Source organism: Massilia sp. Masssp93, from assembly GCF_059491295.1.
In genome coordinates, this window is sequence record NZ_CP168502.1 from 6,867,547 (window position 1) to 6,925,217 (window position 57,671).

Here is a 57,671-nt window from a genome sequence, read left to right on the forward strand (position 1 = left end):
CTGCCGTACCGGCGTGCCGGGAACGGGATGAGGCGGCGCGGCCGTCGGCGGGGGCGTCATTGATTGACGATCTATCAGAGCCATGATCATTTCTCCATCTTGGCGAGCACTTGCTCGTAGGTTGCGACGGTGCCGCCGGCTTTCGCCGCGCTGGCTTCCGCGTCCTTCTTCAGCAGGAAGGGCACGACATCCATCCCGGCACCGCTCCCGTTGACCGCGTAGAAGGCCCTGTCGGCGAATACCTTGATGCCGAGCCCATGGTCGAACAAATATGCCACTGCAATTTTCTTGCCAGCTTCCTGGTATTTTTTGATCCCCATGAAGGTGCAGAGCGGGGAACTGAGCGGCACGATGTCGCCGCCGGCGATCCAGATTTCGCCGGCGTTCTTCGGACTGGTAACCGTCCTGGCGCAGACCGGGTCCTTGCCCTGGATGTCGTAGTTGGCCAGGGACCGCTTCTGCGCGTCGTAGTCGAGGCCGCGCTGCCTGAAGGCCGTGCGCAGATAGCTTTCGTCGACCCAGCTGTCCACGTCGAGCGTCTTCACCTTTCCCAGTTTCTGCAGCACGTCGTAGTCGGTCTTGATGGCGTTGACGAGGAGCGGCTTGATCGTCGGGTCCAGCGTGTGGATGCCGTCGGGTCCGAGGAAGATGTAGACGACTTCCTTTTCGATTTTGGTCCACTGCGCGATCTTCTCGGCCGCGAGTTTCGGGTTCTTGCGGACCCAGTCGTCGGCATCCATCAGCGCGCGGATATACGCGACGACGACTTCCGGAAACTTGTCCCCGAAGTCCTTGCGCACGACGATGCCGTGGAAGGTCGGGATCCTGGTTTCGGCGCCGTCGAAGATCTTGCGCGCGAAGCCGCGGTACGGCAGCAGCTCGCCGAAGGGAACGAAATCGGCGTGGCCGTCGATCTTCTTTTCCTGCAGGTTGCTGGTGCCGATTTCCGGCGACTGGCTGACCAGGTTCCAGTAGTCGTCCGACCAGCCGCGCGCCTGCATCGCCTGGAGCAGCATGCCGTGCGCCGCCGATCCGAACGGCACCGACACGTTCTTGCCCTTCAGGTCAGACAGCTGGTAGTAGGGACTGTCCTTGTTGACCACGACGCCGTTGCCGGCGCCGAAGGCGTTGTAGGCGATCACGGCGACCAGCTGCGTTTCGTTGCCCTTGCTTTGCTGCCCGTTGGCGCCGTTGATCAGCAGCGGGTAATCGCCCATCATGCCGATCTGGATCTTGTTGGCCATCATGCCGTTGGTCACCGGAGGCCCGGAGGTGAAGTTCTGCCAGTCGACCTTGAAGTCGATGTTCGCGTACTTGCCGGTCTTCGGCAGATACTTGTCGAGCAGGCCCAGCTCCTTGATGACGACGCCGCCGGTGACGGTGTTGGTCGTGGTGTTCTGCGTGCCGATGCCGATCGTGACGACGTCTTTTGCCCGTGCCTGCGCGGCGCACAGGACGGTGGCGAAGAGCACGGCGATACGGGCGATGCGGCCACTGGCGCGGCCTGGTGTGAAGAACCGAAGTGTCATGTTGAATCCCTTCCAGAATTGGTCAAAGCATGAAGAACCGGCGTACTGCGTGCGCTGCTACACCATCTCCACCAGGTGCGCGCGTTTGTCCGGCTTGTCCGCCCATTCGTCGGCGGTCGGCAGCGGTTCCGTCGAATGGGCGATGACGGGCCAGCGCGTCGCCAGCCTTGCGTTCAGCTCGACGTATTCCTTCTGCGCTTGCGGCAGCACCTTTTCGTCGTAGATCGCCTCGACGGGGCATTCCGCCACGCACACGCCGCAGTCGATGCAGACTTCCGGATCGATCACGAGGAAGTTGGGTCCCTCATGAAAGCAGTCGACCGGGCATACCGAGACGCAGTCCGTGTATTTGCAGCCGATGCATGATTCGCCGACAACATGTGTCATGATGCGCCCCCGTTCAGTTGGATGGTCGTCAGCGCCAGCTTCGACAGCTTGCGCACGTCCGAGTCCACGTCCTTCAGCGCCAGTTCCAGGTGCGCGATGGCGCGCGTGTCGCCGATTTCGCCCAGTGCGATGACGGCTTCCTTGCGCAGGTTGCTCATCGGATGCCGCAACGCCGCGCACAGCGCATTCACCGCGGCCTTTGCCTTGAGCTTGCCGAGACTGCGCGCCGCCTTCACGCGCACTTGCCAGAACTCGTCGTCCATCGCGCGCACCAGGTCCGGCACGCCGAGCGCCAGCCCGAGCTTGCCCATCGTGATCGCGGCTTCCTCGCGCACCTGCCATGCCCGATCGGCGAGGACGCGGCTCAGCGTCGGCTGGATGCTGACTTCCGAGACGTAGCCGAGCGCGCCGACCGCGATGCGGCGCACTTCCTGGTCCGGATCGTTCGCCGCGGCATTCGTCAACGCGCCGATCGCTTCCGGTTTCTTCAGGTAGCCGAGCACGCCCACGGCTTCGCGGCGCACGCGGGCGTCCGCGTCGCGCAGGGCGCCCATGGCCGGCTCGAACGCCGCGTCCACGCGCAAGGCCCGGATCGCGTGCAGGGCGGCGGCCCTGACCGTCGCTTCTTCATCCCCCAGGTAAGGCAGCAGATGCGGTGCCGACGACGGTTCCTTCAGTTCGGCCAGCGTGGTCGCCGTCGCGCGCCGCACCTCGGGGTCGGCGTCCTTCAGGAGCGGCACCAGCGCGGCCAGCGCTTCCGGTTCTTCGTAGCCTTCGATCGCCCTGGCCGCCTCCAGCCGCACGCACGCGTCGGGATCGGCCAGTGCCGCGACCAGCAGCGGCACGATGTCGTCCGCCTCTTCGGAATAAGGGAGGTCCAGCACCGCAATGCGGCGCACGCCCGGGTCGCTGCTGTGCAGCCGTTCGTGAATACTGGTTGCCATCATGGCCGTTTCTCCTCAGCGAACCAGGTAGGGGATGTTGACGTGCACGGCGCCGGTGGGACAGTCCTGTTCGCACGGCATGCAATACCAGCATTCGTCGAACTTCATGAACGCCTTGTTGCTCACGATGTCGATCGCCAGCACGTCCAGCGGGCATACGTCGACGCACACCGTGCAGCCTTTCTCGGCGATGCACTTCGATTGGTCGACGACGACCGGGGCCTGCGTTCGGGTGGTTGCGATGGTCATGATCTTTCCTTTCGGGTCTGGTTAAACGGCGACGGTGGTTTTGCTGCCGGCCACGCGCAGGCGCTGGTACGCGGCTTTTTCTTCGGCATTCAGTTCGACGATGTAGGGCTCGATCTCGCGCTTGCGGAAGGCCATCCTGCCGTCCGCGCCCAACTTGACGTTGGTGTGGCAGAACCAGTTTTCGTCGTCCTTCTCGGGATGGTCGACGCACAGGTGATACAGGCCCCAGCGGCTTTCCTTGCGAAACAGCGAGGCGCGCGCCGCGAGTTCCGCGCAGTCGCGGATCGTGTGCGCTTCCATCGCACGCATCAATTCGTGCGGATCGACGGCACTGAGTTCATTCAGGTCGTCCTTGATCTCGCCGAAGCGCTCCAGCGCGATCTCCATCTTGCGGGTGACCTTCGGCGGCTGCAGGTAGTCGTTCACGATGCGGCGCGTCTTGTATTCGACCTGGAACGGCGTCAGGCCTTCGCTGCGCGCCAGCGGTGCCATGATGCGTTTGCGTTCCGCTTCCACCATGTCGGTGTCGATGACCGGAGCGGCCATGCCGGAGACGTAGTCCGCTGCGTTCTCGCCGCAGAATTTGCCATATACGAAAGCGCCCAGCATGTAGTTGTGCGGAATGCTGGCGCAATCGCCGGCCGCGTACAGGCCGGGGATGGAACACTCGCCTTTTTCGTTGGTCCAGATGCCGGAGGCGCTGTGGCCGCTGCAAAAACCGATTTCCGAGATGTGCATTTCGATCGCCTTCTGGCGATAGTCGTTGCCGCGCCGTTCGTGGAAGCGGCCGCGGCTCGGACGTTCGTTGGTGTGCAGGATGTGCTCGATCTCGGCGATCGTTTCTTCCGCAAGGTGATCGAGCTTCAGGAACACCGGACCGCGGCCGCCTTCGAGTTCGTTGTAGAACTCCAGCATCATCTGGCCGCTCCAATAGTCGCACTCGATGAAACGCGCGCCGGTGGAGTTCGCGGTAAAGCCGCCGAACGGTCCGGTCACATAAGCACACGCGGGGCCGTTGTAATCCTTGATCAAGGGATTGACCTGGAAGCATTCGAGGTTCGTCAGTTCCGCGCCGGCGTGATAGGCCATCACGTGGCCCTCGCCGCTGTTGGTCGGGTTCTCGTACGTGCCGAACATGTAGCCGGAGGCGGGCAGGCCGAGACGCCCCGCCGCGCCCGTGCACAGCACGACCGCCTTTGCCTTGATCACATAAAAATCGGCGGTGCGGCAGTCGAATCCCATGACGCCCGCGATCTCGCCCCGCGTACCCGTGATCAGGCGCGTGGCGACCACCCGGTTGGTGATATCGACGCGCTGGCGCTTCAGTTGCCGATACAGCACCTTCTTCATGTGATGCCCTTCCGGCATCGGCAATACATAGCTGCCGAGGTGATGCACCTTGCGCACGGCGAAATCGCCGGTTTCGTCCTTCTCGAATTTGACGCCCCAGCGATCGAGTTCCTCGATCATCGCGAAACTGTTGCTTGCGTAGGCGTACACGCCTTTCTGATCGACGATGCCGTCGTTGGCCACCGTGATCTCCTTGGTGTACTGCTCCGGCGTCGCATGGCCGGGGATGACCGCATTGTTCAACCCGTCCATTCCCATGGAGATTGCGCCGCTGCGCTTGACGTTCGCCTTCTCCAGCACGAGCACACGCAACTTCGGATTCTTCTCCTTGGCCTTGACGGCGGCCATCGGGCCCCCCGTACCGCCGCCGACGATCACCAGGTCGTATTCCAGTTCGATGGTATTCATGTCACCCTTTCAGTAAAGTTGCCGTGCGGCCCCTTGCGCACCTCGTCATAACTCGTAATAACGAGTTGTGCAAAATGCGTGCCAATCGAATTCGCCGTTATTCGCCGTATCGGGTGGGAAGAATGATCTGGAACGGTGCGCGGACAGTGCGGCACGTATCCGTTGTGGGGAGAGACGCCACCAAAGTGGGGCGCACGCGCGGCGGGGCGCCGTCGCGGTCAGGCAAGGGGAGGCGGTACGACGCTGCGCCTGCTAGCGCAAGACCTTCATCTTGTACTTGAAGGTCTCGGCCCGATAATGCAGGTATTCGAATACCAGCGGCTTCTCTTCCTGCGCATAGGTCAGGCGCTCGATGCGCAGTATGGGCGAGCCCGGTTCGACTTTCAGGCGCGTGGCCACGTCCTGACTGGCCGAGGTGGCATCGATTTCCACGTCGGCGGAATGGAGCCGCTGGCGCAGCTCGTTCTCGAGCAGCGAAAACAGGTCTTTTTCGCGCAGGTTTTTCTCGGTGAGGCGCGAGCCCACGTCATGCCGTACCCAGGAGTAGTCGATGGACACCGGCTCCCTGTTCAAATAGCGCACGCGGCGGATCTCGGTCACGGGACTCCCGTCCTTGACCTGCAATTTCGCGCTGGCGATGCCCGCTGCCTTGACGGTCTTGAGGCCGAACACGTCCGAAAAGGTTTCATGACCAAGACGATGCATCGCTTCGCCGAAACCCTGCAGGTGCGTCAACTCCTGGGAGACATTGGGCAACGCGACAAACGTGCCTTTGCCGTGCACTTTGAACAGCAGCCCTTCCTGCTGCAAGTCGTTGATCGCCTGCCGCACCGTGATGCGGCTGACGCCGAACGCCGCGATCATTTCGTTTTCCGACGGCAGCTGCTGGTGCCCGATATAGGTGCCATCGATGATCTTGGCACGAATCGCTTCCTTGATCTGTATATACAGTGGAACGGTCGACGAACGTGGAAGTGGGATGTTCAAGGTGGCGGCACAGCACAATGAAGGACAGGTCATTATAACGAGTCCGGGCACGAGTCCCCTGATTCGGGGAGGCCCGGACATCCGCTGTCCACGGCACCGTTTCACTTGGCGCCGTCAATCGCCGCGCGGGTCGGTCGGGTAGGGCGGCCGCTTGCGCATCTTCTTCACGATGCCGTCGCGGCCGAGCAGCAGCACGAGTTCGGTATGCCGGCCGCCCGCCGCCGGCGTCGTGTAGAGCCACGCTTCCATGCCCGAATCGAACCGGACCGTCTTCGTGGGCCCGAACGCGGCCAGCAGCTCGGCGCGCGTCGTGCGGCCCGGCACGACGAGCGCATCGAAGCGGGCCTCGGCCACGCTCGTGCCGGGTTCGGGCGCGCGCGTGGCGCAGCCGGACAGCAGGGCCGCCAGCGCGGCGATCGTCAGCCAGCGGCGATTGATCATGGCGCCGCCTCCGGCGCCGGCGGCGCATCGTCCATGTAGTCGAAGCTGACGAGCGTGTCGTCCGGCCAGCCGCGGTCCCAGATCGGCGCATAATACGTGCGGTCGAGCAGCACCTGGCAGTCGCAGAACGGCAGCATGTCGCGCGTCTGGTCGCCGCCCGCGTACAGGAAGTGGAAGGGCAGCACTTCCGTGCGGTCGCCCGCGCGCAGCGTCACGGCAAACACGGGACGCTCCGTAAAGAACAGGAAATTGCCGTCGGGGCTGTCGCAGACCTGCTCGGGACGCGTGAGCGCATTCGAGATCCACCCGAACAGCGGCGAGCTGTTCGACACGAGCCCGGCCTCCATGCCGACGAGACATTCCAGCCGCAAGTCGCCCAGCCGGCGCGTACCGGGCGGCAGGCCAGGCGTCACGACCTGCGCGCGCCACGTCATGCTCGTCGTCTTCCGGTTGGCGACGACGGCCGCGTCTTCCTGCAAGGCCTGCTCGTTGCGCGGCAAGGTAAAACTGTTGTCCGGCGCGACGGGAACGGGCACGGCGATGTGGTCGCCGATGACGCGCAGGGTGATGCCGTGCATGTCCACGGTCGGCGAGCGGGGCAGCAGGCGGAAGCGCAGCGTGGCCTGGGGTGCGAGCGCGTGCTCGCGCTGGAAGCGTTCCATGCCGCGGATCATTTTGCGGTAGGACTTGTCGACCGGGTCGCGCGTGTACGTGACGGTGACGGTCTGGACGCCCGAAGCCGGCGCCGGCTGCCCGGCCGGGTTGGCTGCCGCTGCCGGCGCCGTCTGGGCGTGCGCCGTCCACGCCAGCACGGCACCCAGCAGTGCCGGCGCTACGCCACGCGAGACCGGCCGCCGCATGATCACCAGTAACGCACGCGGCCGACGTCCATGTGCACGAACTGCGACTCGGGGTAATAGCCGACCCCGCCCGCGCGCTGGGCCATCGCGACCGTGTGCAGCTTCGCGAGGTCCTGGCCTGGAATGCGCACGTCGATGGCCTTGCCCTCCATGTGCAGGCTGTGCTTGGCGACGCCGTTCGTGTTTTCGTGCAGCATCGCGTTCGTTTCCGGCGAGCGATAACCCGAGATCACGTGCATGGTCGGATGGCTGCCGTATTGCGCGCTGATGCGGTCCAGCAAGACGAGCAGCTTCGGATCGATGGCCGCGATCTTGTTGTTGCGGTGGTCGCGCAGCAGTTTATTGATGTCCTGCAAGGCCTCGGGGATGAACTCGCCCTCGGCCCAGAAAATGGTCCGCAGGCTTTCGCCCGTGTGCGTGTTGTACAGGCGCACGATGCGCTCGTTGGGCGCCACCGGTGGAACGGGCGCATCCGGCAGGGTCTTGGCGCTGGTGCGGATCGCGGGCGCACCGAGTACCGATGCGAGGACGGCCGAGCTTTTGAGGAAGGAGCGTCGTTGATTCATGAGCTTATCCTTTGCTGATTGCCAGCCTCAATGATACGCCCCATGCATGATTCGTGCACCGGACTGTGCCCGGGTCGCGTGTCGGTGCGGGACGACAGGGCGTGACTGCCTTAGAATGGGCGGTCATGTGTGTCGTGCAATCTTGCCAGGAGAGCAGCATGCGTTTTGCTTACCGTTTCTTGTTCGCATCGATGCTGGCACTCGCCGGCACCACGGCTACGGCCGCTCCCGCATCCACGCCCGCGCGCGACGCCGGCGTCGATATTCCGATCCCCGACATCCCGTACACGAAATTCGTCCTCAAGAACGGCCTGACGGTGCTCGTGCACGAAGACCACAAGGCGCCCGTCGTGGCCGTCAACACGTGGTATCACGTCGGCTCGAAGAACGAAAAGCCCGGCAAGACCGGCTTCGCGCACCTGTTCGAGCACCTGATGTTTTCCGGCAGCGCCAACTTCGACAAGACGTTCTTGTCTGCCCTCGAAGGCGTCGGCGCGACGGACCTGAACGGCACGACGAACAAGGACCGCACGAATTATTTCGAGACGGTGCCGACGTCGATGCTCGATTACGCGCTGTTCGCCGAGAGCGACCGCATGGGCCACCTGCTGGATGTGCTCGACCGGAAGAAGCTCGACCTGCAGCGGGGCGTCGTCCAGAACGAAAAGCGCCAGCGCGAGAACCAGCCGTACGGCGTCGTCGAGCAGATCGTCACGGAGAACACGTGGCCGGCGAACCACCCGTATTCCTGGACCGTGATCGGTTCCATGACCGACCTCGATGCCGCGTCGATGGCCGACGTCACCGACTGGTTCAAGGGCCACTACGGCCCGAACAACGTCGTGCTCGTGCTGGCCGGCGACATCACGCCGCAGCAGGCGCGTGAAAAAGTCGAGAAATACTACGGCGACATCCCGCCGGGCCCGCCACAGGCGCACCAGCAGGCGTGGGTCGCGAAGCGCAGCGGCACCCATCGCGGGCAGGTGCAGGACCGCGTGCCGCAGGCGCGCATCATCCGCCTGTGGAACGTGCCCGGCGCCGACACGCCGGAAGAACCGCTGCTCGACCTGGCCGCGCAGGTGCTGGGCGGCGGCAAGACGTCGCGCCTGTACCAGCGCCTCGTCGTCAAGGAGCAGCTGGCCACGAGCATCGGCTCCGGCAACGATTCGAACGAGATCGCCGGCCAGTTCGGCATCAACCTGACGGCCAGGCCCGGGCTGGCGCAGGCCGACGTCGCGCGCATGGAAACCGGCGCCGACGAGGAATTGCGCGCGCTGATGAAGTCCGGCCCCACGGCCGCCGAACTGCGGCTCGCACAGACGACGATCCTCGCGCAGCACGCGCGCGCCGTCGAGCGCGTGGGCGGCTTCGGCGGCAAGAGCGACGTGCTGGCGCGCTGCGCCACGTACACGGGCAATCCGGACTGCTACAAGGTCTACCTGCAGCGCATCAAGGACGCGACGCCGGCTGCCGTGCGAAAGGCCATGCAGGACTGGTTATCCGACGGCGACTACGTGCTGGAAGTCGATCCGTTCCCGACCGCGCTGGCTGCCGACGCGTCCACGGTCGACCGCAGCAAGGGCCCACCGACGGGCCATCCGGAGCCGTTGACCCTGCCGCCGATGCAGAAGGCGATCCTGTCCAACGGCCTGAACGTGGTGCTGGCCGAGCGCCATGGCGCGCCCGTGATCAATCTGTCGCTGATGTTGAACGGCGGCTTCGCGTCCGACACGCAGGCGCTGCCAGGGCTCGCGAGCCTCACCCTGCGCATGCTGGAAGAGGGCACGGCGACGCGCAGCGCCCTGCAGATCAGTCGCGAACTCGAAGCGCTGGGCGCCTCGTTCGGCACGACGATCAACCTGGACGGCGCCTTCGTCAACATGAACGTGTTGAAACCGACGCTGACGCAGGCGCTGGGCCTGTACGCGGAGCTGACGCTGCACCCATCGTTCCCGCAAGCGGACTTCGAACGCGTGCGCAAGACGCGGCTGGCCGCGATCCAGCGCGAGCAGACCGTGCCGCACCTGATGGCCTTGCGCGTGCTGCCGCCGCTGTTGTACGGCCCCGGCCATCCCTACTCGCTGCCGCTGACGGGCACCGGCACCCAAGCCGCCGTGGCGCGCATGACGCGCGCGGATCTCGTCGCGTATCACGGCACGTGGTTCAAGCCGAATAACGCAACCTTGCTTGTCGTCGGCGACACCACGCTGGCCGAACTGAAGCCGTTGCTGGAACGCGCGTTCGGCGCCTGGAAGGGCGGCACGCTGCCCGCGCACGACATCGCCAACGTCGACCAGCCGGCCGGCACGACGATCTACCTGATCGACCGCCCGGGCGCGCTGCAGAGCGACATCGTCGGCGCCCAGCTGGCCCCGCCGCGCAACACGCCGGACGCCGTCGCGCTGAATCTGTTGAACGACGTGTTCGGCGGGACGTTCAGCTCGCGGCTGAACATGGACCTGCGCGAAGATAAACACTGGTCGTACGGTGTCGGCACGTCGCTCGTGGCGGCGCGCGGCCAGCGCATCCTGTACAGCGATTCGCCCGTCCAGACCGATAAAACGGCCGACGCGCTGCGCGAGCTGGCGCGCGAGTACGCCGACCTGGGCGGCGCCCGCCCGGTCACGCCGCGCGAGCTGCAGGAAGCGCAGGCCAACGAGACGCTGGGCCTGCCCGGCTCGTTCGAGACGGTCAGCCAGCTCAGCAATGCCTACGCGACGATCCTGCAATACGGCCTGCCCGAGGATTACTACAACACGTACACGGCGACGGCGCTCGCGCTGACGCCCGCGCAGCTGAATGGGCTGGCCGGGCGCGTCGTGCTGCCCCGGCAGCCGGTGTGGATCGTCGTCGGCGACATGAGCAAGATCGAGGCGCCGATCCGCGCGCTGAACCTCGGCACCGTGCGCCGCATCGACGTGGAGGGGAAACCGTTGCAGTGACCGCGGTAGGATGGTGAGGCCGGGGGCCTCAAATGAAACGTGCCCACGCGTGCCGCCAACACGTCGCGAACAGCGCGCGTGGGCAGAGGGCCGCCCACCCTACTGTTTCGCCTGCTTCCGCAAGCCTGGTAGGGTGTGCCCACGCGCGCCGCCACCGCCCACGTTACGGCTTCGCCTGCTTGCGCAACTGTTCCTGGTAACGCTGGAAAATCTCGAACCGTTCCTCGCGCCATAAAATCTTCGAATGCGGGTCGAGCGTGTACGTGGCATCGGGCGGCAGGGCGATGCTGCCGTGCCCGTCCGCCATCGGCAGCGTGACGATGCGCGTGCCGACGCGCACGTCGAGCGGCATCGGGAACGGCGTGCCGGCGGCCGTCTTCCACGTCAGGTCGAGGGTGTCGGCATGGCGCCGGGCCACGAGTTCGGGCAGGGCGGCCTGGTACATATAGGCCTGGAAGAACCAGTCCAGGTCGCGTCCGCTCGCGCGCCTGACGATGGCGATGAAGTCGGGCGTCGTCGCATAGCGCGGCGCGAAATTGCCGGGACGCGGGTCCGGACGACCATACACGAGTTCGCGCACGGCGCGGAAAAAGGCGTTGTCGCCGATCAGGCCGTGCAAGGTGTGCAGCACGAGCGAGCCCTTCGTGTAGATGTCGCCGCCGGGACCGCCGCGTTTGAGGTCGTAGACGTCTTCCTCGCGCTTGTGCTTGCCGGAGACGAGCGGCGCCTTGTTGCGGATCGATGTCCGCTGCTGCATCAGCGCCGCGTAGTATTCCTGGTCGCCGTGCAGGTATTGCATGTACAGGGGCTGCATGTAGGAGCCGAGGCCTTCGTGCAGCCACATGTCGTCCCAGTCGGCATTGGTGAGCTGGTTGCCGAACCATTCGTGGGCGAATTCGTGCTGCAGCAGGTCGTCGTAGCCGTACGGCGTCTTGGCGTATTTGTTGCCGTAGGCATTGATGGTCTGGTGTTCCATGCCCTTGTGCGGCGTTTCCACGACGCCCATTTTTTCGTCGCCGAACGGGTAAGGGCCGATCGTCGATTCGAAGAAATCGAGCATCTGCGGGAATTCCGCGAACAACGCCTGCGCATGCGCCTTGTTGTGCGGCAGGTACCACAGCCGCAGCGGGATCACGTTGCCGTAGCGGCTGTGGTATTCGCCATCCAGCTCGGCGTACGGCCCGACGTTGATGGCGACGCCGTAGGTGCTCGGGTGTTTTGCGCGCCAGTGCCATGTGCGCCAGCCGTTCGCTTCCGTCATGCCGAGCGCGACGCCGTTGCCCGCCGCGACCAGCGGCGCCGGCACAGTGATGTGTTCGTCGACGACGTCCGGCTTGCCCATCGGGTGGTCGATGCAGGGCCAGAACAGGTCGCAGCCTTCGCCCTCGACGGCGCTGGCGACCCACGGCTGGCCGTCCGGCGTGCGCGCCCACACGAAGCCGCCGTCCCATGGCGCCCGCTTCGCCACGTGCGGCTCGCCGTGGTAGGTCACGCGCACCTTGACGTGCCGGCCCGGCTCCAGCCGTTGCGGCAGCGTGATCGTCAGCTTGCCGTCCGGATTGCGCCACTGGCCCGCGGCGAGCGCCCGGCCGTCGACGCTGATGGCGTCGATGGGCAGGTTGCGGTCCAGGTCGAGCTCGATGCGGTCCAGCGGCGCGCGCGTACCGAACGTGAGCGTCGCGTCGCCGCGCAGGCTGCGGCTGTCCGGGTCGATGCGCAGGCTCAGGTCGGCGTAATCGAAGGTGAGCGCCTGCTGGCCGGGGCTGCGCTGCGCGCCCGAGTTGACGGTGTAATCGGTGAGGGCGGGCTGGCTGGCGCAGCCCGCCAGCAGCAGGCCCAGGGCGGCGATGGCGATTCTTTGCATGATGCAGGGAATTTATCACAGCGGAAAGCGGCGCCACGCAAATCGCGGCTGGTGAATACTGTGGCGAGGAGGACTTGCAATGAGCGACCTGGACATCGACATCGGCCGCACCGCCCTGGTGCTGATCGATTTGCAGAACAGTAATGTGAGACGCGACCTGGCGCCGTACACGGCCGAGCAGGTGGTGGGCAATTGCGTGCTGCTGGCAGGCGAAATGCGCGACCGTGGCGGGATGGTGATCTTCGTGCGCGTGCTCGTCGACCAGCTGCAGCTGCCGCCGGCCGACGCGCCGATGCGCAAGCCGGGCACGCCCGCGCCGCCGCCGGATGCGTCGCAGCTCGCGCCGGACGCCCAGGTGCAGGCGACCGACATCGTCGTCACGAAGCGCCAGTGGGGCGCGTTCTACGGCACGGAACTGGACCAGCTGCTGCGCCGCCGCAACATCAAGACCATCATCCTCGGCGGCATCGCCACCAACCTCGGGGTCGAGTCGACGGCGCGCGCCGCGTTCGACCGCGGCTACGGCGTCGTCTTCGTCGAGGATGCGATGAGCAGCATACAGGCCGACATGCACAGGTTCGCCTGCGAACATACCTTCCGCATCATGGGCAGGGTGCGCTCGACGCGCCACGTGATCGACGCGCTGCAGGCCGGGACGGGCGACGCGTAAACCGGCTTGTCAGCGTAGCCGTCGTCCCCGCGCAGGCGGGGACCCAGGTCGCCCGATCTGCCGGCAAACTGGGATTCCCGCCTGCGCGGGAATGACGGTAGGTCAGCGTTGCATCGTCGTCCCCGCGCAGGCGGGAACCCAAGTCGCGCGATCCGCCGGCAAACTTGGATTCCCGCCTGCGCGGGAATGACGGGATAGAAGCAGCGGCTTACTTGCGCGGTGCCGGCTGCTGCGCATTGGCCTGTGCCTGCGCCTGCGCATTGGCCTGGGCCTGTGCCTGCCGCTGTTGCTCGCGTTCCTGTTTCTTCGCCATGTGGTGGCCGATGGCGCAGCCGGCCGCGGCGCCGAGCAGGCCGTGCTTGCCGGCCACGTGGCCGCCCACACCGCCGACGATGGCGCCTTTCGCGCAGCTGGGTTTGGCGTAGGCGGCGCCCGTCGAGGCGAGCGAGAGCATGAGGGTTGCGGCGAGCAGTTGGGTTTTCATATGTCCTCCAATGGATGATGCTATCAACGGCCGAATGCCGTCCATGGATGACAGTAACCGCGGCCGCGCCGGTTGAATGTTCGCCAGATCACCGTTGCGGCCGACGGTAATGTCCGTCAGTTCTTGTTCCGGATCGCGGCCGCGATCTCGTACGAGCGCAGGCGCGCCGCGTGGTCGTGGATCTGCGACGTGATCATCAGCTCGTCCGCGCCGGTACGTGCGATGAAGGCTTTCAGTTGCTGCTCGACGGTGTCCGGCGCGCCGATCGCCGAGCACGACAGCACGCCATCGAGCATGCCCCGTTCCGCCGGGCCCAGCAGGTCGAGATAGCCTTCGACGGGCGGCTTCAGGCGCGTCGGGTGGCCGCTGCGCAGGTTGACGAATGCCTGCTGCATCGACGTCGCGCGCCAGTGCGCCTCCGCATCCGTGTCGGCGGCGAACACGTTAAAGCCGAGCATCACGTACGGCTTGTCGAGCTGGGCCGACGGGCGGAAGTTGGCGCGGTAGATCTCGATCGCCTGCATCATCATCTGCGGCGCGAAGTGCGACGCGAACGCGTACGGCAGGCCCAGCATCGCGGCCAGTTGTGCGCCGAACAGGCTGGAGCCGAGGATCCACACGGGCACTTTCAGGCCGGCGCCGGGCACGGCGCGCACCTGGCGGCGCGGAGCGTCGGCAAAATAATCCATCAGTTCCACGACGTCCTGCGGGAACTCGTCGGCGTCGGACGCGAGGTTGCGGCGCAGTGCCCGTGCCGTCGCGTGGTCGGAACCGGGCGCGCGGCCGAGGCCCAGGTCGATGCGGCCCGGGAACAGCGATTCGAGCGTGCCGAATTGTTCCGCGATGACGAGCGGGGAATGGTTCGGCAGCATGATGCCGCCGGCGCCGAGGCGGATGGTCGAGGTGCCACTGCCCACGTGGGCGATCAGCACCGCCGTCGCCGCGCTGGCGATGCCCGGCATGCCGTGGTGTTCGGCCAGCCAGAAGCGGTGGTAGCCCCAGCGTTCGCCGTGCTGCGCGAGGTCGAGCGAGCGGCGGAACGATTCGGCAGCGTCGCTGCCTTCCGTGATCGGGGCGAGGTCGAGGATCGAGAAAGGAATCATGGATGCAGTCATCGGTAAATGATACGCCGATCCCCTTTTTCGCGTGCGCCACGGTCCGGAACGGCGGGCCACGGTGCTTTCCTGTGCTTGACCCCGCCTGGCGGGCTGCCTATGATGGCCGGTCGATCCATGTCCTGTGGTCATCTTTTTTCGTCCCGTCATGCGTATTTACCCGCTCCCCTCCCGAACCCTGCTGGCCGCCGTCTGCATCGCCGTGCTCGCCGCCGGCTGCGCCTTGCCGTCCCGTACGCCGCGCGTTCCGGCGGGCGGGGTGCCGCAGCTGGACGTGCGGCGCTTTCCGCAGATCGACGATGCCATCGACGCCGCCATCGACGCGCACAAGCTGCCGGGCGCCGTCTTCCACCTGGAGCACGGCGACGCCGTCTACGAACACGCCTACGGCCGCTTGACGTATGACGACGATGCGGCGTCCGTCACGACGGCCACCGTGTACGACGCCGCGTCGCTGACGAAGGTATTGGCCACGGCGCCGTCCGTGCTGATCCTGGCCGAGCAGGGCCGCATCGGCCTGGACGACAAGCTCGTCAAATATTTCCCCGAGTGTGCGAACGGCGGCAAGGAAACGATCACGATCCGGCAATTGCTCACGCACAGCTCGGGCCTGCCCGCCGGGCTGCCGAAGGACCCGGACTGGCGCGGCCGCGCGGCCGCGCACAAGCTCGCGTGCGAGCAGACCGTCACGCACGCGCCCGGTACGTTCTTCCGTTACTCCGACATCAATTACATCCTGCTGGGCCAGGTCGTCGAGAAGGTCACGGGCACGCCGCTGGACGATTATGCGCAGTCCCACATCTTTGCGCCGCTGCGGATGCAGAACACCGGCTATTTGCCGCTGCGCCGCGTGGATGCCGAGGCGATCGCGCCGACCCAGCTGGGGCGCGACGAGAGCCAGGCCAAGGACAGGGGCGCGCACGGCGACCTCGCGCCGGGCGAGCTCCTGCGCGGCGTCGTGCACGATCCGACGGTGCGCCGCATGGGCGGTGTGGCCGGCTCGGCCGGCGTGTTCACGACGGTCGGCGACGTGGCGCGCTACGCCCGCATGCTGCTGGCCGGTGGTGTGCTGGACGGCGTGCGCATCCTCAGCCCGCAGAGCGTGCGCCTGCTGACGACGGTGCAGTCGCCGCCGGGCCTCGCCAGGCGCGGCCTCGGCATGGACATCGATTCGCCGTATGCGAAGCGGCCGCGCGGCTCGGTGTTCCCGGTCGGCAGCTATGGCCACACGGGCTTCACGGGCTGCGTCCTGTGGGTCGATCCGGGCTCGCGCGCGTTCTACGTGTTCCTGTCGAATCGCGTCTATCCGGACGACAAGAGCAACGTGCTCGACCTCTACACCCGCATGGGCACCCTGGCCGCGCAGGCGGCGGGGGTCGACTGACCGTCGAGCGCGATCCGTCGTTTTCCCTCTGTACAGGCCTCGTTTGGGGCCTTTTTTTGTTGCCGTCAGGCTAACGCGCGCACCCTTCGCGTCGATCTCTTTAAACTCCGCCTCCACAATATCTACTTGATATTGCAGAGTTTTTTGCCCCAAATCCATTCTCTCAGGAGTGCGACATGAAAATGAATAAGTTACTGAAAGGCCTGCTGGGTGCTGCCGTCACGGTGGCGATGTTCGGCACGGTGAACGCCCAGGCACAGACCAGCGGCAGCGCGTCGACGGGCAGCAGCGCGACTGCGCAGGACCAGGCGACGTCGGGCAGCGCGACCACGAAGAAACACAGCAAGAAAAAACATCACAAGAAGAGCCACTCGAGCGGCTCGAGCGGCAGCAGCGGCACCACCAGCAGCGGCTCCAGCACCAGCGGTTCGAGCATGGGCACCGGCTCGTCGTCGAGCGGCAGCCAGGATACCCAGGGCACCTCCGGTTCGTCGGGCACTTCCGGCACCTCCGGCACTTCCGGCAGCATGGGCACCGGCACCACGACCACGCCGCCGACCGGCACCGGTTCCTCCGGTTCGAGCGGCATGAGCGGCAGCACGGGCTCGGGCGCGTCGGGCACCAGCGGCATGAGCGGCAGCACCGGCGCCAGCGGCACGGGCCTGTCCGGGTCCGGCATGAGCGGCACCGGCTCGGGTTCGGGCACGGGCACCAGCGCGACCGGCACCGGCACGAGCGGTACTGGCACAACGAGCGGCACCACCAGCGGCACGACGAGCGGCACCAGCCAGGACGGCAAGCGCGGCTATTGATCGTTCGGGCCGGCCGGCCCGGCCGGCAGGGACGACGCCAGCCTGCAAGCTGGCGTTTTTTTTGCACGCGGCGAGGTGCGGCATCTTGCAACACAGCTTTTGGGCCGTGTTCGCATCGGGCAGGCGAACCGAACCTGGTTGCCGAGGTCATCCATATCCTGAACGCCAACAGCGGGCTGCTGTGCTTGTTTACTTAAATAACGCGAACACAGCTTTTTTTTTACCAACCATTACCAGCCCGGCCGCCCATTGGTATAACATGATTTCTTTCGAATAATGATTGCGCAAACATCCGCCTCCGGCCGGATGGTGCACCAACGACAACGACGAGGAATCATGATGGAGACAACACGGATGGCCGTGCCCCTGCTGGCACTCGCCGCCGGCTGCGCCTGCCTGCCCGGGCAGGCGGCCGAACTCGGACTGGCACGCATTTTTTCCGACCACGCGGTGCTGCAACGGGACCAGCCCATCGCCGTGTGGGGCACGGCCGACGCGGGCCGCAAGCTGGCCGTGACCCTGGGTGGACGCACGGTGACCGGCAGCGCGGACGCGCACGGCAAATGGAAGATCCAGTTGCCGCCGCAACCGGCGGGCGGGCCGTACACGCTGACCGTGGCGTCGGGCGGGCAGACGGTCAGCCGCGCCGACATCCTGGTCGGCGACGTGTACCTGTGCTCCGGCCAGTCGAACATGGAATTCACGCAGCGCCAGTCGACCAATGCCGTCGGTGCGACTTACGCGGGGCGCAACGAGACGCTGCGCTTCCTGAACGTGCCGAAAAACAGCACGGCGACGCCGCAGGATGAGCTCAAGGGCCCCGTCGAGTGGAAGGTCGTGACGCCGGAAACGGCCGGCGACGCCTCCGCCGTGTGCTACTACATGGCGCGCTCGCTGCAGGGCAGCTACAAGGTGCCGGTGGGCTTCGTCAACGCCAGTTGGGGCGGCACGACGATCCAGGGCTGGATCGGCGGCGAGTCGCTGCGCACGCTCGGCGACTACAAGGACGGCGTGGCCGCCGTCGCGCAACTCGGCGCCGATAGGGCCGCGGGGATGCGCGCCGAGGAGGCGCGCAACGAGGCATGGTGGCGCGCGCACGACCCGCATGCCAGTGCGCAGCGCGCGTGGATCGCGACCGATTTCGACGACAGCGCGTGGCCGACCGTGACGCCGACCGGTTCGTGGAAGGACAGCGGCCTGGCCGGCTTCAAGGATTTCGACGGCGTGGCTTGGTACCGCACGACCGTCACGCTGACCCAGGCGCAGGCGAAGGCGGCGAACGCGCTGCACCTGGGGCCCGTCGACACCTACGACACCACGTGGGTCAACGGCGTGCGCGTGGGCGGCGCCAGCACGTCCTGGATGTGGCGCGATTACGCCGTACCCGCGGGCGTGTTCCGGCCGGGCCGCAACGTGATCGCCATGCGCGTGCTGAGCGGCGGGCAGGGCGGCGGCATGTCGGGCGCGCCGTCCAGCCGCACCATCGGCCTCGCGGACGGCCAGGCGATCCCGCTGCCGGCCGCATGGAAAGTTGCGCGCGGCAGCGCATTGAAAGGCCTGTCCGTGCCGCCGGCGCCGTGGGACGTGCCGACGAGCCTCACCACGCTGTACAACGGCATGATCGCGCCGCTGGTCGGCTATAAATTCAAGCTGGCGGCATGGTACCAGGGCGAATCGAACGCGGGCGCGGCGCAGGAATACCGCACGCTGCTGCCGATGCTGATGCGCGACTGGCGCCAGCGCTTCGGCCAGCCCGCGCTGCCGTTCTTCGTCGTGCAGCTGACGTCGTTCGGCGCGCCGGCGAAAGCGCCCGGCCAGTCCGGCTGGGCCGAGCTGCGCGACGCGCAGGCGTACGCCGTCGCCAACGATGCGCATGCGGGACTCGCCGTCACGCTCGACGTGGGCGACCGCTTCGACATCCACCCGACCCAGAAGACGATCGTCGGCGAACGCCTCGCGCGCGCGGCGCGGGCCGTCGCGTACGGCGAGAAGACGGTGCCCGGCAGCCCGACGGCCGTGTCGGCGCGCAGGACCGGCAACGACATCGTCATCGCGTACAAGGACACGGGCGGCGGCCTCGCGACGTATTCGTCCGACCGCGCCATCGGCTTCGAAGTGTGCGCGGGCACGGCCTGCCGCTATGCCGAGGCGCGCGTGGCCGGCGATACGGTCGTCCTGCCCGGCGCCGCCACGCCGGATGTCACGCGCGTGCGCTATGCCTGGGCCGATGCGCCGTTCGTGAACCTGTTCGGTGCCGACGACTTGCCGGCCGCGCCGTTCCAGCTCGACGTCAAATAGTTCAGCTGAGCCGGTAGTTTTCCGGCAGCAGCGCGGGCGGCAGGTCGCGGTCGCCCAGCGCCGTGCGCAGGTCGATCTCGATCGTGCGGCACAGGGCCTCGAGCGGCAGGCCGTTGTCGGACGCGCGGAACGGTTCCTCGAGCTCGTCGCCGAGCGCGTCCAGGCCGAAGAAGGTATAGGCCACGATCGCCGACACGACCGGCGTCAGGTAGCCGATCGTGTCGACGAGGCCGAACGGCAGCAGGAAGCAGTACAGATAGGCCGTGCGGTGCAGCAGCAGCGTGTACGAAAACGGGATCGGCGTGCCGCGGATACGTTCGCAGGACGCCGCGACGGCCGTCAGCGCCGACAGGCTCGCGTCGATCGACGGCGCCAGGCAGGCGTCCAGGCGGCCCGTGCGCAGGCAGTGTCCGAGGTCCGTTCCCATTTCCAGCATCAGCGCGTACGGCACGTTGGGCAGCGCACGCACGCGTTCCCATTCGGCCGGTTCCAGCCAGGGCGCGACGTCGGCGTCGGGCGCGCCATCGGGCACGTCGCGCAGGCGGTGGCGCAGCGCGTGCGCATACGCGATGGCGCGGCGCACGATGCGCGCTTGCGGTTCGGCGCCGTCGCGGGCCGCGCCGGGCGCGACGAGCGACAGGCACTGGCGCGCGAGGCAGCGGCTGCGCAGCACGAGTTCCCCCCATTGCTTGCGGCCTTCCCAGTAGCGGTCGTAGGCGGCATTGTTGCGAAAGCCGAGGAAGATGGCGAGCGGGAGGCCCATCAGCGTGAACGGCGTCGTCGTGAAATGCAGCTTGTGGTGGCCGAGCTGGCCGTCGGTCCAGGTCACGAGCAGCGCCAGCAGCGTGCTGACCGCGAGGTGCATCCAGATGCGCGGCAGGACCGATCCGCGCAGGATGAAGAACAGGCGCAGGGCGGAGGGGCGGTCGCGGACGATCATGTCCGGCTCCGCGGCCGGTCGTGGGTGGTGTGCATGGATCGGTTCTTCGATGTGAGAGACGGTTCGTCCGCGCCATCATAAACCGGCCGCGTCCCGTGCGCCGGCTGCGGAACCGGCATCGGCCGCCGGATCTTGCGGCAGCAGCGGCAGTGTGACGGTGAACGTGCTGCCGCGCCCCGGGCCGGCGCTGGCGGCGTCGACCTGGCCGCCGTGCAGTTCGACGAGCTTGCGCACGAGCGCGAGCCCCAGGCCCAGGCCGCCCTGGGCGCGGTCGAGCGTGCGCGAGCCCTGCGTGAACAGGTCGAACACGACGGGCAGCAAGTCGGCGGCGATGCCGTTGCCGTCGTCGTGCACCGCCAGGAACGCCTGGCCGTCGGCGGCCTCCAGTTCCACCTCGATGCGGCCGCCCTCGGGCGTGTACTTGGCCGCGTTGGTGAGCAGGTTCGCGACCACCTGCACGAGGCGCGTGTGGTCGCCGTCCACCATCACGGGCGTGTCGCCCAGCCGGACGTCGAGGACGTGGCGGCGCGCGTCGACGAGCGGGCGCGCCTGCTCGGCCGCCTCGACGACGACGCGGCGCAGGTCGAGCGCCTGCCGGGCCACGGTGACGAGGCCGCGCGTGACGCGCGAGACGTCCAGCAGGTCGTTCACCAGGTGGCGCATGTGGGCGACCTGGCGCGCGATGATGTCGCTGATCTGCTTCACGCGCGGCTCGCCCGCATAGGCCAGGCGCAGCATGTCGGCCGCGCTGGAGATCGGCGCCAGCGGATTCCTCAGCTCGTGCGCAAGCATGGCGAGGAATTCGTCCTTGCGCTGGTCGGCCAGCTGCAGGGCTTCTTCCGCGCGCTTGCGTTCCGTGATGTCGATCGCCACGACGTGCACGACGGTGCTGCGGCCGTCGGCGCCGAGGCCGAGGCGGCCGCGCATGTCGATCCAGGCCAGGCGGCCGTCGTCGGCGCGGCGGATGCGCGGCGTGGCGCGGTATTCGCCGCCGGCGCGGATCGCCTGCTTGACGGTGTCGCGCAGGGGCTGGCGGTCGTCCGGATGGACGAGCTTCTGCAGCTCGGCGACGTTGTGCCAGTTCCTGCCGAATACGCTCTGCAGATTGGCCGAGAAACTCACCTTGCCGCTGTGCGGATCGCGCTCCCACACGGCCATGCGCGCGGCGACGAGGCCTTGCTGCAGGCGCTCCTCGCTGTAGCGCACGGCCCGTTCCGCCCGTTCCAGCGGGGTGACGTCGGTGCAGGTGCCGAACCACTGGACGATGCGCCCGCCGTCGTCGCGCAGCGGCGCCACCGACGTGAAGAAGCTGCGGTAGCGGCCGTCGGCGCCGCGCAGCGGGAAGGTCATCTGCGCCATGTTGCCGCTGGCGAGGGCTTCCTTCCAGCGCCGCATCACCTGGGGCAGCACTTCGGGATCGTGGTAGCGGTGCCACTCGTCCGCGCCGACGCTGCCCGGCGGGCTGCCCGTGAATTCGTGCCAGCGGTCGTTGAACCAGACGATGTTGCCGTCCGGGCCGGCGATCCACACGAGCTGCGGGACGTTGTTCGCCAGCTGCAGGAATTTGCGGCGCTCCGCTTCCAGGCGCGCATGCTGTTCGTACAGGCGGTCGAGCATGCGGTTCAGCGCGCGCGCCAGGCTGACGACCTCGCGCGACCCGTCGAGCGGCGCGCGCTGGCTGCCGATGTCGTCGCCCAGGCTCGCGGAAAAGGTCTCGAGGCGGCGCAGGTCGTGCGTGAGGTCGAACGCCAGCCGCGACGCCAGGATGAACACGACCAGCGCCAGGAAGAAGGCGACGAGGATGATCAGGAGGTAGTGCGGACCGGCCGTCTCGAGCGGCAGCGGCAGGCGGCGCTCGTCCTCGCGCAGCACGAGGCGCAGTTGGGCCAGGTGCGGCGGCAGCGGCACGGCCGCCGCGATCTCGTGCGTGCCGGCGGACGCCTGCGCGGGCGCGGCGGCAAGGATGGCCCAGGGCACCGGCTTGAGGTCGGCCACCCGCATCTTGTACATCAGGGCGCCCTGCGGCGTGCGCGTTCCCGCGTGGCGCAGCACGACGACGCCGATCAGTTCAGCGCCCGCGGGACCGGCCTGCAGCGCGGCGCGCTCGGTGCTGTGCGCAAGGCTGGCGCGCAGCCAGGCCAGGTCGGCCGGCGTGAATCCGGGCACGCCGTTGTCCGCGATTTCCTTGCCCTCGACATCGGTGAACAGCAGGTGCAGCGGGATGCCGTTCATCTCGCGCAGGCCGTCAAGGAACGGCGCCAGATAGGTTGCCTCGCCGGCGCCGGCGGCGAGCGCTGCGGCCAGGATCGGGCTGGCGCCCACCTCCTGCAGCCGCGTGACGACCGATTCCAGGTTGTGGCCGACCGTCGAGGCATGGAAGGCGACTTCGCGCTGTTGCAGCAGGGCGTTGGCCTGCGCGCGCTGGTAGTCGATCAGCCAGAACGAGACGCCGGCGATCAGCAGCACGGACGTCGCCGCGAGGATCGCGGCCGCGATCGCGAAGCGGCGCGACAGGCTGGCCGGTGCGGCGGACGGTGCGTAGTCCGTCATGACAGGAAGTAAACCGACATGGCAAGCCCGTAGCAAAGCGGAATCTGGGATCTTAACTATATACCGACTGGGGGTGCTTCATTCCTCGACGAAATAGCGTTGCGATGCAGCAACTAACTATTCCATGAGTAAATAACGCGTGTATCATCAAATTGTGACACGGCCGCGCCCACGCAGGCGTCTTCCGTCGGCCCCGATCCGCTCCCCGGTCACCGCTTCGGCCGCCGCCACGACCCGCCGCGCGCACCCGCAGCTTTCGCGCGCAGCGTCACTGCGCAGTTTTATCGTTTCCGTCGAGGTGCACATGAATATCCAGAACCTGAAAATCGGAGCCCGGCTCGGCCTCGCGTTCGCCGTCGTGCTGGCGCTCGCGGCGATGCTGACCGTCGTCGGCACGCTGCGCCTGCAGGAGGTGGTCGGCGCGACCGTCGACATGGATGCCTCGATCCGCAAGACCCGCCTGGCCGACCGCTGGCTGGCCGACACCCGCATCAACCGTGCCCTGACCGAAGCCCGGTTGCGCGCCGTGGATGCGGACGATCGTGCGCGGATCGACGCCAGGATGAAAGCGAACAGCGCCGACATCACCGACATCGACAAGGCATTGCAGCGCGACGTCGCCAGCGCGGAAGGCACGGCGTTGCTGGCGAAGCTCAACGCGCAGCGCAAGGCGTACACGGTGGCGCGCAAGAAGCTGTTCGCGCTCAAGGAAGGCGGCACGGCCGACGCGGCCGCCATCGAGCGCGCGGCCGATGCCGAGATGAATCCGGCGCTCAGCGCGTACGAGGCGGCGGCGGACGCGCTCGCCGAGCACCAGAAAAAAGGTTTCGACGACGCCAAGGCGCACGTCGAGGACGTCGCGGCGCGCGGACGCCTGCTGCTGGGCAGCGTGGGCGTCGTGGCGGTGCTGCTGGGCGCGGTGCTGGCGTGGTGTCTGTCGCGCAGCATCACCGGTCCGTTGCGCCGCGCCGTCACACTGGCCAACGCGGTCGCGCGGGGCGATCTGTCGAGCCGGATCGAGGCGGTGAACCGCGACGAGACGGGCGAACTGATGGCCGCGCTGCAGACCATGAACGAGAACCTGAACGCGCTGGTGGCGCGCGTGCGCAGCGGCGCCGATACCATCGCCACCGCCGCCGTCGAGGTGGCGACCGGCAACCACGACCTGTCGACCCGCACCGAGCAGCAGGCCGGCGCGCTGGAGGAGAGCGCGTCGTCGATGGAGGAATTGACGAGCACCGTGCGCCAGAACGCGGAAAATGCGCAGCAGGGCAACCAGATGGCGGCGTCGGCGTCCAGCGTGGCCGTGCGCGGCGGCGACGTCGTGGCGCAGGTGGTCGCGACGATGGGCGCCATCGACGCGTCGTCGAAGAAGATCGTCGACATCATCGGCGTCATCGACGGCATCGCGTTCCAGACCAATATCCTGGCGCTGAACGCGGCCGTGGAAGCGGCGCGCGCGGGCGAGCAGGGCCGCGGCTTCGCCGTCGTGGCGACCGAGGTGCGCACCTTGGCCCAGCGCTCGGCGGCGGCGGCCCGCGAAATCAAGGAGCTGATCGGCGACTCGGTCGACAAGGTCGCCACCGGTTCGCGCCTCGTCGGCGAGGCCGGCACGACGATGCAGGAAGTCGTGGCCAGCGTGCGCCGCGTGTCGGACATCATGGCCGAGATCTCGGCCGCGTCGGGCGAGCAGAGCGCCGGCATCGAACAGGTCGGCGCGGCGATCCTGCAGATGGACCAGGTGACGCAGCAGAATGCGGCGCTCGTCGAACAGGCCGCGGCGGCCACGGAATCGATGCAGGATCAGGCGCGCAGCCTGGCCGAGGCGGTCAGCGTGTTCAAGCTGGACCAGGCGAGCGCGCCCGCATTCGCGCCGGCATCGGCGCGGATGCAGCGCAACAAGGCCAGGCCGCAGCCGGCCATCGCGCGCACGCCGGCACCGGCCGGTGCCGACGGCTGGGAAACCTTCTGAATCCCGTCAGCGCGGGCGCCTGAACCCGCGGGCGCCGGGCGCGGCGTCAGAACTTGGTCTTTTGCGCCTGCAACTGTTCACGCAGCTGGTGCGCATTGCAGTGGCTGTAGTCCTTGTTCAGTTCCAGGTCGACGAGCGGCTTGAGCTGGTTGTCCAGCTGGCCGCGCAGCACGCCCAGGAACTTGGGCTCGGCCACCAGTTCCAGCTTCTGGAAGCGCTGTTCCTGCCAGGCCTTGAGCAGGAAGTTGCAGATGTCCCTGGCGAAGAATTCGGCGTCGTGCTGCTCCGGCGTCTGCGCCGGCTGGTATTGCTTGTTCGGCGTGGCGCCGCCCGTGCTGTGGATGCTCTGGCCGGCCGCAGTGGCGCCGATCCGGTCCGTGTTGATGTCCGCGTCGCGCAGGCGGGCATTGGCGCTGACCATGTCCTCGACTTCGATGTAGGGCTGCTTCGGGTCCGATTCGGCGAAGATGCGGGCGCGGCCCGCGTCGGCGGATACGATCCAGGTGGTAGTCATGCTTTCCCCTTTTTATCCAAAGTTGCAATCGAGATGTAGGCCCCGCCGGGGCCATACAGGCTGAGGGGAAGTCTATCCCAACCAGATTTTTCAGGCGGTACGAAAGGGAACGTCGCCAAACCTGCTCGCGACGGTTTTGCGAGGTTCCCTTTGAGGGTGCCTGTTAGACTGGCGACATGCAAAAACTCCTGATCGTCCTCGGCCTCGTGCTGCTCGCCGCGGGGCTCGCCTGGCCCTGGCTGCGCCGGTTGCCGCTGGGCCGCCTGCCCGGCGACATCCACATCGTGCGCGCGGGCTTCAGCTTCAACTTCCCCATCGTCACCTGCCTCATCGTCTCCATCGTCATCTCGTTGCTGCTGTGGATCTTCCGGCGCTGAACGTCGCGCGCGCATAGCCGTTTTTCGTCCATTTGTCTGCAAGTTTTGGCTATCCCGCCCATGTGTCGAAAATATGACGCACGGGTTCGCGATAGCAAGATTTGACAAACATGGTCGGAATTTCAACGAGACAATGCGCCCCATACGAAGACGAGAGACGCTGCAGCGTCCACGAATTCGAAACTGGAATAGTTCTTTGATCGATACAGTTTTGGGAGAGCACATGAGACAGCAGATGGAACGGAAAATGGTTGCGCGCACTGCGATCGCGAGCGCGGTGACGGTACTGGTGATGGGCATTGCCGCCCAGGCGCAGGCACAGGACGATGTGAAGGGCACGCAGACCGTGATCGTGACGGGCGTGCGCGCCGCACTGGAACAGTCGCTGCGCCAGAAGCGCAATGCGGATGCCGTCGTCGAGGTGGTGACGGCCGAGGATATCGGCAAAATGCCGGACAAGAACGTGGCCGACGCGATCCAGCGTCTGCCCGGCGTGAACACGCAGTCGTCCGCCGGCGGCGAAGGCGGCTTCGGCGAGAACGACCGCGTCAGCCTGCGCGGCACGAGCCCCAGCCTGCAGCAGACCCTGTTCAACGGCCACGCCATCAGCACGGGCGACTGGTTCGTGCTGAACCAGTACGGCGGCAACGTGGGACGTTCGTCGAGCTTCTCGCTGCTGCCGTCGGAACTCGTGGGCTCCGTCGTCGTGCAGAAGAGCGCCACCGCGGATCTCGTCGAAGGCGGCGTCTCCGGCGCCATCAACGTGATCACGCGCCGTCCGCTCGACTTCCGCCAGCCGCTGACGGTGGAAGCGTCCGTGCAGGCCAACTACAACGACCTCGCGAAAAAGACCGAGCCGCAGGTATCGGCCCTCGTGAGCTGGAAGAACCCGGCGAATAATTTCGGCGTGCTGCTGCAGGGCTTTTCGGAAAAGCAGAGCGTGCGTCGCGACGGCCAGGAGATCCTCGGCTACACCCCCATCGGCGCGACGAGCGCCGCCGCCATCGCGAATCCGGCGCTTGCCGGCGTGAAGGTCCCGACCTTCATCGGCGCCGCGCTGTTCGAGCAAAAGAAGAAGCGTGAAGGCGGCGCGTTCGACATCGAAGCCAAGCCGTCGCGCGACGTCGGCGTCGATCTGAACGGCTTCTATTCGAAGCTGAAGGCACCGCACCAGAACACCAACTGGCTGGCCGCGCCCGCGAATTCCATCAACAGCGCGGGCCTGATTCCGGCGAACCCGGTCATCCGCAACGGCACGCTCGTCGGCGCGGCGTTCTCGAGCAACTCGGGCGAAGTCGACAACATCTACCGTCCGGATGCCGGCGGCGAATCGTGGTACATCGACCTGAACGGCCGCTGGCGCGCCACGGAAGACCTGAGCTTCACGGGCAAGCTGGGTCGCACGCACGGCGTGGGCTACGACCACGCCGACGTCTACTACCAGAACAACGTCGACGGCGGCATGACGTACGCGCTGAACGGCATGACGCCGGCCACGGTGAGCTACCCGGGCGGGAACACGACCAAGCCGGGATCGACGGCGTGGGCCGGCGGCGGCGAAGCGCAGTCGGTCGACAAGGAAAAATATGCGCAGATCGACGGCGAATGGCGCCTGCACGACAACCCGTGGATCCAGGCCGTGCGCTTCGGCACGCGCTGGACGGATCATAAACGCACCGCCGAGCACCCGCTGGAAACCCGTCCGGGCCCGAACGGCTTCACGAATCCGGGACCGGCGTGGAGCGGCCAGATGTACCCGTCCGACTTCGGCTCGGACCTCGGCGGCAGCGTCTACAACAACTACTTCAAGTACGACGGCGCGGCCCTCGGCGCCTGGGGCGCGGTGCCGGGCAACCGCCTGCTCGACTTCACGCTGCGCCACAACTGGCTCGACGAATTCAAGGTCGGAGAGAAGACGGCCGCGCTGTACGGCATGGCCGATATCGGCGGCGACGGCTGGAGCGGCAACTTCGGCCTGCGCGCCGTCGAGACGCGCCAGACGACCGTGGTCAACCTGCCGGGCGGCACGGCCCCGATCACCGGTTCCGCCTTCGGCCCGTACACGCCGACGACGTACGAGCGCACCTACCGCGACTACCTGCCGAGCGCGAACGTGAAGTTCGACGTGCGGCCGGACCTGGTCGTCCGCGCCGGCGTCGCCAAGACAATGGCGCGCCCCGACTACAGCGCGCTGGGCGGCTCCGTGTCGCTGAACGACGACGCGCTGTCGGGCAGCGGCGGCAACGTCAAGCTCGATCCGATCCGCTCCGTCAACTACGACCTGTCGGCCGAGTGGTACTACATGCCGAAGGCGATGCTGTCGGCCGGCCTGTTCTACATGGATTTCAGCTCCATCGTCGCGCAGGGCACGAGCACGGGCAGCTATTACAACAACAAGCGCGGCGCGTTCACCGATTACCAGATCACGTCGCCGTACAACACGAGCGCCACCAACAAGGGCATCGAGCTGTCCTGGCAGCAGCCGGTGTGGAACAACTTCGGCGTGCTCACCAACTACACGTGGGCGGACGGCGAACTGGATGGCGGCGGCGAGATGCTCAACGCCTCGAAGAACACGTACAACGTGACGGGTTATTACGAGGACGACCGCTTCAGCGCGCGTCTGGCATACAGCTACCGTTCCTCGTACAAGGCCGGCGTCGACCGGGGCGCGAGCCAGCACGTCGATTCGATGCCGTCGCTGGCGGCGTCCGTGAACTTCAAGCTGAACGAACACCTGACCGTGACGTTCGATGCGCTGAACCTCACCAACGAGACGATCAAGATGTACGCCGAGAACAAGGACCAGCCGCGCGCCTTCTATTCGAACGGCCGCACCTTCTACCTCGGCCTGCGCGGCAAGCTCTGATCGTGCCGCAACGGGAGAAGCTGGACGGCGCCGCGATCGCGGCGTCGTGGGAATGCGTGTCCAATCTCGTCGCGGACGAGGTGTTCGCGGCGCGGCTGACGTTGACCAACGTGTCGGGCGTGCCGATCGCACCGGGATGGACCGTGTACTTCAACGCTTGCCGACGGGTGCTGCCCGGCAGCGTGAGCGCGGGCTTCGACGTCGAACATCTCAACGGCGACCTGTTCGCGCTGCGCCGTCCCGGCGGCGCGGCCTGGCTGCCGGGCGAGACGATCGACGTGCGTTACGAAGCCCGCTTCTGGGCCATCAGCGTGACGGACGCGCCGCTCGGCTTCTATCTCGTCGAGGCCGACGGCCGCACGGTCGACCTGGGCGACCCGGAGATTGTCCCGTTCGCGCGGCCGGAGCAGCTGCAGCGCCATGCGCGCGACGTGCTGCCGCCGGCCGACGCGGCCTGGCGCTGGCGCGAGAACGGCGGCCTGCGCCTGCTGCCGCCGGAGGACGTCGGCCGCATCACGCCGACGCCCGTCTCGGCGCGCTTCGGCGCGGAGCGCTGCCGCCTGTCGACCGCGAGCGGCATCATGGCGGATGGCGCGCTGGCCGGCGAAGCGGCGCTGCTGCGTGCACTCCTGAACGGCCTGCCGCCAGGCGAGGGCGCGCGCATCCTGCTGGAGACCGGTGCGGCGGCCGTCACCGCGGTCGCGGCGGAGGGGCCGGAGGCCTACCTCCTCGACATCCGCCCCGACACGATCCTCGTGCGCGGCGCCGGCGCGCACGGCGTGTTCAACGGCATCCAGACCCTGGCCCAGCTGCTGGACATCGATGGCACCCTGCCGTGCGGCCGCGTGCTCGACGCGCCGCGCTTCGGCTACCGCGGCATGATGCTCGACGTGGCGCGCCACTTCGCATCGGTGGCGACGGTGCAGCGCCTGCTCGACTGCATGGCGCGCTATAAACTCAACCGGCTGCACCTGCACCTGACGGACGACGAGGGGTGGCGCCTGCACATCGACGCGCTGCCGGAACTCACCGACATCGGCAGCAAGCGCGGCATCGCGCCGGACGAGCGCAGCCTGCCGCCGTCGTTCGGCTCCGGCGCGGACGTGGCCACTTCCTCCGGCACGGGCTGTTACGACGCGGACGATTTCATCGCGATCCTGCGGTACGCGCACGCGCGCCACATCGAGGTCATCCCGGAATTCAACATGCCGGGCCACGCGCGCGCGGCCGTGCTGGCGATGCGCGCGCGCCACGACCGCCTGCGCGCGCAGGGCGACGTCGAAGGCGCCGAGCGCTACCTGCTGAGCGATCCGTACGATGCGTCCGTCTACGAATCCGTGCAGCTATGGCGCGACAACGTGATCTGCATCGCGCTGCCGTCCGTCGACCGCTTCATCGACACCGTCGTCGCCCGCGTGGCCGCGCTGTACCGCGAGGCCGGCGTGCCGCTGCGCACGATCCACACCGGTGGAGACGAAGTGCCGCCGGGCGCGTGGGAAGGATCGCCGCGCTGCCAGGCCCTGATGCGCGAACGGGGCTGGACGCATGTGGGGCAGCTGCACGCGGACTTCGTCGGCCGCTGCCGCGCGATCCTGGCGCGCCACGGCCTCGTGTTCGCGGGCTGGGAAGAGACGGCGCTGGCGTATGACAGCCCTGCGGCGGACGGCAACGCCACGCCGCAGCCGCAGCCCGGATTCGCGGGGCCCGGCTTCCAGGTCTATGCGTGGAACAATGCGTGGGGCTCGGGCAAGGAAGACGTTGCGTACCGCCTCGCCAACGCCGGCTACGACGTCGTGCTGGCGAACGCCGCCAACCTGTACTTCGATCTTGCGTATGCCAAGGATCCGCGGGAGCCGGGCTATTACTGGGCCGGCTTCGTCGAGACGCGTCATGCGTTCGGCTTCTGCCCGCTGGACATGATCGTCAGCGCGGCCGACGACCCGATGGGGCAGGCCGTGCCGCCCGAACGCCTGGCCGCGATGGCGCGTCTGACGCCGGAAGGACGGCGCCGCATCGTCGGCCTGCAGGGCCAACTGTGGGGCGAGAACGCCCGCACGCGCGACCGCATCGAATACCTGGCCGCGCCGCGCCTCGTGGCGCTGGCGGAACGGGCGTGGGCGCCCGATCCGCTCTGGTGCGCGATCGAGGATGCGTCCGCGCGCGCCGCCGCGATGGACGCCGCCTGGAACGAATTCGCCAACCGCCTCGGCCAGCGCGAACTCGCGCGCCTTGACCGCGCGCCGCTGGCCTACGGCTACCGCCTGCCGCCGCCGGGCGCCGTCGCCCTCGGCCGGACGTTCCACGCGAACGTGGCCCTGCCGGGCCTCGCGCTGCATTACACTCTGGACGGCAGCGAGCCCGATGCCGCCAGCCCGCGCTACACGGGGCCTGTGCAAGCCGGGCCTGGCGCCGCCGTGTTCAAGGTCGCCACCTTCGACACGCGCGGCCGCAAGAGCGCAACCGTCGTCATTGCACTGGACCCCCATGGATAGCATCCGCCCCGATCACCTGACACCCGCCGGACCCAGGCACGGCCGCCATCCGCTCGCGTGGGTGCCTTCCCTGTACCTCGCGCAGGGCCTGCCGTTCTACAGCGTCGCGCTGGTGGCGGGGCTGATGTTCAAGAGCATGGGCGTGCCCAACGAGCAGATCGCGCGCTGGACCGGCATGCTGGGACTGGCCTGGGTGTTCAAGGCGTTGTGGAGTCCCTTCCTGGAACTGGCGCCGAGCAAGAAGCGCGTCGTCGTCGTGCTCCAGGTCACGGGCGGCATCGCGCTCGCGGCCCTCGCGTTCGCGCTGCAGCTGCCCGCGTGGTTCGGGCTGGCGATCGCGCTGCTGGGCCTCGTGTCGCTCGCGTCCAGCACGCACGACATCGCGGCCGACGGTTTGTATATCGCGAGCCTGTCCGCGCGCCAGCAGGCCGCGTATGCCGGCTGGCAGGGCGCGTTCTTCAACGGCGCCAAATTCCTGTCGCTGGGCGGCCTCGTGATCCTGGCCGGCTTCCTCGAACAGCGCATCGGCGCGCCGGCCGCGTGGGCCACGGTGTTCGGGCTGCTGGGCGCATTGCTGGCGGGGCTCGGGTTGTATCACGCGTGGGCGCTGCCCGGGACGCTCACGCCGGCCGCCGCGGGCGCCTCGGTGCGCGGCACGGTGGACGTGCTGGTGGACGTCGTGCGCGCGTTCTTCGCCAAGTCGGGTATCTGGATGGGCATCGTGTTCATCCTGCTGTTCCGCCTCGCGGAAGGGCAGGTGCAGACGATCGGCCCGCTGTTCCTGCGCGACGCGCGCGCGATCGGCGGCCTCGGTCTCTCGACGCAGGAAGTGGGCGCCATCTACGGCACGGCCGGCACCGCGGCCTTCCTCGTCGGCAGCATCCTCGGCGGCTGGTTCACGTCGCGCGTGGGACTCAGGCGCGCGATGCTCGTCCTGATCCTCGCGATGAACGTGCCGAATCTCGTGTTCTGGTACCTGAGCACGATGCAGCCATCCAATCTGGGACTGGTCACGGCGGCGCTGTCGATGGAGATGTTCGGCTACGGGTTCGGCTTCGTCGGCATGATCCTGTTCATCATGCAGGTGATCGCCCCCGGCCGTTACCAGACCGCGCACTACGCGCTGGGGTCCGGGTTCATGCAGCTGGGTTTCGTGCTGTCGAAGGTGGTCAGCGGCGACATCCAGCAGATGCTCGGCTATCGTCACTTCTTCTTGTGGGTGGTGCTGTCGGCGCTGCCGGTGCTCGTGCTGACGCGCTTCGTCGACATGGCGCCCGCCGACGGCGCCGGTGGTTCGGCGCCGGCCGGGCAGGACTGAAGCCGGCCGGGTCAGCGGCGGTACGTCGGGCGGCGCGCAGGCGCCGCGTTGCGTTTCTCGATGTGGCGGAACGTGATCCGGCCCTTGCTCAGGTCGTACGCCGACATTTCCAGCGTTACGCGGTCGCCCGCCAGGATGCGGATGTGGTGCTGGCGCATCTTGCCTGACGTGTAGGCGATCAGTTTATGTCCATTGTCCAGGTCGACGCGAAAGCGCGAGTCGGGCAGGATTTCCTGGACGATGCCGTCCATTTCGATGAGTTCTTCTTTGGCCATGAGGGGTCCTTTGGTGGGTATCCGCGTGTGCGGATGCGGCGTGGCGGGCCGGCATGCTGCTCGCGTCGGGGACGCGCGGCGATTGCCGGGGCGTAGGGGTGGGAGGGAACGGAGGTGAACCGGATTTCTATCCGGAAATCGCATTATACGCTATCCCGCGTAAAGCCATCGGCAGCTTAAATTTATACGGCGGATATACTCCAATTGGAGTATATTGGGCGTATAGATACCACGGAGACGCCATGAAGCTCGTCGAAACGAAACCCAAATTCCCCGACACGGACAAGGTCACGATCAATCTGGGCCTGGTCGACCTCGCGCAGATGGACCTGCTCGTGGCGGAAGGTTTTTATACGAACCGTACCGATTTCGTCCGCACGGCCATCCGCAACCAGTTGCAGCAGCACGGCGAGGCGATCCGCCAGACGGTCACGCGCAAGCGCTTCGTCATGGGCATGCAGCGTTATACGAAGGCGGAGCTGGAGGCGAGCGTGGCCGCCGGCGAGCAGCTCGACATCCACGTGCTGGGCCTCGCCACGATCGACGACGACGTCACGCCCGAGCTGGCGCGTGCGGCGATCGCCTCGCTCCAGGTGCTGGGCGCCTTTTTCGCCCCGGCCGCCGTCAAGTCCGCGCTCGCGGACCGCATCCATTCTTGAAGGAACACCATGAAACCCTATGAACGATTTGTCGACAACATCCTGGGCGCGGTCCGCTCGGGCCAGGGCAAGGACCCGCTTGCTGCCACCGCGCTGATCCAGGACGTGCTGCGCAACGCCGGCCTGATGCCGGGCGTGCAAACGCCGGCGGAACCGGCCGCGCGCGCGCCGTTCGTCGACCTGAACGGCGTACCGGACTGGCTGCGCCGCCCGGCCGCGCCGCACGGTGCGCCCTGGGCGCGTCCGCAACGGTCCGCGCCGGAGGCGCCCGGCCAGTTCCTGGCAGGCTCGTTCGGCAACGCGGCCGGCACGCGCCGCTACCGTCTATATGTGCCGGCGCGGGCGGCGTCCGGGCCGCGCCCGCTCGTCGTGATGCTGCACGGTTGCCAGCAGAGCGCCGGCGATTTCGCGGCCGGCACGGCGATGAACCGGCTGGCGGAGGAGCACGGCTGCCTCGTGCTGTATCCGGACCAGGAGCGCGGCGCCAACAGTTCGAACTGCTGGAACTGGTTCGACGCGGCGCACCAGCGGCGCGAAGAGGGCGAGCCGTCCCTGATCGCCGGCATGACGCGCGACGTCCTGCGCGAGCACGGCGCTGACCCGGGCCGGGTCTATGTGGCCGGCCTGTCGGCGGGCGGCGCGATGGCGGCCGTCATGGGCGCCGCGTATCCCGACCTGTATGCCGCCGTCGGCGTGCATTCCGGGCTGCCGGTCGGCGCCGCGCGCGACCTGATGTCGGGCCTGAACGCGATGAAGGGCAAGCACCTGGGCGGCAAGAGCCAGGCGCTGCGCCGGCGGGTGCCGCTGATCGTGTTCCACGGCGACCAGGACGCGGTCGTGCATCCGTCCAACGGCGCGGCGCTGTACCGCCAGTTCACGCAGGCGGGCGTGCGCGAGCTCGAGGAGCGGGGCGCCGCCGGCGCGGGCCGCGGCCACACGCGTACGACGGCGCTGGACGATGCCGGGCGCGTGGTCGCGGAACACTGGGTCGTGCACGGGGCGGGCCACGCCTGGGCGGGCGGCGATCCGGCCGGTTCCTATACCGATGCGGCCGGCCCGGACGCGTCGGCCGAAATGCTGCGCTTCTTCCTGGATCAGGCCGGCGGCTGATCGACCGCTGTTGCGAAGCCGTCAGGTTTGCTATGCTGGAGGATTCCCAGGATCGTTGATGGAGTTGAGATGGTTTCCCTGCAGGAGCAGCTGATGAAGGCCGGGCTGGTCGACAAGAAGAAGGTCAAGGTCGCCAACCAGGAAAAGGTCAAGCAGCAAAAAATCGAGCGCCGCACCGGCGTGCAGAGCGTCAATGAGGCGAAGGAGGCCGCGCTCGAGGCCCAGCGCCAGCAGGCCGAGCGCGCCCGCGCGCTGAATGCCCAGCGCGACGCGGCCGCGGCGGCAAAGGCCGTGCAGGCGCAGATCGCGCAGATGATCCAGGTGAACCGCCAGCCCAAGGGCAAGGGCAGCCTCGACGTCGCCTACAACTTCACGATCGGCACGAAGATCGAGCGCATCCACGTGTCCGCCGCCGTGCGCGACCACCTGGTGGCCGGGCGCCTGTCCATCGTCGCCCATGAAGGCGGCTTCGAGCTGGTGCCGCGCGTGATCGCCGACAAGATCGCGGAACGCGCGCCGGACCGCGTCGTGCGCGTCAACAAGGCCGCCGAGGCCGTCGCGGCCGGCGAGGACGATCCGTACAAGGACTTCAAGATCCCGGACGATTTCGACTGGTAATCCGCGCGTTCACCGCTTCTTGACGGGCAGCGCCAGCCAGCCGCGCCAGCGGCCGTCGAGCGCCCGTTCGACTTTCTGGATGTGCGGCCTCGTGCTGTCCAGCCGCCAGACGGCCTGCTTGTCGAGCCAGTCCTCGTACATCGAGCGGAAGCGTGGCCATTCGCCGTCGAAGTCGAGGCAGGCGTAGCTGCCGGCCGGCAGGATGCGCACGCCCAGGCCCGGATCGAGCACCGCGTCGTCGGCGCAGCCGAAGTCGTAGCAGTATTCGCGCTCGCCCGTAAAACCCGGATCTTCGTCGAACACGCCGTACCAGGCGGTCGTGGCGGGCACGCCGTCGGCCTTTTCGCGTTCGCGGATGAAGTCGTGGCAGGCGAACGACAGCGCCGCGCCGGACTGGCCGAAGAAGCGCTGGTAGCGCAGGGTCAGCGCCGGCAGGTTGCGCACGGCGATGCGCGCGGCGATCGTGCCCGGCTCGGGCGGGCAGTACGGGGCCAGGATCGCTTCCAGGTCGTCCGGCTCGGCCACAAAAAAGCTGACGTCGCTCTCGCGCCCGACCTGCTGGTCCATGTATTGACGCCAGCCGCCTTCGCGCCACGCCTTGGCCGACATCGCGAACTGCTGCTTGAACGCCTTGGCGAATGCCGCGTTCGACGGGAAGCCGCAATCCTGGGCGATGCGTACGATGGGCACGTCCGGTTCGTGGCGCAGCAGGTGGGCGGCCCGGCGCAGGCGCCGTTTGCGCTGGTATTCGACGGCCGAGAATCCCGTCAGTTCGCGGAAGATGCGGTCGAAATGGAATGACGAATAGCTGGCCGACGCCGCCAGCGATTTCAATGCGAGCGGGTCGCCGACCGAGTCCAGCATCAGGTCCATGACTTCATACAGGCGCGACACGCGCGCGGTGGTCTTCATGCGCGGGTCCTCGCGGCGGGGATCTTCTCGGCGCGGGCCGCGAAGGTCGAGGCGGGACGGGAAAGGCTCGGCATCGACGGCAATCATTGCAAAATTGAAAGAAGTAAATATTCCGTAAATAAGCCGGGCTGGCAAGCATTTACGCGGGAACGTGTTGTCAGCGCGCGTCCCACGCCACGCATCGGCGGATCAAGTTCGTCCATGTGAACAAATCTATTGTCTTTCCAATCCCATTTTGGCCCGACATTTATTGATGAACGAATAATGCGGCAGGGGTCGCGGTGGTTTACCGCGCGGCCGTCCGATTGGCGCCCGCGGCGCACTTTCGGGCCTGGGCGTCGTCGATCCCGGCGGCGGCCGGTGATCGCTTGACGCGCGGCGGCGAAGTCCAGCCGATCCATCGGCATCCTTCCGGCAGTCCGGCCGGCCCGGGCGTGCGTTTTCGGCTATGACGGACGCATCGACATCGACCCGCAATACCGGAACGCCAGGCTGCGGCCGGGAATACTGCTCAGCTCGGCTTAACGGATGGGCCGCTGCCGTCGCCTTTATCTTGCGTGACATCAATTTTTCATACACAACATATAAAGTTGGTTCCTCATCGCATGTAATTTGTTGCATCGGACGGTGGTTGTAGAAAATACAAGATTGGCTTGCGGACGAGGTGTCTGTGGAGAAAAAACAACCGAAAACACCTTAAGTTCTACAGTTTATTGCCGTAAAGCATTCGTAGGCGCACCATAAAAATGTATCCTTGCGGAAATCTATTTTGTGGGACTCGCGCGACAGGGCAGCGATCACCCGGACAACGTTCAATATATTTAAAGGTTCAACCATGGCATCTGTTATCACCGGAATGGACACCGCCCAAATCCAGGCGTTGTCCACTTCCCAAATCGTCGCGTTGAAGACCGCCGACTTCGCTGCATTGTCGACCATGCAGCTCGCAGCCTTTACGACGGCGCAGGTGCCGGCGTTCGGCACGGCGAACCTCGCTGTCCTTACCACGGCCCAGATCTCGGCTGGCTTGACGACCTTGCAGGTGGCAGGACTGACGACGGCTCAGGTCGGTACATTGACTACGGTCCAGATTAACGGGCTGACGACCTCCCAGGTCGCTGCCATCACGACCGCCGATCTGGGTGCGCTGAAGAGCAACCAGGTTGCCGCGCTGACGACCGCCCAGGTGGCCGGCATGGGCACGGCCCAGATCGCCGGCCTGAGCAGCGCCCAGGTGAGCAGCCTGAGCAGCACGCAGATCGCCGCCCTGAACACCGTCCAGGTTGCCGCAATCGAAACGGCCGACCTGGCCGCCATCAAGACGAACCAGATTGCCGGCCTGACGACCGCGCAGATCGCCGCGCTGACGTCGACCCAGGCAGGTGCGTTGACCACCTCGCAGATCGCTGCCCTGAGCACGATGCAAGTCGCCAGCGGCCTGACGACCGCCGAGATCGCCGGTCTGAAGACCAACCAGATGGGTGCCCTGACCACCGCGCAGATCGCCGCCCTGAGCACCGTCCAGGTCGCCGCCATCACGACCACCGACGTGGCCGCGCTGAAGACGAATCAGGTTGCCGCCCTGACGACCGCGCAGGTCGCCAGCGGCCTGGGCACGGCCCAGATCGTCGGCTTGACCAGCGCCCAGGTGAGCAGCCTGAGCAGCACGCAGGTCGCCGCCCTGAACACCGTCCAGGTTGCCGCAATCGAAACGGCCGACCTGGCCGCCATGAAGACGAACCAGGTTGCCGGCCTGACGACCGCGCAGATCGCCGCGCTGTCGTCGGCCCAATCGGGTGCACTGACGACCGCCCAGATCGCTGCACTGAGCACCGCCCAGGTGGCCAGCGGCCTGACGACCGTGCAGGTTGCCGGCCTGAAGTCCAATCAGGTGGGGGCGCTGACGACCGCGCAGATCGCCGCCCTGGGCACCATCCAGGTGGCTGCCATCACGACCGCCGACCTGGGTGCACTGAAGAGCAACCAGGTTGCCGCGCTGACGACCGCCCAGGTGGCCGGCATGGGCACGGCCCAGATCGCCGGCCTGAGCAGCGCTCAGGTGAGCAGCCTGAGCAGCGCGCAGATCGCTGCGCTGAACACCGTCCAGGTTGCCGCAATCGAAACGGCCGACCTGGCCGCCATCAAGACGAACCAGGTCGCCGGCCTGACGACCGCGCAGATCGCCGCGCTGACGTCGGTCCAGGCAGGTGCGTTGACCACCTCGCAGATCGCTGCACTGAGCACCGCCCAGGTGGCCAGCGGCCTGACGACCGCCGAGATCGCCGGCCTGAAGTCGAATCAAGTGGGCGCGCTGACGACCACGCAGATCGCCGCCCTGAGCACCGTCCAGGTCGCGGCCGTCACGACCGCCGACCTGGTCGCGCTGAAGAGCAACCAGGTTGCCGCACTGACGACCGCCCAGGTTGCCGGCATGGGCACGGCCCAGATCGCCGGCCTGAGCAGCGCCCAGGTGAGCAGCCTGAGCAGCATGCAGATCGCGGCCCTGAACACCGTCCAGGTCGCCGCAATCGAAACCAACGATCTGGCTGCCATCAAGACGAACCAGTTCGCCGGCCTGACCACGGCCCAGATCGCTGCGCTGTCGTCGGCCCAGGCGGGTGCATTGACCACGGCCCAGATCGCTGCGCTGAGCACGATGCAAGTCGCCAGCGGCCTGACGACCGCCGAGATCGCCGGCCTGAAGAGCAACCAGATGGGTGCGCTGACGACCGCGCAGATCGCCGCCCTGAGCACCGTCCAGGTGGCTGCCATCACGACCGCCGACCTGGGTGCACTGAAGAGCAACCAGGTTGCCGCGCTGACGACCGCCCAGGTTGCCGGCATGGGCACGGCCCAGATCGCCGGCCTGAGCAGCGCCCAGGTGAGCAGCCTGAGCAGCATGCAGATCGCCGCGCTGAACACCGTCCAGGTTGGCGCCATCGAAACGGCCGACCTGGCCGCGATGAAGACCAACCAGTTTGCCGGCCTGACCACGGCGCAGATCGCTGCACTGTCGTCGGCCCAGGCGGGTGCACTGACCACCTCGCAGATCGCTGCCCTGAGCACCGCCCAGGTGGCGAGCGGCCTGACGACCGCCGAGATCGCCGGTCTGAAGACCAACCAGATGGGTGCCCTGACCACGGCGCAGATCGCCGCGCTGAGCACCGTGCAGGTCGCCGCCATCAACACGGCTGACCTCGCCGCGCTGAAGAGCAACCAGGTGACCGCGCTGACGACCGCCCAGGTGGCCGGCATGGGCACGGCCCAGATCGCCGGCCTGAGCAGCGCCCAGATGAGCAGCCTGAGCAGCATGCAGATCGCCGCCCTGAACACCGTCCAGGTTGGCGCCATCGAAACGGCCGACCTGGCCGCGATGAAGACCAACCAGTTTGCCGGCCTGACCACGGCGCAGATCGCTGCGCTGTCGTCGGCCCAGGCGGGTGCACTGACCACCTCGCAGATCGCTGCCCTGAGCACCGCCCAGGTGGCGAGCGGCCTGACGACCGCCGAGATCGCCGGTCTGAAGACCAACCAGATGGGTGCCCTGACCACCGCGCAGATCGCCGCGCTGAGCACCGTGCAGGTCGCCGCCATCAACACGGCTGACCTCGCTGCGCTGAAGAGCAACCAGGTGACCGCGCTGACGACCGCCCAGGTCGCCGGCATGGGCACGGCCCAGATCGCAGGCCTGAGCAGCGCCCAGGTGAGCAGCCTGAGCAGCATGCAGATCGCCGCGCTGAACACCGTCCAGGTTGGCGCAATCGAAACGGCCGACCTGGCCGCGATGAAGACCAACCAGTTTGCCGGCCTGACCACGGCCCAGATCGCTGCACTGTCGTCGGCCCAGGCAGGTGCATTGACCACGGCCCAGATCGCTGCCCTGAGCACCGCCCAGGTGGCGAGCGGCCTGACGACCGCCGAGATCGCCGGTCTGAAGACCAACCAGATGGGTGCCCTGACCACGGCGCAGATCGCCGCGCTGAGCACCGTGCAGGTCGCCGCCATCAACACGGCTGACCTCGCCGCGCTGAAGAGCAACCAGGTGACCGCGCTGACGACCGCCCAGGTGGCCGGCATGGGCACGGCCCAGATCGCCGGCCTGAGCAGCGCCCAGATGAGCAGCCTGAGCAGCATGCAGATCGCCGCCCTGAACACCGTCCAGGTTGGCGCCATCGAAACGGCCGACCTGGCCGCGATGAAGACCAACCAGTTTGCCGGCCTGACCACGGCGCAGATCGCTGCGCTGTCGTCGGCCCAGGCGGGTGCACTGACCACCTCGCAGATCGCTGCCCTGAGCACCGCCCAGGTGGCGAGCGGCCTGACGACCGCCGAGATCGCCGGTCTGAAGACCAACCAGATGGGTGCCCTGACCACCGCGCAGATCGCCGCGCTGAGCACCGTGCAGGTCGCCGCCATCAACACGGCTGACCTGGCCGCGCTGAAGACAAATCAGGTTGCCGCGCTGACGACCGCCCAGGTCGCCGGCCTGAGCACCGTTCAGATCGTTGGCCTGAGTAGCGCCCAGGTGAGTAGCCTGAGCAGCGCGCAGATCGCCGCCCTGAACACCGTCCAGGTTGGCGCAATCGAAACGGCCGACCTGGCTGCCATGAAGACGAACCAGGTCGCCGGCCTGACGACCGCGCAGATCGCTGCGCTGACGTCGGCCCAGGCAGGTGCATTGACCACGGCCCAGATTGCTGCGCTGAGCACGATGCAAGTCGCCAGCGGCCTAACGACCGCCGAGATCGCCGGCCTGAAGAGCAACCAGATGGGTGCCCTGACCACCGCGCAGATCGCCGCGCTGAGCACCGTCCAGGTGGCTGCCATCAACACGGCTGACCTGGCCGCGCTGAAGAGCAACCAAGTCGCCGCGCTGACGACCGCCCAGGTCGCCGGCCTGAGCACCGTTCAGATCGTTGGCCTGAGCAGCGCCCAGGTGAGCAGCCTGAGCAGCGCGCAGATCGCCGCCCTGAACACCGTCCAGGTTGGCGCCATCGAAACGGCTGACCTGGCTGCCATGAAGACCAATCAGGTCGCCGGCCTGACGACCGCGCAGATCGCTGCACTGTCGTCGGCCCAGGCAGGTGCATTGACCACGGCCCAGATCGCTGCGCTGAGCACGATGCAAGTCGCCAGCGGCCTGACGACCGCCGAGATCGCCGGCCTGAAGAGCAACCAGATGGGTGCCCTGACCACGGCGCAGATCGCTGCCCTGAGCACCGTCCAGGTGGCTGCCATCAACACGGCCGACCTGGCCGCGCTGAAGACCAATCAGGTGGCCGCGTTGACGACCGCCCAGGTCGCCGGCCTGAGCACCGTTCAGATCGTTGGCCTGAGCAGCGCCCAGGTGAGCAGCCTGAGCAGCATGCAGATCGCCGCCCTGAACACCGTCCAGGTTGGCGCAATCGAAACGGCTGACCTGGCTGCCATGAAGACCAACCAGGTTGCCGGCCTGACCACGGCGCAGATCGCCGCGCTGACGTCGGCCCAGGCCGGTGCATTGACCACGGCCCAGATCGCTGCGCTGAGCACGATGCAAGTCGCCAGCGGCCTGACGACCGCCGAGATCGCCGGTCTGAAGACCAACCAGATGGGTGCCCTGACCACGGCGCAGATCGCTGCCCTGAGCACCGTGCAGGTGGCTGCCATCAACACGGCTGACCTGGCCGCACTGAAGACCAATCAGGTTGCCGCGCTGACGACCGCCCAGGTCGCAGGCCTGAGCACCGTTCAGATCATTGGCCTGAGCAGCGCCCAGGTAAGCAGCCTGAGCAGCATGCAGATCGCCGCGCTGAACACCGTCCAGGTTGGCGCCATCGAAACGGCTGACCTGGCCGCGATGAAGACGAACCAGGTCGCCGGCCTGACCACCGCGCAGATCGCCGCGCTGACGTCGGCCCAGGCAGGCGCGTTGACCACGGCCCAGATCGCTGCGCTGAGCACGATGCAAGTCGCCAGCGGCCTGACGACGGCTGAGATCGCCGGTCTGAAGACCAACCAGATGGGTGCGCTGAACACGGCGCAGATCGCTGCCCTGAGCACCGTCCAGGTGGCTGCCATCAGCACGGCTGACCTCGCTGCGCTGAAGACCAATCAGGTGGCCGCGCTGACGACCGCCCAGGTCGCCGGCCTGAGCACCGTTCAGATCGTTGGCCTGAGCAGCGCCCAGGTGAGCAGCCTGAGCAGCATGCAGATCGCGGCCCTGAACACCGTCCAGGTTGGCGCAATCGAAACGGCTGACCTGGCTGCCATGAAGACCAACCAGGTTGCCGGCCTGACCACGGCGCAGATCGCCGCGCTGACGTCGGCCCAGGCCGGTGCATTGACCACGGCCCAGATCGCTGCGCTGAGCACGATGCAAGTCGCCAGCGGCCTGACGACCGCCGAGATCGCCGGTCTGAAGACCAACCAGATGGGTGCGCTGAACACGGCGCAGATCGCTGCCCTGAGCACCGTGCAGGTGGCTGCCATCAACACGGCTGACCTGGCCGCACTGAAGACCAATCAGGTTGCCGCGCTGACGACCGCCCAGGTCGCAGGCCTGAGCACCGTTCAGATCATTGGCCTGAGCAGCGCCCAGGTGAGCAGCCTGAGCAGCATGCAGATCGCCGCGCTGAACACCGTCCAGGTTGGCGCAATCGAAACGGCTGACCTGGCCGCGATGAAGACGAACCAGGTCGCCGGCCTGACGACCGCGCAGATCGCTGCGCTGACGTCGGCCCAGGCCGGTGCGTTGACCACGGCCCAGATCGCTGCCCTGAGCACGATGCAAGTCGCCAGCGGCCTGACGACCGCCGAGATCGCCGGTCTGAAGACCAACCAGATGGGTGCGCTGAACACGGCGCAGATCGCTGCCCTGAGCACCGTGCAGGTGGCTGCCATCAACACGGCTGACCTGGCTGCGCTGAAGACCAATCAGGTTGCCGCGCTGACGACCGCCCAGGTCGCCGGCCTGAGCACCGTTCAGATCGTTGGCCTGAGCAGCGCCCAGGTGAGCAGCCTGAGCAGCATGCAGATCGCCGCCCTGAACACCGTCCAGGTTGGCGCAATCGAAACGGCTGACCTGGCTGCCATGAAGACCAACCAGGTTGCCGGCCTGACCACGGCGCAGATCGCCGCGCTGACGTCGGCCCAGGCCGGTGCATTGACCACGGCCCAGATCGCTGCGCTGAGCACGATGCAAGTCGCCAGCGGCCTGACGACCGCCGAGATCGCCGGTCTGAAGACCAACCAGATGGGTGCCCTGACCACGGCGCAGATCGCTGCCCTGAGCACCGTGCAGGTGGCTGCCATCAACACGGCTGACCTGGCCGCACTGAAGACCAATCAGGTTGCCGCGCTGACGACCGCCCAGGTCGCAGGCCTGAGCACCGTTCAGATCATTGGCCTGAGCAGCGCCCAGGTAAGCAGCCTGAGCAGCATGCAGATCGCCGCGCTGAACACCGTCCAGGTTGGCGCCATCGAAACGGCTGACCTGGCCGCGATGAAGACGAACCAGGTCGCCGGCCTGACCACCGCGCAGATCGCCGCGCTGACGTCGGCCCAGGCAGGCGCGTTGACCACGGCCCAGATCGCTGCGCTGAGCACGATGCAAGTCGCCAGCGGCCTGACGACGGCTGAGATCGCCGGTCTGAAGACTAACCAGATGGGTGCGCTGAACACGGCGCAGATCGCCGCGCTGAGCACCGTCCAGGTGGTTGCCATCACGACCGCCGACCTGGCCGCGCTGAAGACCAACCAGGTCGCCGCGCTGACGACCGCCCAGGTTGCCGCTCTGGGCACGGCACAGATCGTCGGACTGAATACTGCCCAGGTAAGCAGCCTGAGCAGCATGCAGATCGCCGCCCTGAACACCGTCCAGGTTGGCGCAATCGAAACGGCTGACCTGGCCGCCATGAAGACGACCCAGGTCGCCGGCCTGACGACCGCGCAAATCGCTGCGCTGACGTCGGCCCAGGCCGGTGCGTTGACCACGGCCCAGATCGCTGCCCTGAGCACGATGCAAGTCGCCAGCGGCCTGACGACCGCCGAGATCGCCGGTCTGAAGACCAGCCAGATGGGTGCGCTGAACACGGCGCAGATCGCTGCCCTGAGCACCGTCCAGGTGGTTGCCATCACGACCGCCGACCTGGCCGCGCTGAAGACCAACCAGGTCGCCGCGCTGACGACCGCCCAGGTTGCCGCTCTGGGCACGGCACAGATCGTCGGACTGAATACTGCCCAGGTAAGCAGCCTGAGCAGCATGCAGATCGCCGCCCTGAACACCGTCCAGGTTGGCGCAATCGAGACGGCTGACCTGGCCGCCATGAAGACGACCCAGGTCGCCGGCCTGACGACCGCGCAGATCGCCGCGCTGACGTCGGCCCAGGCCGGTGCGTTGACCACGGCCCAGATCGCTGCGCTGAGCACGATGCAAGTCGCCAGCGGCCTGACGACCGCCGAGATCGCCGGTCTGAAGACCAGCCAGATGGGTGCGTTGACCTCGGCGCAGATTGCCGCGCTGAGCACCGTCCAGGTCGCGGCCATCACGACCGCTGACGTGGCCGCGCTGAAGACGACCCAGGTTGTCGGCCTGACCACGGCGCAGATTGCCGCGCTGACGACGGTCCAGGCAGGTGCGTTGAGCACGGCCCAGATCGCTGCCCTGAGCACTGCCCAGGTGGCGAGCGGCCTGACGACCGCGCAGGTTGCCAGCCTGAAGACTACCCAGGTGGGCGCGCTGACCACGGCGCAGATCGGCGCGCTGAGCACCGTCCAGGTCGCTGCAATCACGCCGGCCGACGTGGCTGCGTTGAAGACGAACCAGGTTGCCGCGCTGACGACCGCACAGGTCGCCAACATGGGTACTGCCCAGATCGTCGGCCTGACCACCGCGCAGGTCGCCAGCCTGAACACGGCCCAGATCGGCGCGCTGAGCACCGTCCAGGTCGCTGCGATCGAAACGGCTGACCTGGCCGCGCTGAAGACGACCCAGGTCGTCGGCCTGACCACGGCGCAGATTGCGGCGCTGACGACGGTCCAGACTGGTGCGCTGACCACGGCCCAGATCGGCTCCCTGACCACTGCCCAGGTGGCCAGCGGCCTGACGACCGTCGAGATCGCCGGTCTGAAGACCAACCAGATCGGTGCCCTGACCACGGCCCAGATCGGTGCGATGAGCACCGTCCAGGTCGCGGCCATCACGACCACCGACGTGGCCGCGTTGAAGACGAACCAGGTTGCCGCGCTGACGACCGCACAGGTCGCCAACATGGGCACCGCCCAGATCGTCGGCCTGACGACCGCGCAGGTCGCCAGCCTGAATACGGCCCAGATCGGCGCGCTGAGCACCGTCCAGGTCGCTGCGATCCAAACGGCTGACCTGGCCGCGCTGAAGACGACCCAGGTTGTCGGCCTGACCACGGCGCAGATTGCCGCGCTGACGACGGTCCAGACTGGTGCGTTGACCACGGCCCAGATCGCTGCACTGAGCACGGCCCAGGTGGCGAGCGGTCTCACGACCGTCGAGATCGCCGGTCTGAAGACCAACCAGATCGGTGCATTGACCACCGTGCAAGTCGCCGCCCTGAGCACCGCCCAGGTCGCAGCGATCAGCACGGCCGACCTGGCCGTCATGAAGACGAATCAGATCGCAAGCCTGAACACGGCCCAGATCGCTACCCTGACGACGGTCCAGGCGAACGCGCTGACCACGGCTCAGATCGCCGCCCTGACCACCGCCCAGGTGGCCAGCGGCCTGACGACCATGGATGTCGCAAGCCTGAAGACCAGCCAGGTCGGCGCGCTGACCACCGTGCAGGTTGCCGCGCTGACCACCGCTCAGGTGGCTGCGCTCGGCACCGTGGACCTGGTGGCGCTCAAGACCAACCAGATCGCCGCGCTGAGCACGTCCCAGGTCGCCAGCGGCCTGACGACGGCCCAGATCGCCGGTCTGACCACCGCCCAGGTCGGCAGCTTGACCAGCGTCCAGGTCGCAGCGCTGAGCACGGCCCAGGTCGCAGCAATCACGACCGTCGACCTGGCCGCGCTGAAGACCACGCAGATCGGCGCGCTGACCACCAGCCAGGTGGCCAGCCTGACCACCAGCCAGGTCGTCGGCCTGACCACCAGCCAGGCGGTCACGCTGTCGACGGCGCAACTGGTTGCCCTGACGACGGTCCAGATCGCGGCTCTGCAGACGGTCGATCTGGCCGCGCTGAAGACGACGCAGATCACGGCCCTGACCACGTCCCAGATCGCCAGCGGTCTGACGACGAACCAGGTGGCCGCACTGACCACCGGTCAGGTCGAGGCGCTGACGTCGGCGCAGATCGACGCGATGACGACGGCGCAGACCGCGCAGCTGAAGATCGGCAGCCCGATCGTGCTGGATCTGAACGGTGACGGTGTGCACTCGGTCAGCATCAAGCAGGGCGTGCAGTTCGATCTGTTCGGCACCGGCAACAAGGTGGCGACGGGCTGGGTCGATTCGAAGGATGGCCTGCTGGCCCTGGATCGCAACGGCAACGGCACGATCGACGATGGCAGCGAGCTGTTCGGTACGTCGACCAAGCTGGCGAACGGCCAGACCGCCTCCAACGGCTACGAAGCACTGGCCCAGCTGGATGCCAACGGCGACGGCGTGATCGACGCCAAGGATGCGGCGTACAGCCAGCTGAAGGTGTGGGTCGATGCGAACGGCGACGGCGTCAGCCAGTCGGGCGAGCTGAAGAGCCTGGCCTCGGTGGATGTCGCGAGCATCAACGTCAACGGCGACAAGACCTCGGTCAAGGATGCCGGCAACTGGATCGGCATGCAGTCGACCTTCACGAAGACCGACGGCTCCACGGCCGCCACGGGCGACGTGTGGTTCACCGCCGACAAGGCGGCAACCGGTGCGGCCGCGACCGACACGCTGCGCGGCAAGGTGGGCAGCATGGTCCAGGCGATGGCAGCCTTCAACGCGGCCGATACCGGCGCGGCGGCCGGCGGCCTGACCCTGCCGAACCTGTCCGGCGGTACGCAGACCGGTCTGCTGGCTTCGGTCGGTACGATGGTCGACGTGATGAAGCAGTTCGACGCCAACGGCAACAAGGTGGCGGGTGCGAATGTGGCGATGACGTCGACGGCCGAATCGCTGGCCAAGTCGGTGGCGACGCCGCAGGACTCGGGCTTCCTCACCACGGGTGGCCGCAAGTAATGTGTCCACGGGCCGGTTCGCGCCGGCCCGTTCACGACATCAAAAAGGCAAGACCGTTATCGGTCTTGCCTTTTTTTGCATCCAAATTGCGACAAACGAAGAATAAGGGGTGTAACACAGTGCTGTTCAGCAACAATTCTGACGAACAACAGGGTAATCTCTCGGTCTGCCGCACTTCGCTTCTATTAGTTTCCTAATGGCCGACAAATTTCCTCATACAACTTTGCAATGCCTGACTGCCATCGCGCAGCATCACGGCCTGCAAGTGAACCCGGAACGCCTGATCCACGACTATGCGTTGAACGCGGAGGAACCGTCGTCCGCGATGCTGTTGGGGATGGCCTCGAGCATCGGCCTCAAGGCCAAGCTGCGCCAGTTGACGGTCGACAAGCTGCTGGGGCAGAAGGGCGTGTTCCCCCTGCTCGCGCGCATGAAGGACGGCAACAGCATGATCGTCGTCGGCGCCCGCGTGGACGATGGCGGCGTGCTTGCCGTGCTCGACCCGATGGGCGACCTGGGCGTCGTCAAGATGCTCGACCCGGCCGCGTTCCAGGCCCTGTGGAGCGGCGACATCGTATTCCTCAAGCGCACGTCCAAGCTGACCGACACGCGCCAGCCGTTCGGCCTGCGCTGGTTCATTCCCGAGATCCTGCAGCAGAAGGCCGCGTTCCGCGACATCGCCATCGCCGCGATGGCGATGAACATCCTCGGCCTTGCGTCGCCGGTGTTCTTCCAGCTCGTGATCGACAAGGTGCTCGTGCACCACAGCGTATCGACGCTGTGGGTGCTGGCGGCCGGCATCGGCATCGCGCTCCTGTTCGAATCGACGTTCGGCTTCATGCGCCAGATCCTGACCTTGTGGGCCACCAACAAGATCGACATACGCCTGACCAGGCGCACGTTCGCGCACCTGCTGTCGCTGCCCATCGATTATTTCGAGACCACGTCCGCGGGCGTGGTCGTGCGCCACATGCAGCAGATGGAAAAGATCCGCGGCTTCCTCACGGGCCGCATGTTCTTCACCGCGCTCGACCTGACCGCGCTGTTCATCCTGCTGCCGATCCTGTTCAGCTATTCCATCAAGCTGGCGATGATCGTGCTGCTGTTCACCCTCCTGATCAGCGGCATCGTCGCGGTCCTCGTGCCCACGTTCCAGCGCCGCCTGAACGATTTGTACAACGCCGAAGGCCAGCGCCAGGCGCTGATGGTGGAAACGATCCACGGCATGCGCACGGTGAAGGCGCTCGCGATCGAGCCGATGCAGCGCCGTGCCTGGGACCAGCGCTCCGCGAACGCGCTGAACATGCATTTCCGCGTGGGCCAGATATCCATCACGGGCAATGCCGTCACCGACTTCCTCGGCAAGCTGCTGCCCGTCGTGATCATCGTGATCGGCGCCCAGGACGTGTTCGACCAGACGCTGTCGGTCGGCGCCCTGATCGCCTTCCAGATGCTGTCCGGCCGCGTCAGCGGGCCGCTGGTCGCGGTCGTGGGCCTCATCAATGAATACCAGGAAACGGCGCTGTCGATCCGCATGCTGGGCGAGGTCATGAATCGCGCGCCGGAAGGCCGCAGCGGCGGCCTGCGTCCCGACCTGCGCGGCAATATCACCTTCGACAACGTCGTGTTCCGCTATCCGGGCGCCCAGAACAATGCGCTCGACCGCGCCACCTTCGAGATCAAGGAAGGCACCGTGATCGGCATCGTGGGCCGCAGCGGCTCGGGCAAGACGACGATCACGAAGGTCATCCACGGCCTGTACCGCATCCAGGAAGGCATCGTCCGCTTCGACGGCTACGACGCCCGCGAGATCGACCTGCCGCACCTGCGCCGCCAGGTCGGCGTCGTGCTGCAGGAAAATTTCCTGTTCCACGGCACGGTGCGCGAGAACATCGCCGCCACGATGCCCGAGGCCGCGTTCGAGGACATCGTGGACGCGGCCAGGGCCGCCGGCGCCGACGAGTTCATCGAGCGCATGCCGCAGGGCTACGACACGATGCTGGAAGAAAATGCCTCGAACCTGTCCGGCGGCCAGAAGCAGCGCCTGTCGATCGCCAGGGCGCTGCTGGCCAAGCCGCGCATCCTCGTGCTCGACGAAGCGGCCAGCGCGCTGGACCCGGAAAGCGAAGCGATCTTCATCAACAACCTGTCGCGCATCGCCGTCGGCCGCACCGTGATCATGGTGTCGCACCGCCTGTCGACGCTCGTCAACGCCGACTCCATCCTGGTCATGCAGCGCGGCCAGCTGATGGATGCGGGCCGCCACGAAGAACTCCTGACGCGCTGCTCTACTTACTCTCAATTATGGAACCAGCAAACAAGTCATCTGTGACCGCGCTCGACCCGACCGACGTCGAGTTCCTGCCGGATGCCGACGAGATCGAACGCCGGCCGTTGCCGCCGTATGCCCGCATCACCGTCCACGCGCTGGCGGCGATGCTCGTGTGCTTTCTGGCCTGGGCCAGCTTCGCCGAGATCGACGAAGTCGTGAAGGCGCAGGGGCGCCTGACGACGCCGTTGTCGAACATCGTCGTGCAGCCGATCGAAACGTCGATCATCCGCTCGATCGACGTGCGCGTCGGCCAGGTGGTCAAGAAGGGCGAGCGCCTCGCCACGCTGGACCCGACCGACGCCGATGCCGACCAGGCCCAGCTGCGCCTCAAGTTCGACAGCCTCGACACCCAGGTCAAGCGTCTCAACGCGGAACTGGCGGGCAAGTCGGCACCGGTGGAGACAGGCACGGTCTCGGCCGACACCCAGCTGCAGGACAGGCTGGCCGGCGAGCGCCGCGCCAACTTCGCCGCGCAGGTACTGCGCCTGAACGAGAACATCGCCAAGACCCGCGCCGCGCTGGAGACGAACCTGCGCGACCAGCAGGTGCTGGGCGACCGCACCAGATCGCTGCGCGAGGTGGAGACGATGCAGGAGCGCCTCGTCGACCAGAAATTCGGCGCCAAGGTCAACCTGCTGGACGCGCGCAACAAGCGCATGGAAGTCGAACGCGACTACACGCTGGCCAAGAACCAGGAACCGGAGATCCGGCGCGAGCTGGCCGGCCTGGACGCGGAAAAGCAGGCGTTCGTGAACGGCTGGCGCCAGAAGATCATGGAAGACATGCTCTCCCTGACGCGCGACCGCGACGCGACGGCCGAGCAGCTCAAGAAGGGCAGGCTGCGCCGCGACAAGGTCATGCTGACGGCACCGGTCGACGCCATGGTGCAGGACATCGCCAAGCTGTCGCAGGGCTCCGTCGCGCAGGCCGCCGAGAAGATGTTCACGCTCGTGCCGCTCGGCACGGCGCTGGACGCCGAGGTGCAGATCGATTCGCTCGACGTGGGCCACGTGAAGCAGGGCGACGTCGCGCACATCAAACTGGACGCGTTCCCGTTCCAGAAGCATGGCACACTGGACGCCAGGGTCCGCACGCTCAGCGAGGACGCGTTCAAGCGCGACACGCCGAATCCGGAAACCGGCACCGACGCGTACTACGTCAGCCGGCTCGACCTCGGCAAGGACATGCTCAAGAATATGGATCCGCACGCGCGCTTGCTGCCGGGCATGACCCTGACCGCCGAGATCGTGGTGGGCAAGCGCACCGTGCTGTCCTATCTGCTGTGGCCGCTGACCAAGGGCCTGGACGAGGCGATCCGGGAACCGTGATCCCGCAGCCTGGCTGCTGCGTAAAAGGGCGCTGGTTTAGAATAGCCGGCCCGGCTCGTCCAACGCGTGCGGTGCGGACGTATTGCCGGGTCGCATGACCAAACGAACACACAAGACTCGAGGATTGCAGCATGAAAGCAGTGATACTGGCCGGTGGCCTGGGAACCCGGCTCAGCGAAGAAACGACGGTGCGGCCGAAGCCGATGGTCGAGATCGGCGGCAAGCCGATCCTGTGGCACATCATGAAGCAGTACTCGGCCTACGGGATCAACGAGTTCGTCATCTGCTGCGGCTACAAGGGCTATGTGATCAAGGAATTTTTCGCCAACTATTTCTTGCATACCTCTGACGTCACCTTCGACCTGCAGAACAATGCGATGGAAGTGCACCAACGCTTCGCCGAACCGTGGAAGGTGACGCTGGTCGATACCGGCGACTCCAGCATGACGGGCGGCCGCCTGAAGCGCGTGCGCCGCTTCGTCGACGGCGACGAGGCGTTCTGCTTCACGTACGGCGACGGCGTGGCCGACATCGACATCGGCGCCTCGCTCGCTTTCCACAAGGAACACGGCCTGCTCGGCACGATGACGGCCGTGCAGCCGCCGGGCCGCTTCGGCGCCATCGACTTCGAAGGCGAGCGCGTGCTGGCCTTCCGCGAAAAGCCGCAGGGCGACGGCGCCTGGATCAACGGCGGCTATTTCGTGCTGTCGCCGAAGGTCATCGACTACATCGTCGACGACGCGACCGTGTGGGAAAAGGAACCGATGGAACGCCTGGCCGGCGAAGGCCAGTTGTCCGCCTTCCGCCACACCGGCTTCTGGCAGCCGATGGACACGTTGCGCGACAAGGTGTTGCTGGAAGAACTGTGGCAAACGGGCAAGGCGCCCTGGAAAGTCTGGCAATGAATCCCGCATTCTGGCGCGGCAAGCGCGTCTTCCTGACCGGCCATACGGGCTTCAAGGGAAGCTGGCTCAGCCTGTGGCTGCAATCGCTGGGTGCCGACGTCACCGGCTTCGCGCTGGCACCGCCGGGCCCACTCAACCTGTTCGAGACGGCCGGCGTGGCCGCCGGCATGCGCCACGTCGAGGGCGACATCCGTGACGCCGATGCGCTGGCCGCCGCGCTGCGCGCCGCGCGTCCCGAGATCGTCATCCACATGGCGGCCCAGGCTCTCGTGCGCCATTCCTACAGCCATCCGGTCGAGACCTATGCGACCAACGTCATGGGCCTCGTCAACCTGTTCGAGGCGGTGCGCGCCGTGCCCGGCATCCGGGCCATGGTCAACGTCACCAGCGACAAGTGCTACGAAAACCGCGAGTGGCACTGGGGCTACCGCGAAAACGAACCGCTGGGCGGCCATGACCCGTACAGCAACAGCAAGGCGTGCGCCGAACTCGTGACGAGCGCCTACCGCGCGTCCTTCCTGGCTGGCGCGGACGTGGCGCTGGGCTCGGGCCGCGCCGGCAACGTGATCGGCGGCGGCGACTGGGCGGCGGACCGGCTGATCCCGGACATGATGCGCGCGATCGCCGCCGCGCAGCCGGTCCGGATCCGCAACCCGCAATCGATCCGTCCGTGGCAGCACGTGCTCGAGCCGCTGTCCGGCTATCTCGCCCTGGCCGAACGCCTGTACGGCGACGGCCAGGCGTTCGCCGAGGCCTTCAATTTCGGCCCGGCCGACACCGACGCGCGGCCGGTCGAATGGATCGTCACGCGCCTGTGCGAGCAGTGGGGACCGGGCGCGCGCTGGGAACTCGACCAAGCGCCGCAGCCGCACGAGGCGACCTACCTGAAACTGGATTGCGCCAAGGCGCACGCGCGCCTGGGCTGGCGGCCGCGCTGGCATCTCGGCCAGGCCATCGACCGCATCGTCGACTGGCACAAGGCCCATGCGCACGGCGAGGACATGCAGGCCTTCACCCTGGCGCAGATCCGCGACTATCAAGCCACCGACATTCAATAAGAGCCGGAATCATGAACACTACAAGCAAAGAACAACTCCGCGAACAGATCGTCGCGCTGGTCCGCCAATACGGCGCGCTGGACAGCCAGCCGCGTCCCTTCGAACCGGGCGTGACCACGGTCCCGCCCGCGGGCAAGGTGGTGGGCGCGCCGGAAATGGAATTGATGGTCGAGGCGTCGCTCGACGCCTGGCTGACCACCGGCCGCTTCAACGACCAGTTCGAAGCGAAGCTCGCGAAGCTGATCGGCGTGCAGCACCTGATCACCGTGAACTCCGGCTCGTCCGCCAACCTGGTGGCCTTCAACACGCTGACCTCGCCGAAGCTGGGCGCGCGCGCGATCCAGCCGGGCGACGAGGTGATCGGCGTGGCGGCCGGCTTCCCGACCACCGTCAACCCGATCATCCAGTTCGGCGCGGTGCCGGTGTTCGTGGACGTCGAGCTGGGCACCTACAACATCGACGTGACGAAGCTGGAAGCGGCGATCGGCCCGAAGACCAAGGCGATCATGCTGGCGCACACGCTCGGCAACCCGTACAACCTGGACGTCATCACGGCGCTGTGCAAGAAGTACAAGCTGTGGCTCATCGAAGACTGCTGCGACGCGCTCGGCTCGACCTACCGCGGGCAAATGGTCGGCACCTTCGGCGACATCGGCACGATGTCGTTCTACCCGGCGCACCACATCACGATGGGCGAGGGCGGCGCGGTGTTCACCAACAACGCGGAACTCAAGATGATCGCCGAATCGTTCCGCGACTGGGGCCGCGACTGCTACTGCCCGCCGGGCAAGGACAATACCTGCGGCAAGCGCTTCTGCTGGAAACTGGGCACGCTGCCGGAAGGCTACGATCACAAGTACACCTACAGCCACCTGGGCTACAACCTCAAGATCACCGACATGCAGGCGGCCTGCGGCCTCGCGCAGATCGACCGCGCGGCCGGCTTCATCCAGGCGCGCAAGGACAACTTCGCCTACCTGAAGGAACGCTTGCAGTCGTGCGCCGAGTTCCTGATCCTGCCGGAAGCGACCGAAGGTTCGGACCCGTCGTGGTTCGGCTTCCCGATGACGCTCAAGCCGGAGGCGAACGCCTCGCGCGTGGACCTGCTCACTTACCTCGACCAGTACAAGATCGGCACCCGCCTGCTGTTCGCCGGTAACCTGACGCGCCAGCCGTACATGATCGGCCGCCATTACCGCGTGTCCGGCGACCTGACGAATACCGACCGCGTGATGAACGACACGTTCTGGGTGGGCGTCTATCCGGGCCTGAGCCGCGAGATGCTGGACTACGTCGTCGACCGCCTCGAAACCTTCTTCGGCGTGAATTTCTGATCCCGCCCGTGGCGCCGATGGCCGACTACCAACCAGGCATCGCGCAGCAGGATCTCGCATTGATCGCGGACCGCTGCGCGGCCGACGTCGTCGAGGGGCTGCGCGGGCGGCACCTGTTCGTGACCGGCGGCACCGGGTTCTTCGGCTGCTGGCTGCTGGAAGCGCTGCTGTGGCTGGACCGGGTGCACGGCCTGGACCTGCGCCTCACCGTGCTGAGCCGGCAGCCGGAACGGTTCCGGCGCAACGTACCCGGCCTGGCCGCCCATCCGGCGCTACGCCTGGCGCAGGGCGACGTGCGAGACATGGCGGGGCTGCACGGCCGCTACGATATCGTCATCCACGCCGCGACCGACGTCGCCGCGTCCGCGGCCGGGCCGAAAGAGACGTTCGACGCCATCGTCCGCGGCGGCGAGCAGGCGCTGGCGCTGGCGCGCCGCAGCGGCGCCGCGCGCTTCCTGCTGACCAGTTCCGGGGCCGTGTACGGGCGCCAGCCGCCCGGCCTGACCCACGTGCCGGAAGACTATCCCGGCGCGCCGGCGCCGACGGACGTGCGCAGCGCCTACGGCCAGGGCAAGCGCGTGGTCGAGTGGCTGAGCGCCTGCGAACGCCAGGCCGGCGGGCTCGACGTGCAGATCGCCCGCTGTTTCGCCTTCCTCGGCCCCTATCAGCCGCTCGATGCACCGTTCGCGGCCGCCAGCTTCCTGCGCGACATCCTGGGCGGCACGCCCGTGCGCGTCAACGGCGACGGCCGGGCCGTGCGTTCCTACCTGTATGCCGCCGACCTGGCCATCTGGCTGCTGACCATCCTGGTGCGCGGCGACGGGCAACCCTATAACGTCGGTTCGCCGGAGCGCATCAGCATCGCCGGGCTGGCCACGCGGATGTCCACGGTGCTCAACGGCCGCGACGACAGCACGGTGCTCGGCATCCCGGTGCCCGGTGCGCCGGCCGAACAGTACGTGCCCGACGTGGCCCGCGCCGCCGCCCTCGGCCTGTCCGTCTGCACGCCGCTCGACGACGCCATCCGCCGCACCGCCGCCTGGCACCGGCCCGTTTAACCCATGCAATTATCGGGAGATCCCATGTCGCAAGCTTTTTCCGCCACGGCTATCCGGCGCGCGGTCCTGTCCATGGCGCACGCCGGCGCGACGGTCCACATCGCGTGCGCCTTCTCGCTCGTCGAGATCTTGGCCGTCCTGTACCGCCACCACCTGCGCTATCCGGACAACGATCCCAACGGCCCGCTGCGCGATTACCTGGTCCTGTCCAAGGGCCACGGCGTGATGGCGCAATACGCATGCCTGCGCGAGAAGGGCTGGATCGCCCAGGAGGCGCTCGACCGGTATTTCGGCGACGGTACGCCGCTGAAGGGCTTGTCCGACGCGCACGTGCCGGGCTGCGAGGTGACGGCCGGCTCGCTGGGCCACGGCCTGCCGGTGGGCGTCGGCATGGCGCTGGCGGCCAGGCTGGCCGGGACCGGCCAGATGTGCTACGCCATCGTCGGCGACGGCGAGATGAACGAAGGGTCCATGTGGGAAGCGCTGCTGTTCGCCGCGCACCGCCGGCTCGACAACCTGGTCGTGATCGTCGACGAAAACGGCTTCCAGGCCATGGGCCGCACGGCCGACGTCATGGGACTGGGCTCGCTGCGCGCGAAATTCGCTGCCTTCGGCTTCGAGGCCGTGGACGTCGATGGCCACGACGAGGCCGCGCTCGACGCGGCCCTGAGCGCAGTGCGCGCCAATCGCGACGGGCGTCCCAAGGCACTCGTGGCCCGGACCGTGAAAGGCAAGGGGGTCTCGTTCATGGAAGACGACAATCGCTGGCACTACACGCGCCTGAATCCCGATACCTATGCCGCTGCCATGGCGGAGCTGGAGCAAGCATGAGGAACGCATTTTCCGACGCCATCGTCGCCGCGGCGAAGGCCGATCCCAGGGTCCTGCTGCTGACCGGCGACCACGGCTACGCGCTGTTCGACGAATTCCGGCGCGCTTGCCCGGACCAGTTCGTGAACTGCGGCGTGGCCGAGCAGAACATGGTCGGCGTGGCCGCCGGCCTGGCGAAGGCCGGCTTCAAGCCGATCGTCTACGGGCTGGCCTGCTTTGTGCCGATCCGCACGCTGGAACAGATCAAGCTCGACGTCTGCTACGAGGAATTGCCGGTCGTGTTCATCGGCGACGGCGCCGGCCTGGTGTACAGCTCGCTCGGCAGCAGCCACCAGTCGGCGGAAGACATCGCCGCGTTGCGCGCCGTGCCGAACATCGACATCCTGTCGCCGTGCGACGTGCACGAGATGCGTTACGCGATGGCGCACGCGCTGCGCTTCGAGGGGCCGGTGTACATCCGCATGGGCAAGTCCGACGTGGGCACCGTCCATGCTGCGCCGTGCGCGGCCCCGCTCGGCGACCTGCTGCCGGCGCGGGCCGGCGGCGGCACCCGCGGCACCGCCTTCATCGCCACCGGCTCGATGGTGCGCAGCGCCGTGGACCTGGCCGAATCGCTCGAGGATAACCCGGTGTGGAGCGCGCCGTCGATCAAGCCCCTGAATGCCGGCCAGGTCGAAGCGCTGGCGCGCGAGTTCGACCAGGTGGTGGTGCTGGAAGAGCATAACCGCCTGGGCGGCCTGGGCGGCGCCGTGGCGGAAATCGTGGCGGCCATGCGCGGTCCGCGCGCCCGGGTGCTGCGCCTCGGCATCGACGACCGCTTTTCCCGTTTCAACGGCAGCTGGGATTACCTGCGCCGCGAACACGGCATCGACCCGGACGCGCTGCGCGCCCAGGTGCTGCAATCCGCATCGGAAGGACGATAATGGCGAACGCAACTCCCCCGTTGGCCGGCGCGACGCCGCTGGTGTCGATCCTGATCCCGACCCACAACCGTCCCGACTATGGCGAAGAGGCGCTGCGCAGCGCGCTCGCCCAGACCTGGGGCAACGTGGAAATCGTCGTCAGCGACAACAGCGACGACGAGCGCACCCGGGAGCGCTTCGCGCCCTACGTGGCCGCCCATCCGAATATCCATTACCTGCGCGCGCCGGGCCTCAGCCCGATGGACAATTTCAACAATTGCTTCCAGGCGGCGCAGGGCGAGTTCCTCAGCTACCTGATGGACGACGACCTGTTCCATCCGACCAAGATCGAGCGGATGATGGGCGCGATGCTGGGCAATCCGGCCGTCGGCCTGGTGACGTCGTTCCGCCAGCTGATCGATGCCGCGGGCCAGCCGATCGCGCAACTGCCCGGCACCGAGCGCCTGTTCGAGACCGACACGCTGATCGGCGGCGACTCGCTGGGCGTCATGATGCTCACCAACGGCAACAACCTGGTCGGCGAGCCGACCACCGCCATCTTCCGCCGCAGCGTCATCGGCGCGCGCTTCGGCATCTTCCTCGACCGGCAGTATGTGACGCTGTCGGATGTGGCGACGTGGTTGCAAGTGCTGTCGTCCAGCGACTGCATCTACCTGCCCGAGGCGCTCAGCTATTTCCGCATCCACGGCGGCCAGGACCAGCAGCGCGGCAACGTGATCCGCATCCAGGCCAATGTCGAATGGCTGCAACTGCTGTGCGACGCCATCGTGCACGGCAAGTTCATCGGCCGGATCGGCAGCGCCCGCGACCTGTTGATCGGCAAGCTG

General features: G+C 67.2%; 42 protein-coding genes (2 of these 42 only partly in view). 23 read left to right on the forward strand and 19 right to left on the reverse strand.

Annotated elements, in window-relative coordinates; genetic code table 11:
- The 10 genes from ACEN9Q_RS28885 to mepK form a co-directional block, all read right to left on the reverse strand.
- A protein-coding gene (locus ACEN9Q_RS28885) for an ABC transporter permease (RefSeq protein ID WP_495626871.1) crosses the window boundary here: on the reverse strand, positions 1-84 show its beginning. It extends 861 nt beyond the left edge of the window; the window shows 84 of its 945 coding nt (coding positions 1-84); its start codon is at positions 82-84; its stop codon lies off the left edge, out of view.
- A 2-nt stretch (positions 85-86) separates the two neighbouring features.
- Entirely contained in the window at positions 87-1,529 is a 1,443-nt protein-coding gene (locus ACEN9Q_RS28890; protein ID WP_495626872.1) for an ABC transporter substrate-binding protein, read from the reverse strand.
- Between the two features lie 57 nt (positions 1,530-1,586).
- Complete coding sequence (gene fdxA / locus ACEN9Q_RS28895) at positions 1,587-1,916, reverse strand: ferredoxin FdxA (RefSeq protein WP_495626873.1); 330 nt, start codon at positions 1,914-1,916, stop codon at positions 1,587-1,589.
- Positions 1,913-2,863 carry a HEAT repeat domain-containing protein gene (locus tag ACEN9Q_RS28900; protein ID WP_495626874.1) on the reverse strand — a complete coding sequence of 317 codons (951 nt, stop codon included), beginning with the start codon at positions 2,861-2,863 and terminating at the stop codon, positions 1,913-1,915. Before ACEN9Q_RS28900 ends, fdxA begins: the two co-directional genes overlap by 4 nt.
- Positions 2,864-2,875: 12 nt before the next feature.
- Complete coding sequence (locus ACEN9Q_RS28905; protein WP_056448502.1) at positions 2,876-3,109, reverse strand: 4Fe-4S dicluster domain-containing protein; 234 nt, start codon at positions 3,107-3,109, stop codon at positions 2,876-2,878.
- Positions 3,110-3,130: 21 nt separating this feature from the next.
- On the reverse strand, positions 3,131-4,867 hold the full coding sequence (locus ACEN9Q_RS28910; protein ID WP_495626875.1) for a fumarate reductase/succinate dehydrogenase flavoprotein subunit: 1,737 nt from the start codon (positions 4,865-4,867) through the stop codon (positions 3,131-3,133).
- A gap of 252 nt (positions 4,868-5,119) precedes the next feature.
- Positions 5,120-5,905 (reverse strand): GntR family transcriptional regulator, encoded by a 786-nt coding sequence (locus tag ACEN9Q_RS28915; protein WP_495626876.1) that lies wholly within the window; start codon positions 5,903-5,905, stop codon positions 5,120-5,122.
- A 63-nt stretch (positions 5,906-5,968) separates the two neighbouring features.
- Positions 5,969-6,295: a hypothetical protein gene (locus ACEN9Q_RS28920; RefSeq protein WP_495626877.1), complete on the reverse strand. Its 327-nt coding sequence runs from the start codon at positions 6,293-6,295 to the stop codon at positions 5,969-5,971.
- A complete protein-coding gene (locus ACEN9Q_RS28925) occupies positions 6,292-7,155 on the reverse strand; it encodes a hypothetical protein (RefSeq protein ID WP_495626878.1) in 864 nt (287 codons plus the stop codon). The genes ACEN9Q_RS28920 and ACEN9Q_RS28925 overlap by 4 nt, the downstream gene beginning before the upstream one ends.
- Before the next feature lie 2 nt (positions 7,156-7,157).
- Complete coding sequence (mepK, locus tag ACEN9Q_RS28930) at positions 7,158-7,721, reverse strand: peptidoglycan L,D-endopeptidase MepK (protein ID WP_056448491.1); 564 nt, start codon at positions 7,719-7,721, stop codon at positions 7,158-7,160.
- Positions 7,722-7,879: 158 nt separating this feature from the next.
- Between mepK and ACEN9Q_RS28935 the strand changes: the two genes are divergently transcribed.
- On the forward strand, positions 7,880-10,663 hold the full coding sequence (locus ACEN9Q_RS28935) for a M16 family metallopeptidase (RefSeq protein WP_495626879.1): 2,784 nt from the start codon (positions 7,880-7,882) through the stop codon (positions 10,661-10,663).
- A 163-nt stretch (positions 10,664-10,826) separates the two neighbouring features.
- On the opposite strand, the gene ACEN9Q_RS28940 is transcribed toward ACEN9Q_RS28935, so the two are convergent.
- Positions 10,827-12,527, reverse strand: coding sequence for a M1 family metallopeptidase (locus tag ACEN9Q_RS28940; RefSeq protein WP_495626880.1), 1,701 nt, complete (start codon positions 12,525-12,527; stop codon positions 10,827-10,829).
- Positions 12,528-12,606: 79 nt separating this feature from the next.
- Here ACEN9Q_RS28940 and ACEN9Q_RS28945 point away from each other — a divergent pair, with 79 nt between their 5' ends.
- Positions 12,607-13,197, forward strand: coding sequence for an isochorismatase family protein (locus ACEN9Q_RS28945; protein ID WP_495626881.1), 591 nt, complete (start codon positions 12,607-12,609; stop codon positions 13,195-13,197).
- A 208-nt stretch (positions 13,198-13,405) separates the two neighbouring features.
- On the opposite strand, the gene ACEN9Q_RS28950 is transcribed toward ACEN9Q_RS28945, so the two are convergent.
- Together ACEN9Q_RS28950 and ACEN9Q_RS28955 are read right to left on the reverse strand one after the other, a co-directional pair.
- Positions 13,406-13,681, reverse strand: coding sequence for a hypothetical protein (locus ACEN9Q_RS28950; protein WP_495626882.1), 276 nt, complete (start codon positions 13,679-13,681; stop codon positions 13,406-13,408).
- 116 nt (positions 13,682-13,797) lie between these two features.
- A complete protein-coding gene (locus ACEN9Q_RS28955; protein WP_495626883.1) occupies positions 13,798-14,784 on the reverse strand; it encodes an LLM class flavin-dependent oxidoreductase in 987 nt (328 codons plus the stop codon).
- 160 nt (positions 14,785-14,944) lie between these two features.
- Between ACEN9Q_RS28955 and ACEN9Q_RS28960 the strand changes: the two genes are divergently transcribed.
- The 3 genes from ACEN9Q_RS28960 (at position 14,945) to ACEN9Q_RS28970 (ending at position 19,290) form a co-directional block, all read left to right on the forward strand.
- On the forward strand, positions 14,945-16,180 hold the full coding sequence (locus ACEN9Q_RS28960; protein ID WP_495626884.1) for a serine hydrolase domain-containing protein: 1,236 nt from the start codon (positions 14,945-14,947) through the stop codon (positions 16,178-16,180).
- A 176-nt stretch (positions 16,181-16,356) separates the two neighbouring features.
- The gene (locus ACEN9Q_RS28965; RefSeq protein ID WP_495626885.1) at positions 16,357-16,992 is read left to right on the forward strand and encodes a hypothetical protein; all 636 of its coding nucleotides are present in this window, start codon (positions 16,357-16,359) and stop codon (positions 16,990-16,992) included.
- A 336-nt stretch (positions 16,993-17,328) separates the two neighbouring features.
- Positions 17,329-19,290 carry a sialate O-acetylesterase gene (locus ACEN9Q_RS28970; RefSeq protein WP_495626886.1) on the forward strand — a complete coding sequence of 654 codons (1,962 nt, stop codon included), beginning with the start codon at positions 17,329-17,331 and terminating at the stop codon, positions 19,288-19,290.
- 1 nt (position 19,291) lies between these two features.
- Here ACEN9Q_RS28970 and ACEN9Q_RS28975 read toward each other — a convergent pair whose 3' ends face one another.
- Entirely contained in the window at positions 19,292-20,230 is a 939-nt protein-coding gene (locus ACEN9Q_RS28975; RefSeq protein ID WP_495626887.1) for a bestrophin family protein, read from the reverse strand.
- Positions 20,231-20,305: 75 nt separating this feature from the next.
- A complete protein-coding gene (locus ACEN9Q_RS28980) occupies positions 20,306-22,780 on the reverse strand; it encodes an ATP-binding protein (protein WP_495626888.1) in 2,475 nt (824 codons plus the stop codon).
- Between the two features lie 304 nt (positions 22,781-23,084).
- Here ACEN9Q_RS28980 and ACEN9Q_RS28985 point away from each other — a divergent pair, with 304 nt between their 5' ends.
- On the forward strand, positions 23,085-24,752 hold the full coding sequence (locus ACEN9Q_RS28985) for a methyl-accepting chemotaxis protein (RefSeq protein ID WP_495626889.1): 1,668 nt from the start codon (positions 23,085-23,087) through the stop codon (positions 24,750-24,752).
- Between the two features lie 46 nt (positions 24,753-24,798).
- Here ACEN9Q_RS28985 and ACEN9Q_RS28990 read toward each other — a convergent pair whose 3' ends face one another.
- Positions 24,799-25,266, reverse strand: a complete 468-nt coding sequence (locus tag ACEN9Q_RS28990) for a host attachment protein (protein WP_056435145.1) — start codon at positions 25,264-25,266, stop codon at positions 24,799-24,801.
- Positions 25,267-25,442: 176 nt separating this feature from the next.
- Here ACEN9Q_RS28990 and ACEN9Q_RS28995 point away from each other — a divergent pair, with 176 nt between their 5' ends.
- The 4 genes from ACEN9Q_RS28995 (at position 25,443) to ACEN9Q_RS29010 (ending at position 32,322) form a co-directional block, all read left to right on the forward strand.
- Positions 25,443-25,643 carry a DUF2905 domain-containing protein gene (locus tag ACEN9Q_RS28995; protein ID WP_495626890.1) on the forward strand — a complete coding sequence of 67 codons (201 nt, stop codon included), beginning with the start codon at positions 25,443-25,445 and terminating at the stop codon, positions 25,641-25,643.
- A 247-nt stretch (positions 25,644-25,890) separates the two neighbouring features.
- Positions 25,891-28,512, forward strand: coding sequence for a TonB-dependent receptor (locus ACEN9Q_RS29000; protein WP_495626891.1), 2,622 nt, complete (start codon positions 25,891-25,893; stop codon positions 28,510-28,512).
- Positions 28,513-28,514: 2 nt separating this feature from the next.
- Positions 28,515-31,004 (forward strand): family 20 glycosylhydrolase, encoded by a 2,490-nt coding sequence (locus ACEN9Q_RS29005; RefSeq protein WP_495626892.1) that lies wholly within the window; start codon positions 28,515-28,517, stop codon positions 31,002-31,004.
- Positions 30,997-32,322: an MFS transporter gene (locus ACEN9Q_RS29010; RefSeq protein ID WP_495626893.1), complete on the forward strand. Its 1,326-nt coding sequence runs from the start codon at positions 30,997-30,999 to the stop codon at positions 32,320-32,322. The genes ACEN9Q_RS29005 and ACEN9Q_RS29010 overlap by 8 nt, the downstream gene beginning before the upstream one ends.
- 11 nt (positions 32,323-32,333) lie before the next feature.
- Here the strand turns inward: ACEN9Q_RS29010 and infA are convergent, their stop codons facing one another.
- Positions 32,334-32,597 carry a translation initiation factor IF-1 gene (gene infA / locus ACEN9Q_RS29015; protein WP_056129853.1) on the reverse strand — a complete coding sequence of 88 codons (264 nt, stop codon included), beginning with the start codon at positions 32,595-32,597 and terminating at the stop codon, positions 32,334-32,336.
- Between the two features lie 242 nt (positions 32,598-32,839).
- Here infA and ACEN9Q_RS29020 point away from each other — a divergent pair, with 242 nt between their 5' ends.
- The 3 genes from ACEN9Q_RS29020 to ACEN9Q_RS29030 all read left to right on the forward strand — a co-directional run bounded on the left by ACEN9Q_RS29020 (position 32,840) and on the right by ACEN9Q_RS29030 (position 34,984).
- Entirely contained in the window at positions 32,840-33,256 is a 417-nt protein-coding gene (locus tag ACEN9Q_RS29020) for a hypothetical protein (protein ID WP_056435134.1), read from the forward strand.
- Positions 33,257-33,265: 9 nt separating this feature from the next.
- Positions 33,266-34,366, forward strand: coding sequence for an extracellular catalytic domain type 1 short-chain-length polyhydroxyalkanoate depolymerase (locus tag ACEN9Q_RS29025; protein WP_495626894.1), 1,101 nt, complete (start codon positions 33,266-33,268; stop codon positions 34,364-34,366).
- A gap of 69 nt (positions 34,367-34,435) precedes the next feature.
- Entirely contained in the window at positions 34,436-34,984 is a 549-nt protein-coding gene (locus ACEN9Q_RS29030) for a DUF2058 domain-containing protein (RefSeq protein ID WP_056435128.1), read from the forward strand.
- A gap of 9 nt (positions 34,985-34,993) precedes the next feature.
- Here the strand turns inward: ACEN9Q_RS29030 and ACEN9Q_RS29035 are convergent, their stop codons facing one another.
- Complete coding sequence (locus ACEN9Q_RS29035) at positions 34,994-35,896, reverse strand: helix-turn-helix domain-containing protein (RefSeq protein WP_495626895.1); 903 nt, start codon at positions 35,894-35,896, stop codon at positions 34,994-34,996.
- 83 nt (positions 35,897-35,979) lie between these two features.
- Positions 35,980-36,297, reverse strand: coding sequence for a hypothetical protein (locus ACEN9Q_RS29040; protein ID WP_495626896.1), 318 nt, complete (start codon positions 36,295-36,297; stop codon positions 35,980-35,982).
- A 455-nt stretch (positions 36,298-36,752) separates the two neighbouring features.
- Here ACEN9Q_RS29040 and ACEN9Q_RS29045 point away from each other — a divergent pair, with 455 nt between their 5' ends.
- From ACEN9Q_RS29045 to ACEN9Q_RS29090, 10 genes are all read left to right on the forward strand, one after another.
- On the forward strand, positions 36,753-47,075 hold the full coding sequence (locus ACEN9Q_RS29045) for a beta strand repeat-containing protein (protein ID WP_495626897.1): 10,323 nt from the start codon (positions 36,753-36,755) through the stop codon (positions 47,073-47,075).
- A 223-nt stretch (positions 47,076-47,298) separates the two neighbouring features.
- Positions 47,299-49,407: a peptidase domain-containing ABC transporter gene (locus ACEN9Q_RS29050; protein WP_495626898.1), complete on the forward strand. Its 2,109-nt coding sequence runs from the start codon at positions 47,299-47,301 to the stop codon at positions 49,405-49,407.
- On the forward strand, positions 49,404-50,735 hold the full coding sequence (locus ACEN9Q_RS29055) for an HlyD family type I secretion periplasmic adaptor subunit (protein WP_229412606.1): 1,332 nt from the start codon (positions 49,404-49,406) through the stop codon (positions 50,733-50,735). Before ACEN9Q_RS29050 ends, ACEN9Q_RS29055 begins: the two co-directional genes overlap by 4 nt.
- Before the next feature lie 131 nt (positions 50,736-50,866).
- Complete coding sequence (gene rfbF / locus ACEN9Q_RS29060) at positions 50,867-51,640, forward strand: glucose-1-phosphate cytidylyltransferase (protein WP_056438271.1); 774 nt, start codon at positions 50,867-50,869, stop codon at positions 51,638-51,640.
- Positions 51,637-52,698: a CDP-glucose 4,6-dehydratase gene (gene rfbG, locus ACEN9Q_RS29065; protein ID WP_495626899.1), complete on the forward strand. Its 1,062-nt coding sequence runs from the start codon at positions 51,637-51,639 to the stop codon at positions 52,696-52,698. The genes rfbF and rfbG overlap by 4 nt, the downstream gene beginning before the upstream one ends.
- A gap of 11 nt (positions 52,699-52,709) precedes the next feature.
- Entirely contained in the window at positions 52,710-54,032 is a 1,323-nt protein-coding gene (rfbH, locus tag ACEN9Q_RS29070) for a lipopolysaccharide biosynthesis protein RfbH (RefSeq protein ID WP_495626900.1), read from the forward strand.
- Between the two features lie 17 nt (positions 54,033-54,049).
- Positions 54,050-55,090, forward strand: coding sequence for an NAD-dependent epimerase/dehydratase family protein (locus tag ACEN9Q_RS29075; RefSeq protein WP_495626901.1), 1,041 nt, complete (start codon positions 54,050-54,052; stop codon positions 55,088-55,090).
- A gap of 24 nt (positions 55,091-55,114) precedes the next feature.
- A complete protein-coding gene (locus ACEN9Q_RS29080) occupies positions 55,115-55,921 on the forward strand; it encodes a transketolase (protein WP_056438267.1) in 807 nt (268 codons plus the stop codon).
- A complete protein-coding gene (locus ACEN9Q_RS29085; protein ID WP_056438264.1) occupies positions 55,918-56,844 on the forward strand; it encodes a transketolase family protein in 927 nt (308 codons plus the stop codon). The genes ACEN9Q_RS29080 and ACEN9Q_RS29085 overlap by 4 nt, the downstream gene beginning before the upstream one ends.
- A protein-coding gene (locus ACEN9Q_RS29090) for a glycosyltransferase family 2 protein (RefSeq protein ID WP_495626902.1) crosses the window boundary here: on the forward strand, positions 56,844-57,671 show its 5' portion. It continues 1,938 nt past the right edge of the window; 828 of the gene's 2,766 nt are visible here — the first part of the coding sequence; its start codon is at positions 56,844-56,846; its stop codon lies beyond the right edge, outside the window. The genes ACEN9Q_RS29085 and ACEN9Q_RS29090 overlap by 1 nt, the downstream gene beginning before the upstream one ends.

What these genes read in the sequence shown, in the direction of transcription:
- ACEN9Q_RS28890 (WP_495626872.1), bottom strand. Translation starts at nt 1,529, where the DNA reads ATGACACTTCGGTTCTTCACACCAGGCCGCGCCAGTGGCCGCATCGCC.
- fdxA (WP_495626873.1), bottom strand. Translation starts at nt 1,916, where the DNA reads ATGACACATGTTGTCGGCGAATCATGCATCGGCTGCAAATACACGGAC.
- ACEN9Q_RS28900 (WP_495626874.1), bottom strand. Translation starts at nt 2,863, where the DNA reads ATGATGGCAACCAGTATTCACGAACGGCTGCACAGCAGCGACCCGGGC.
- ACEN9Q_RS28905 (WP_056448502.1), bottom strand. Translation starts at nt 3,109, where the DNA reads ATGACCATCGCAACCACCCGAACGCAGGCCCCGGTCGTCGTCGACCAA.
- ACEN9Q_RS28910 (WP_495626875.1), bottom strand. Translation starts at nt 4,867, where the DNA reads ATGAATACCATCGAACTGGAATACGACCTGGTGATCGTCGGCGGCGGT.
- ACEN9Q_RS28920 (WP_495626877.1), bottom strand. Translation starts at nt 6,295, where the DNA reads ATGATCAATCGCCGCTGGCTGACGATCGCCGCGCTGGCGGCCCTGCTG.
- ACEN9Q_RS28925 (WP_495626878.1), bottom strand. Translation starts at nt 7,155, where the DNA reads ATGCGGCGGCCGGTCTCGCGTGGCGTAGCGCCGGCACTGCTGGGTGCC.
- mepK (WP_056448491.1), bottom strand. Translation starts at nt 7,721, where the DNA reads ATGAATCAACGACGCTCCTTCCTCAAAAGCTCGGCCGTCCTCGCATCG.
- ACEN9Q_RS28935 (WP_495626879.1), top strand. Translation starts at nt 7,880, where the DNA reads ATGCGTTTTGCTTACCGTTTCTTGTTCGCATCGATGCTGGCACTCGCC.
- ACEN9Q_RS28940 (WP_495626880.1), bottom strand. Translation starts at nt 12,527, where the DNA reads ATGCAAAGAATCGCCATCGCCGCCCTGGGCCTGCTGCTGGCGGGCTGC.
- ACEN9Q_RS28945 (WP_495626881.1), top strand. Translation starts at nt 12,607, where the DNA reads ATGAGCGACCTGGACATCGACATCGGCCGCACCGCCCTGGTGCTGATC.
- ACEN9Q_RS28950 (WP_495626882.1), bottom strand. Translation starts at nt 13,681, where the DNA reads ATGAAAACCCAACTGCTCGCCGCAACCCTCATGCTCTCGCTCGCCTCG.
- ACEN9Q_RS28955 (WP_495626883.1), bottom strand. Translation starts at nt 14,784, where the DNA reads ATGATTCCTTTCTCGATCCTCGACCTCGCCCCGATCACGGAAGGCAGC.
- ACEN9Q_RS28960 (WP_495626884.1), top strand. Translation starts at nt 14,945, where the DNA reads ATGCGTATTTACCCGCTCCCCTCCCGAACCCTGCTGGCCGCCGTCTGC.
- ACEN9Q_RS28965 (WP_495626885.1), top strand. Translation starts at nt 16,357, where the DNA reads ATGAAAATGAATAAGTTACTGAAAGGCCTGCTGGGTGCTGCCGTCACG.
- ACEN9Q_RS28970 (WP_495626886.1), top strand. Translation starts at nt 17,329, where the DNA reads ATGATGGAGACAACACGGATGGCCGTGCCCCTGCTGGCACTCGCCGCC.
- ACEN9Q_RS28975 (WP_495626887.1), bottom strand. Translation starts at nt 20,230, where the DNA reads ATGATCGTCCGCGACCGCCCCTCCGCCCTGCGCCTGTTCTTCATCCTG.
- ACEN9Q_RS28980 (WP_495626888.1), bottom strand. Translation starts at nt 22,780, where the DNA reads ATGACGGACTACGCACCGTCCGCCGCACCGGCCAGCCTGTCGCGCCGC.
- ACEN9Q_RS28985 (WP_495626889.1), top strand. Translation starts at nt 23,085, where the DNA reads ATGAATATCCAGAACCTGAAAATCGGAGCCCGGCTCGGCCTCGCGTTC.
- ACEN9Q_RS28990 (WP_056435145.1), bottom strand. Translation starts at nt 25,266, where the DNA reads ATGACTACCACCTGGATCGTATCCGCCGACGCGGGCCGCGCCCGCATC.
- ACEN9Q_RS28995 (WP_495626890.1), top strand. Translation starts at nt 25,443, where the DNA reads ATGCAAAAACTCCTGATCGTCCTCGGCCTCGTGCTGCTCGCCGCGGGG.
- ACEN9Q_RS29000 (WP_495626891.1), top strand. Translation starts at nt 25,891, where the DNA reads ATGGTTGCGCGCACTGCGATCGCGAGCGCGGTGACGGTACTGGTGATG.
- ACEN9Q_RS29010 (WP_495626893.1), top strand. Translation starts at nt 30,997, where the DNA reads ATGGATAGCATCCGCCCCGATCACCTGACACCCGCCGGACCCAGGCAC.
- infA (WP_056129853.1), bottom strand. Translation starts at nt 32,597, where the DNA reads ATGGCCAAAGAAGAACTCATCGAAATGGACGGCATCGTCCAGGAAATC.
- ACEN9Q_RS29020 (WP_056435134.1), top strand. Translation starts at nt 32,840, where the DNA reads ATGAAGCTCGTCGAAACGAAACCCAAATTCCCCGACACGGACAAGGTC.
- ACEN9Q_RS29025 (WP_495626894.1), top strand. Translation starts at nt 33,266, where the DNA reads ATGAAACCCTATGAACGATTTGTCGACAACATCCTGGGCGCGGTCCGC.
- ACEN9Q_RS29030 (WP_056435128.1), top strand. Translation starts at nt 34,436, where the DNA reads ATGGTTTCCCTGCAGGAGCAGCTGATGAAGGCCGGGCTGGTCGACAAG.
- ACEN9Q_RS29035 (WP_495626895.1), bottom strand. Translation starts at nt 35,896, where the DNA reads ATGAAGACCACCGCGCGCGTGTCGCGCCTGTATGAAGTCATGGACCTG.
- ACEN9Q_RS29040 (WP_495626896.1), bottom strand. Translation starts at nt 36,297, where the DNA reads ATGGATCGGCTGGACTTCGCCGCCGCGCGTCAAGCGATCACCGGCCGC.
- ACEN9Q_RS29045 (WP_495626897.1), top strand. Translation starts at nt 36,753, where the DNA reads ATGGACACCGCCCAAATCCAGGCGTTGTCCACTTCCCAAATCGTCGCG.
- rfbF (WP_056438271.1), top strand. Translation starts at nt 50,867, where the DNA reads ATGAAAGCAGTGATACTGGCCGGTGGCCTGGGAACCCGGCTCAGCGAA.
- rfbG (WP_495626899.1), top strand. Translation starts at nt 51,637, where the DNA reads ATGAATCCCGCATTCTGGCGCGGCAAGCGCGTCTTCCTGACCGGCCAT.
- rfbH (WP_495626900.1), top strand. Translation starts at nt 52,710, where the DNA reads ATGAACACTACAAGCAAAGAACAACTCCGCGAACAGATCGTCGCGCTG.
- ACEN9Q_RS29075 (WP_495626901.1), top strand. Translation starts at nt 54,050, where the DNA reads ATGGCCGACTACCAACCAGGCATCGCGCAGCAGGATCTCGCATTGATC.
- ACEN9Q_RS29080 (WP_056438267.1), top strand. Translation starts at nt 55,115, where the DNA reads ATGTCGCAAGCTTTTTCCGCCACGGCTATCCGGCGCGCGGTCCTGTCC.
- ACEN9Q_RS29085 (WP_056438264.1), top strand. Translation starts at nt 55,918, where the DNA reads ATGAGGAACGCATTTTCCGACGCCATCGTCGCCGCGGCGAAGGCCGAT.